Annotated in this window: 54 protein-coding genes and 1 rRNA gene (1 of these 55 only partly in view); 46 read left to right on the top strand and 9 right to left on the bottom strand. The window is 57.4% G+C overall.

Features of this window, described 5'->3' with window-relative positions:
- The 3 genes in view from DCS96_RS14285 to DCS96_RS14275 are tightly spaced (at most 58 nt apart) and all read left to right on the top strand, a layout consistent with a single transcriptional unit that may run on beyond the window.
- Window positions 1-149: the final stretch of an enoyl-CoA hydratase/isomerase family protein gene (locus tag DCS96_RS14285; RefSeq protein ID WP_116475087.1), read on the top strand. The gene continues 952 nt to the left of window position 1, outside the view; the window shows 149 of its 1,101 coding nt (coding positions 953-1,101); its start codon lies beyond the left edge, outside the window; its stop codon occupies window positions 147-149.
- Between the two features lie 58 nt (window positions 150-207).
- On the top strand, window positions 208-1,101 hold the full coding sequence (gene mmsB / locus DCS96_RS14280; protein ID WP_116475086.1) for a 3-hydroxyisobutyrate dehydrogenase: 894 nt from the start codon (window positions 208-210) through the stop codon (window positions 1,099-1,101).
- A gap of 3 nt (window positions 1,102-1,104) precedes the next feature.
- Complete coding sequence (locus DCS96_RS14275; protein WP_116475085.1) at window positions 1,105-1,866, top strand: SDR family NAD(P)-dependent oxidoreductase; 762 nt, start codon at window positions 1,105-1,107, stop codon at window positions 1,864-1,866.
- A 343-nt stretch (window positions 1,867-2,209) separates the two neighbouring features.
- Here the strand turns inward: DCS96_RS14275 and DCS96_RS14270 are convergent, their stop codons facing one another.
- A complete protein-coding gene (locus tag DCS96_RS14270; protein WP_408646012.1) occupies window positions 2,210-3,859 on the bottom strand; it encodes an electron transfer flavoprotein-ubiquinone oxidoreductase in 1,650 nt (549 codons plus the stop codon).
- Window positions 3,860-4,121: 262 nt separating this feature from the next.
- On the opposite strand from DCS96_RS14270, the gene DCS96_RS14265 reads away from it, so the two are divergent.
- The 3 genes from DCS96_RS14265 (at window position 4,122) to nsrR (ending at window position 6,547) form a co-directional block, all read left to right on the top strand.
- Window positions 4,122-4,871 carry an electron transfer flavoprotein subunit beta/FixA family protein gene (locus DCS96_RS14265; protein WP_116475083.1) on the top strand — a complete coding sequence of 250 codons (750 nt, stop codon included), beginning with the start codon at window positions 4,122-4,124 and terminating at the stop codon, window positions 4,869-4,871.
- Entirely contained in the window at window positions 4,871-5,800 is a 930-nt protein-coding gene (locus DCS96_RS14260) for an electron transfer flavoprotein subunit alpha/FixB family protein (RefSeq protein ID WP_116475082.1), read from the top strand. The genes DCS96_RS14265 and DCS96_RS14260 overlap by 1 nt, the downstream gene beginning before the upstream one ends.
- Before the next feature lie 282 nt (window positions 5,801-6,082).
- The gene (gene nsrR, locus DCS96_RS14255) at window positions 6,083-6,547 is read left to right on the top strand and encodes a nitric oxide-sensing transcriptional repressor NsrR (RefSeq protein WP_116475081.1); all 465 of its coding nucleotides are present in this window, start codon (window positions 6,083-6,085) and stop codon (window positions 6,545-6,547) included.
- 28 nt (window positions 6,548-6,575) lie between these two features.
- On the opposite strand, the gene DCS96_RS14250 is transcribed toward nsrR, so the two are convergent.
- On the bottom strand, window positions 6,576-7,847 hold the full coding sequence (locus DCS96_RS14250; RefSeq protein ID WP_116475080.1) for an HlyC/CorC family transporter: 1,272 nt from the start codon (window positions 7,845-7,847) through the stop codon (window positions 6,576-6,578).
- An 81-nt stretch (window positions 7,848-7,928) separates the two neighbouring features.
- The gene (locus DCS96_RS14245) at window positions 7,929-8,717 is read right to left on the bottom strand and encodes a cytochrome C assembly family protein (protein WP_198650090.1); all 789 of its coding nucleotides are present in this window, start codon (window positions 8,715-8,717) and stop codon (window positions 7,929-7,931) included.
- A 143-nt stretch (window positions 8,718-8,860) separates the two neighbouring features.
- Here DCS96_RS14245 and ffh point away from each other — a divergent pair, with 143 nt between their 5' ends.
- The 5 genes from ffh to rplS all read left to right on the top strand — a co-directional run bounded on the left by ffh (window position 8,861) and on the right by rplS (window position 12,375).
- Window positions 8,861-10,231: a signal recognition particle protein gene (ffh, locus tag DCS96_RS14240; RefSeq protein ID WP_116475078.1), complete on the top strand. Its 1,371-nt coding sequence runs from the start codon at window positions 8,861-8,863 to the stop codon at window positions 10,229-10,231.
- A 179-nt stretch (window positions 10,232-10,410) separates the two neighbouring features.
- A complete protein-coding gene (rpsP, locus tag DCS96_RS14235; protein WP_116475077.1) occupies window positions 10,411-10,659 on the top strand; it encodes a 30S ribosomal protein S16 in 249 nt (82 codons plus the stop codon).
- A 23-nt stretch (window positions 10,660-10,682) separates the two neighbouring features.
- A complete protein-coding gene (gene rimM, locus DCS96_RS14230; protein WP_116475076.1) occupies window positions 10,683-11,204 on the top strand; it encodes a ribosome maturation factor RimM in 522 nt (173 codons plus the stop codon).
- Between the two features lie 29 nt (window positions 11,205-11,233).
- Entirely contained in the window at window positions 11,234-11,983 is a 750-nt protein-coding gene (trmD, locus tag DCS96_RS14225) for a tRNA (guanosine(37)-N1)-methyltransferase TrmD (RefSeq protein ID WP_116475075.1), read from the top strand.
- A 32-nt stretch (window positions 11,984-12,015) separates the two neighbouring features.
- Window positions 12,016-12,375 (top strand): 50S ribosomal protein L19, encoded by a 360-nt coding sequence (rplS, locus tag DCS96_RS14220; RefSeq protein ID WP_116475074.1) that lies wholly within the window; start codon window positions 12,016-12,018, stop codon window positions 12,373-12,375.
- Window positions 12,376-12,423: 48 nt separating this feature from the next.
- On the opposite strand, the gene mutH is transcribed toward rplS, so the two are convergent.
- Complete coding sequence (gene mutH, locus DCS96_RS14215) at window positions 12,424-13,101, bottom strand: DNA mismatch repair endonuclease MutH (RefSeq protein ID WP_116475073.1); 678 nt, start codon at window positions 13,099-13,101, stop codon at window positions 12,424-12,426.
- A gap of 676 nt (window positions 13,102-13,777) precedes the next feature.
- Between mutH and rppH the strand changes: the two genes are divergently transcribed.
- From rppH to DCS96_RS14180, 7 genes are all read left to right on the top strand, one after another.
- Complete coding sequence (gene rppH, locus DCS96_RS14210) at window positions 13,778-14,290, top strand: RNA pyrophosphohydrolase (protein WP_116475072.1); 513 nt, start codon at window positions 13,778-13,780, stop codon at window positions 14,288-14,290.
- A 16-nt stretch (window positions 14,291-14,306) separates the two neighbouring features.
- On the top strand, window positions 14,307-16,565 hold the full coding sequence (ptsP, locus tag DCS96_RS14205; RefSeq protein WP_116475071.1) for a phosphoenolpyruvate--protein phosphotransferase: 2,259 nt from the start codon (window positions 14,307-14,309) through the stop codon (window positions 16,563-16,565).
- Window positions 16,566-16,686: 121 nt separating this feature from the next.
- The gene (gene lgt / locus DCS96_RS14200; protein ID WP_116475070.1) at window positions 16,687-17,505 is read left to right on the top strand and encodes a prolipoprotein diacylglyceryl transferase; all 819 of its coding nucleotides are present in this window, start codon (window positions 16,687-16,689) and stop codon (window positions 17,503-17,505) included.
- On the top strand, window positions 17,502-18,296 hold the full coding sequence (thyA, locus tag DCS96_RS14195; protein ID WP_116475069.1) for a thymidylate synthase: 795 nt from the start codon (window positions 17,502-17,504) through the stop codon (window positions 18,294-18,296). Before lgt ends, thyA begins: the two co-directional genes overlap by 4 nt.
- 185 nt (window positions 18,297-18,481) lie before the next feature.
- Window positions 18,482-19,672, top strand: a complete 1,191-nt coding sequence (gene nhaA, locus DCS96_RS14190; RefSeq protein ID WP_116475068.1) for a Na+/H+ antiporter NhaA — start codon at window positions 18,482-18,484, stop codon at window positions 19,670-19,672.
- 108 nt (window positions 19,673-19,780) lie between these two features.
- Entirely contained in the window at window positions 19,781-20,725 is a 945-nt protein-coding gene (gene nhaR, locus DCS96_RS14185) for a transcriptional activator NhaR (protein WP_116475067.1), read from the top strand.
- A gap of 22 nt (window positions 20,726-20,747) precedes the next feature.
- The gene (locus tag DCS96_RS14180) at window positions 20,748-21,050 is read left to right on the top strand and encodes an ArsR/SmtB family transcription factor (protein WP_198650089.1); all 303 of its coding nucleotides are present in this window, start codon (window positions 20,748-20,750) and stop codon (window positions 21,048-21,050) included.
- Window positions 21,051-21,124: 74 nt separating this feature from the next.
- On the opposite strand, the gene rpsT is transcribed toward DCS96_RS14180, so the two are convergent.
- Window positions 21,125-21,385: a 30S ribosomal protein S20 gene (rpsT, locus tag DCS96_RS14175; RefSeq protein WP_116475065.1), complete on the bottom strand. Its 261-nt coding sequence runs from the start codon at window positions 21,383-21,385 to the stop codon at window positions 21,125-21,127.
- 195 nt (window positions 21,386-21,580) lie between these two features.
- On the opposite strand from rpsT, the gene murJ reads away from it, so the two are divergent.
- From murJ to ispH, 6 genes are all read left to right on the top strand, one after another.
- Window positions 21,581-23,137: a murein biosynthesis integral membrane protein MurJ gene (murJ, locus tag DCS96_RS14170; protein ID WP_116475064.1), complete on the top strand. Its 1,557-nt coding sequence runs from the start codon at window positions 21,581-21,583 to the stop codon at window positions 23,135-23,137.
- Between the two features lie 67 nt (window positions 23,138-23,204).
- Entirely contained in the window at window positions 23,205-24,155 is a 951-nt protein-coding gene (gene ribF, locus DCS96_RS14165; RefSeq protein WP_116475063.1) for a bifunctional riboflavin kinase/FAD synthetase, read from the top strand.
- Window positions 24,156-24,160: 5 nt separating this feature from the next.
- Entirely contained in the window at window positions 24,161-26,986 is a 2,826-nt protein-coding gene (gene ileS / locus DCS96_RS14160) for an isoleucine--tRNA ligase (RefSeq protein WP_116475062.1), read from the top strand.
- Window positions 26,986-27,474: a signal peptidase II gene (gene lspA / locus DCS96_RS14155; RefSeq protein WP_116475061.1), complete on the top strand. Its 489-nt coding sequence runs from the start codon at window positions 26,986-26,988 to the stop codon at window positions 27,472-27,474. The genes ileS and lspA overlap by 1 nt, the downstream gene beginning before the upstream one ends.
- Window positions 27,471-27,917 carry an FKBP-type peptidyl-prolyl cis-trans isomerase gene (fkpB, locus tag DCS96_RS14150; protein ID WP_116475060.1) on the top strand — a complete coding sequence of 149 codons (447 nt, stop codon included), beginning with the start codon at window positions 27,471-27,473 and terminating at the stop codon, window positions 27,915-27,917. The genes lspA and fkpB overlap by 4 nt, the downstream gene beginning before the upstream one ends.
- A gap of 1 nt (window position 27,918) precedes the next feature.
- Window positions 27,919-28,863: a 4-hydroxy-3-methylbut-2-enyl diphosphate reductase gene (ispH, locus tag DCS96_RS14145; RefSeq protein ID WP_116475059.1), complete on the top strand. Its 945-nt coding sequence runs from the start codon at window positions 27,919-27,921 to the stop codon at window positions 28,861-28,863.
- Window positions 28,864-29,022: 159 nt separating this feature from the next.
- Here the strand turns inward: ispH and DCS96_RS14140 are convergent, their stop codons facing one another.
- A complete protein-coding gene (locus DCS96_RS14140) occupies window positions 29,023-29,409 on the bottom strand; it encodes a type IV pilin protein (RefSeq protein WP_116475058.1) in 387 nt (128 codons plus the stop codon).
- Between the two features lie 91 nt (window positions 29,410-29,500).
- Here DCS96_RS14140 and DCS96_RS14135 point away from each other — a divergent pair, with 91 nt between their 5' ends.
- The 15 genes from DCS96_RS14135 (at window position 29,501) to DCS96_RS14065 (ending at window position 43,608) form a co-directional block, all read left to right on the top strand.
- Window positions 29,501-29,998: a GspH/FimT family pseudopilin gene (locus DCS96_RS14135; RefSeq protein ID WP_116475057.1), complete on the top strand. Its 498-nt coding sequence runs from the start codon at window positions 29,501-29,503 to the stop codon at window positions 29,996-29,998.
- The gene (locus tag DCS96_RS14130; protein WP_116475056.1) at window positions 29,992-30,654 is read left to right on the top strand and encodes a PilW family protein; all 663 of its coding nucleotides are present in this window, start codon (window positions 29,992-29,994) and stop codon (window positions 30,652-30,654) included. Before DCS96_RS14135 ends, DCS96_RS14130 begins: the two co-directional genes overlap by 7 nt.
- Before the next feature lies 1 nt (window position 30,655).
- Window positions 30,656-31,807, top strand: a complete 1,152-nt coding sequence (locus DCS96_RS14125; RefSeq protein WP_116475055.1) for a pilus assembly PilX N-terminal domain-containing protein — start codon at window positions 30,656-30,658, stop codon at window positions 31,805-31,807.
- Between the two features lie 11 nt (window positions 31,808-31,818).
- The gene (locus DCS96_RS14120; protein ID WP_116475054.1) at window positions 31,819-33,891 is read left to right on the top strand and encodes a prepilin-type N-terminal cleavage/methylation domain-containing protein; all 2,073 of its coding nucleotides are present in this window, start codon (window positions 31,819-31,821) and stop codon (window positions 33,889-33,891) included.
- Window positions 33,892-33,969: 78 nt separating this feature from the next.
- Window positions 33,970-35,595 carry an NAD+ synthase gene (locus tag DCS96_RS14115; RefSeq protein ID WP_116475053.1) on the top strand — a complete coding sequence of 542 codons (1,626 nt, stop codon included), beginning with the start codon at window positions 33,970-33,972 and terminating at the stop codon, window positions 35,593-35,595.
- 9 nt (window positions 35,596-35,604) lie between these two features.
- The gene (glnB, locus tag DCS96_RS14110; protein WP_116475052.1) at window positions 35,605-35,943 is read left to right on the top strand and encodes a nitrogen regulatory protein P-II; all 339 of its coding nucleotides are present in this window, start codon (window positions 35,605-35,607) and stop codon (window positions 35,941-35,943) included.
- Between the two features lie 149 nt (window positions 35,944-36,092).
- Window positions 36,093-36,602, top strand: a complete 510-nt coding sequence (gene luxS / locus DCS96_RS14105) for an S-ribosylhomocysteine lyase (RefSeq protein ID WP_116475051.1) — start codon at window positions 36,093-36,095, stop codon at window positions 36,600-36,602.
- Between the two features lie 131 nt (window positions 36,603-36,733).
- On the top strand, window positions 36,734-39,070 hold the full coding sequence (gene rnr / locus DCS96_RS14100; RefSeq protein WP_116475050.1) for a ribonuclease R: 2,337 nt from the start codon (window positions 36,734-36,736) through the stop codon (window positions 39,068-39,070).
- Between the two features lie 85 nt (window positions 39,071-39,155).
- Window positions 39,156-39,896 carry a 23S rRNA (guanosine(2251)-2'-O)-methyltransferase RlmB gene (rlmB, locus tag DCS96_RS14095; protein ID WP_116475049.1) on the top strand — a complete coding sequence of 247 codons (741 nt, stop codon included), beginning with the start codon at window positions 39,156-39,158 and terminating at the stop codon, window positions 39,894-39,896.
- Window positions 39,897-39,970: 74 nt separating this feature from the next.
- Window positions 39,971-40,429: a GNAT family N-acetyltransferase gene (locus DCS96_RS14090; RefSeq protein WP_116475256.1), complete on the top strand. Its 459-nt coding sequence runs from the start codon at window positions 39,971-39,973 to the stop codon at window positions 40,427-40,429.
- Window positions 40,417-41,280: a DMT family transporter gene (locus DCS96_RS14085; RefSeq protein ID WP_116475048.1), complete on the top strand. Its 864-nt coding sequence runs from the start codon at window positions 40,417-40,419 to the stop codon at window positions 41,278-41,280. Before DCS96_RS14090 ends, DCS96_RS14085 begins: the two co-directional genes overlap by 13 nt.
- A gap of 384 nt (window positions 41,281-41,664) precedes the next feature.
- Window positions 41,665-42,033 (top strand): 30S ribosomal protein S6, encoded by a 369-nt coding sequence (rpsF, locus tag DCS96_RS14080; RefSeq protein WP_116475047.1) that lies wholly within the window; start codon window positions 41,665-41,667, stop codon window positions 42,031-42,033.
- Between the two features lie 26 nt (window positions 42,034-42,059).
- Window positions 42,060-42,287, top strand: coding sequence for a 30S ribosomal protein S18 (rpsR, locus tag DCS96_RS14075; protein ID WP_116475046.1), 228 nt, complete (start codon window positions 42,060-42,062; stop codon window positions 42,285-42,287).
- A gap of 37 nt (window positions 42,288-42,324) precedes the next feature.
- Entirely contained in the window at window positions 42,325-42,774 is a 450-nt protein-coding gene (gene rplI, locus DCS96_RS14070; RefSeq protein WP_116475045.1) for a 50S ribosomal protein L9, read from the top strand.
- A 96-nt stretch (window positions 42,775-42,870) separates the two neighbouring features.
- Complete coding sequence (locus DCS96_RS14065; protein WP_116475044.1) at window positions 42,871-43,608, top strand: ferredoxin--NADP reductase; 738 nt, start codon at window positions 42,871-42,873, stop codon at window positions 43,606-43,608.
- 58 nt (window positions 43,609-43,666) lie between these two features.
- Here DCS96_RS14065 and DCS96_RS18630 read toward each other — a convergent pair whose 3' ends face one another.
- Entirely contained in the window at window positions 43,667-43,834 is a 168-nt protein-coding gene (locus DCS96_RS18630) for a hypothetical protein (RefSeq protein WP_157953640.1), read from the bottom strand.
- 237 nt (window positions 43,835-44,071) lie between these two features.
- Between DCS96_RS18630 and DCS96_RS14060 the strand changes: the two genes are divergently transcribed.
- From DCS96_RS14060 to gshA, 3 genes are all read left to right on the top strand, one after another.
- Complete coding sequence (locus tag DCS96_RS14060) at window positions 44,072-45,004, top strand: NADP-dependent oxidoreductase (RefSeq protein ID WP_116475043.1); 933 nt, start codon at window positions 44,072-44,074, stop codon at window positions 45,002-45,004.
- A 74-nt stretch (window positions 45,005-45,078) separates the two neighbouring features.
- The gene (locus DCS96_RS14055) at window positions 45,079-47,937 is read left to right on the top strand and encodes a M16 family metallopeptidase (RefSeq protein ID WP_116475042.1); all 2,859 of its coding nucleotides are present in this window, start codon (window positions 45,079-45,081) and stop codon (window positions 47,935-47,937) included.
- Window positions 47,934-49,526, top strand: coding sequence for a glutamate--cysteine ligase (gene gshA / locus DCS96_RS14050; RefSeq protein WP_116475041.1), 1,593 nt, complete (start codon window positions 47,934-47,936; stop codon window positions 49,524-49,526). The genes DCS96_RS14055 and gshA overlap by 4 nt, the downstream gene beginning before the upstream one ends.
- Window positions 49,527-49,607: 81 nt before the next feature.
- Here the strand turns inward: gshA and DCS96_RS14045 are convergent, their stop codons facing one another.
- The gene (locus DCS96_RS14045; RefSeq protein WP_116475040.1) at window positions 49,608-50,354 is read right to left on the bottom strand and encodes an outer membrane protein assembly factor BamD; all 747 of its coding nucleotides are present in this window, start codon (window positions 50,352-50,354) and stop codon (window positions 49,608-49,610) included.
- A gap of 114 nt (window positions 50,355-50,468) precedes the next feature.
- On the opposite strand from DCS96_RS14045, the gene rluD reads away from it, so the two are divergent.
- The 3 genes from rluD (at window position 50,469) to clpB (ending at window position 54,850) form a co-directional block, all read left to right on the top strand.
- Window positions 50,469-51,449: a 23S rRNA pseudouridine(1911/1915/1917) synthase RluD gene (gene rluD, locus DCS96_RS14040; RefSeq protein ID WP_116475039.1), complete on the top strand. Its 981-nt coding sequence runs from the start codon at window positions 50,469-50,471 to the stop codon at window positions 51,447-51,449.
- Entirely contained in the window at window positions 51,440-52,165 is a 726-nt protein-coding gene (pgeF, locus tag DCS96_RS14035; protein WP_116475038.1) for a peptidoglycan editing factor PgeF, read from the top strand. Before rluD ends, pgeF begins: the two co-directional genes overlap by 10 nt.
- Before the next feature lie 105 nt (window positions 52,166-52,270).
- A complete protein-coding gene (clpB, locus tag DCS96_RS14030) occupies window positions 52,271-54,850 on the top strand; it encodes an ATP-dependent chaperone ClpB (protein WP_116475037.1) in 2,580 nt (859 codons plus the stop codon).
- 271 nt (window positions 54,851-55,121) lie between these two features.
- Here clpB and DCS96_RS14025 read toward each other — a convergent pair whose 3' ends face one another.
- Window positions 55,122-56,321 carry an NnrS family protein gene (locus DCS96_RS14025; protein WP_116475036.1) on the bottom strand — a complete coding sequence of 400 codons (1,200 nt, stop codon included), beginning with the start codon at window positions 56,319-56,321 and terminating at the stop codon, window positions 55,122-55,124.
- 460 nt (window positions 56,322-56,781) lie between these two features.
- Between DCS96_RS14025 and DCS96_RS14020 the strand changes: the two genes are divergently transcribed.
- Window positions 56,782-56,847, top strand: a 16S ribosomal RNA gene (locus DCS96_RS14020); the annotation flags it as partial.

The following is a 56,847-nucleotide window of genomic DNA, read 5'->3' as shown; positions in this document are numbered from 1 at the left end:
GAGAGTTTCCCGAAGGGATCCGGGCCCGGTTGATCGACAAGGACAACAGGCCCGTGTGGATGTTCGGCTCCCTGGCCGAGGTCGACCCGGAGCTGCTGGCTTCGTTGTTTGAATCCCCCTGGGGCGAGCATCCGTTAAGGGCGTTGTGAGCCTTCTCCAAGCATCGCCAACCAGTTGCTCAAGACGGATTTAAAGGTGGGTAGCATTATGTCAACAATCGCATTTATCGGTTTAGGAAACATGGGCGGTCCCATGGCGGCCAATCTGGTTAAGGCGGGGCACAGGGTGCAGGCGTTTGACCTGTCCGAGGCGGCGCTGAATCATGCACTCGAGGCCGGTTGTCAGCGGGCCGCCAGCGCCGTCGAGGCAGTACAGGGGGCGGAAGTGGTGATTTCCATGCTGCAGACCGGACGCCAGGTCGACAGCCTCTATGTCAGTGGCGATGCGCCTTTGTTCGAGCATATCGACGGCTCGGCGCTGGTGATTGACTGTTCCACCATAGATGCAGCCACGGCGCGCAGTACCGCTGCGGTCGCCGCCCGCTCGGGGCTGGACTTTATCGATGCCCCCGTCTCCGGCGGGGTAGCCGGGGCCCAGGCCGCCACCCTGACGTTTATCGTGGGCGGCGCCGATGAACAATTTGCCCGGGCCGAGCCCGTCCTCAAGTTGATGGGCAAAAACATTCTTCATGCGGGTGACCATGGCGCCGGCCAGATAGCCAAGGCGTGCAATAACATGCTGCTGGCGGTGCTGATGGCCGGTACCTGCGAGGCGCTCAACATGGGTATCAACAGCGGCCTGGATGCCAAGGTATTGTCGGATATCATCAAGCAGAGTTCCGGCAATAATTGGGCCTTGCAGCTCTATAATCCTGTGCCCGGGGTCATGGAGGGGGTGCCTGCCTCGCGCAACTATCAGGGCGGCTTTCAGGTGAACCTGATGTGCAAGGATCTTGGGCTGGCGATGGAAGTCAGTCAGCAAAGCGGCTCACCCGTGCCCATGGGCTCGGCCGCCAAGGCGCTGTTCAACCTACATCAGGTGGCGGGCAACGGCAGCCTGGATTTCTCCAGCGTGCTGAGGCTGTTCAAGGAAGCGGAGTAAACCATGCAGATTAAAGACAGGGTATTTGTGATAACCGGCGGGGGGCGTGGCCTGGGGTTGGGAATGGCCTTGCACCTGGCCCGGCAGGGGGGCAGGCTGGCCTTGATCGACAATAACGAAAAGGTGTTGGCCGAAGCCGGTGAAAAGGTGGCGGCCACCGGAGCCCGGGTGGGGGTCTATGCCTGTGATATCAGCCTGGAAGATCAGGTCACGGACGCCTTTACCCATATCCGCGCCGGGCTGGGGGGGGTGCATTGCCTGGTGAACAATGCCGGCCTGATGCGTGATGCCTTGTTGATCAAGCTGCAGGACGGCAGGGTCAGCCAGAAAATGAGCGTGCAGCAATGGCAGTCGGTGGTGGATGTCAACCTGACCGGAAGCTTCCTGTGTGGCCGCGAGGCGGCGGCGGTGATGGCCGAGCAGGGTGAGGGAGGGCTTATCGTGAACATATCTTCGGTATCCCGGGCCGGTAACCGGGGCCAGACCAATTATTCGGCGACCAAGGCCGGAGTGGCGGCCATGGTGGTGAGTTGGGCCGGTGAGCTGAGCCGCTATGGTATCCGGGTGGCGGGTATTGCCCCGGGGGTGGTGGCCACCGATATGACGGCGCAAATGAAGCCGGAGGCCATCGAACGGCTGATTGCCGCCGTGCCCATGGGCCGCCTGGGAGAAATAGGCGAAATAGCCCACAGTCTGCAATATATTATTGAAAATGATTACTTTAATGGCCGAATTATAGAAATAGATGGTGGTTTGCGGGTTTGATATCTGCTGTGTTCAGCTCAGGTTAAAGGGCCTTAAACTAAAGTCTATATTGTCATTTGTTGGTGAAATGGCGATTATTAATAATGAATACGGTCTTTGAAATTAAACTGTATCAATGACGTTTTCTCAGATACGGATTGTTTTAATTTCCGCCGTGCTTTCAGAGCTAGCAATACAATTATAAAAGCAGTTGTTCCCGGATAACCTGTCGAACTCCCATAAGATCGATAGGTTATCTTTTTTGAGAAAAACCCTGTTGCTTGCGTGCCGCCGGATCAAGTTAATGCCCTTTCCCGCTTAATTGAACAGCATCTGAGCGAGCGGTCTTGCATGGCCTGGCCGGCTACATATTGGGGTAGTTTGGCCCGCCACCTCCTTCCGGTACCACCCAGGTGATATTCTGGGCCGGATCCTTGATATCGCAGGTTTTACAGTGCACACAGTTGGCGGCGTTGATCTGGAAACGCGGGCCGGTCGCCTCCTCCACAACTTCATAGACACCTGCCGGACAATAACGTTGGGCCGGTTCTGCATAGCGGGGCAGGTTCTTGCTGATGGGGATGCCTGGGTCGGCCAGTTGCAGGTGGCAGGGTTGATCTTCCTCGTGAATAGTATTCGATAAAAAAACCGAAGACAGCTTGTCGAAAGACAGTGTACCGTCCGGCTTGGGGTAATGGATGGGGGCGCACTCATCGGCCGGCTTCAGGCACAGGTGATCCTGGTGGCTATCATGCAATGTGAACGGCAGCCTGCCGCTTAGCCAGTTCTGCTCAAGATAGTTAAAGGCACCGCCCAGCCAGGGGCCAAACTTGTGCAGGGCCGGTCCGAAGTTGCGGCTGCGGTACAGTTCGTCATACAGCCAGGAATCCTTAAAGGCCTGGCTGAATCCGGCCAGCTCCAGGCCGCCCCTATCCCCTCGGGACAGGGCCTGGACCAGGGTATCGGCCGCCAGCATGCCGGATTTCATGGCGGTGTGGGTGCCCTTGATCTTGGCAAAGTTCAGGGTGCCGGCATCGCAGCCAAGCAACAGGGCGCCGGGCATGGTCATCTTTGGCAGGGCATTGAATCCCCCCTTGGTAATGGCCCTGGCACCATAAGACACCCGTTTTCCTCCTCGCAGATAGCGGGCCAGCACCGGGTGGTGCTTGATACGCTGAAATTCGTCGAAGGGGCTCAGATACGGGTTACGGTAGTTGAGATCGACGATAAGCCCCACCACGGCCTGGTTGTGCTCGTCATGGTAGAGGAAAAAGCCGCCGCTGCTGCCGTTGCCCAGGGGCCAGCCGGTACCATGGACCACCAGCCCGGGTTCATGCCTGCTCGGCTCTATATCCCATAGCTCCTTGATCCCGAGTCCGTAATGCTGAGGTTCACTGTCTTTGTCGAGCCGATAGCGGGCGATCAGCTGCTTGCCCAGATGACCGCGGCTGCCTTCGGTAAACAGGGTGTATTTGGCGTGTAGCTCTACCCCCTGGGTGTAGCTGTCCTTGTGGCTGCCATCGGCCGCTATGCCCATGTCGCCGGTGGCTATGCCCCTGACGCTGCCGTCCGGGTGATAGAGGACCTCGGCGGCGGCAAATCCCGGAAAGATTTCCACTCCCAGTTGCTCGGCCTGCCCGGCCAGCCAGCGGCAGAGATTGCCCAGGCTGGCGATATAGTTACCCTGGTTATGCATGGAGCCGGGAGCGATGGCGTTGGGGAGCTGAACCGCTCCCTGCTCGCTGGTCAGCATATAGATCTTGTCTTCCCCGACCCGGGTATGCAGGGGGGCCCCCCGTTCGTGCCAGTCCGGAAACAGCTCGTCCAGGGCACGGGGTTCGATCACGGCCCCCGAGAGGATATGCGCGCCTACCTCCGCGCCTTTTTCAACCAGGCACACGCTGAGCTCCAGGTTGTTTGCCTGGGCCTGTTGCATCAGCCGACAGGCGGCCGACAGGCCGGCGGGGCCGGCGCCGACGATAACGACATCAAATTCCATTGACTCACGACTCACATTCCTGCTCCTTTCTCGAAAGTACCGGATATTGTTAAGTTGTCGCCATGGTATTCATGAGCGGATTAATTGATATTAAGTTATTCCTTTAGCCGTACAAGCTGCCCGGTCACACTTTCCGCAGTAAAAGTCGGCTGGAATAACTGATGTCGGTAAATAATTTTTTGACGCCAGTCATATTGAGAAACCTCGATAGTGACTATGCTGAATGGGTATGCTTTTTGATATCTCTATCTACAGATAGCAATACAAGGAATAATCCATGAAGGTGCTGGTAACGGTCAAGCGTGTGATTGATTACAACGTCAAGGTCAGGGTGCTTCCGGATTACACGGATGTGGATTTAAAGAATGTCAAAATGGGGGTCAATCCTTTCTGTGAGATTGCGGTAGAAGAAGCGGTGCGCTTGAAGGAAGCGGGAGTCGCCAGCGAGATCATTGCCGTTGCCATGGGGCCGGCGAGTGCCCAGGAGCAGCTGCGTACCGCTCTGGCGATAGGCGCGGATCGGGCGATTCTGGTACAGGCGGAAGAACGCCTGGAGCCGCTGACGGTGGCCAAGCTGCTGGCCAGGATCGTTGAGCAGGAGCAGCCTGGCCTGGTATTGATGGGCAAGCAGTCCATCGATACCGACAACAATCAGGCCGGCCAGATGTTGTCGGCACTGAGCGGCATGTCCCAGGCGACTTTTGCCTCCAGGATCGAGCAAAACGGTGATGAGCTCCATGTCACCCGGGAGGTTGACGGCGGCCTGCAAACCCTGGCGCTCAAGCTGCCTGCGGTGGTGACGGTCGACCTGCGGCTGAATGAACCCCGCTATGCCTCCCTGCCTAATATTATGAAAGCCAAGAAAAAGCCGCTGGATATCAAAACACCGGAGGATTATGGGGTCGAACTCAGGGCCCACAGCAAGCTGCTGAAGGTAGAGCCGCCGCCGGTCCGTCAGGCTGGAGTCAAGGTGGCAGACGTCGCCGAGCTAGTCGATAAACTCAAAAATGAAGCTAAGGTGATCTGATGGTTAATCTGGTAATCGCGGAACATGATAATCAGGTCCTGAAGCCGGCTACCCTCTGTGCCGTTTCCGCCGCGCAGCAAATCGGGGGGGAGCTGGATCTGCTGGTGATGGGGCAGGACTGCAGGACGGTTGCCGAGTCGGCTGCCAGGGTGTCCGGTGTACGTAAGGTGCTGTTGGCCGACCACCCGGCCTATGGACATCAACTGGCGGAAAACGGCTCGGGGCTGGTGGCCGAGTTGGCGGTGGATTACAGCCACCTGCTGATGGCTTCGACCAGCAACGGCAAGAACCTGATGCCGAGGGTGGCGGCCCTGCTCGATGTGGGGCAGATTTCCGACATTATCCGGGTTGACTCCGCCGATACCTTCGCTCGCCCCATCTATGCGGGCAATGCCATCGCCACGGTGCAAGCCCTGGACGCCATCAAGGTCATTACCGTCCGTACCACCGGTTTTGATGCCGCCCCCGCGGAAGGTGGCAATGCGGTGGTCGAGTCCATAGATAAGGTGTTTGAGGCGGGGGTTTCCCGCTTTGTATCCGAACAACTGGCGGTGTCCGAGCGGCCCGAGCTGACCTCGGCCCGGGTGGTGATCTCCGGCGGACGCGGGCTGGGCTCGCAGCAGAATTTTCAGATGCTCGAGCGACTGGCCGACAAGCTGGGCGCAGCGATCGGTGCCAGCCGGGCAGCAGTGGATGCGGGCTATGCCGCGAATGATATGCAGGTGGGCCAGACTGGCAAGATAGTCGCGCCCGAGCTGTATATAGCGGTAGGTTTGTCAGGCGCCATCCAGCACCTGGCGGGGATGAAAGATGCCAAGGTGATCGTCGCCATCAACAAGGATGAAGAGGCGCCCATCTTCCAGGTGGCGGACTATGGCCTGGTGGCCGATCTGTTCGAGGTGCTGCCTGAACTGGAAAAGGCCCTTTAATCGCCACAGCCGGGTCGGTAGGCATCAAGTGTCTGTCCTGACATCGCCTGTCCGCCAACTCTTTGGACGATAATTCATGGCGCCACCCTATGGGTGGCGTTGCCATTCGGGGGCGCGGCCCGAGCCTGGTTTTCGGTTTATCGGCGCGGGCCGAAAGGAAGAGCACGCCGGCCTGGCTCAATGCTTGCCTTGCCCCAGGGTCCAGATAGAATTCATACCACTTTGGCTATAAATGTGTATCATGTATGTATATTAATTGCCCTATATCCTGGATTTAGCTAGATGAAACTGACCACATATACTGACTTTGGACTGAGAGCCATGATGTATCTGGCAACCCTGCCGGCGGCAGAGTTAACCAGCGTGGCCCATGTTTCCACCCTCTATGGCGTGTCTCGCAATCATATGGTGAAGGTGGTGAACCAGCTGGCCCGACAGGGCTATATCCATGCGGTGCGTGGTAAAAACGGTGGTATTCGTTTGGCCAAGCCGGCGGAGCAGATCAATGTTGGACAGGTTATCCGTTCCCTGGAGCATAATCTCAACGGCATCGACTGCGGCAGCCCAGCCTGCCATCTGGTGAGGGTCTGCCGGTTAAAGGATGCACTTAAGCTGGCGATGGATGCCTTCCTGAGGGTGATGGACAGCTACACGCTGGCCGATCTGGTGGAGAACAGGGAAGAACTGATGGTGATCTTCGAACAGCTGGAGCCCACCCGGCAGCAGGTCGTCAGTCATAAGCACTAAGCAAAGAAGGGAGCTGACTGCTGTTTGTTTAACCTGCCTTGTAAAAGTGCGGTAACACCCTGATCTGTTTGACCATGTTGTTTTCTACTTCGAGTATTTCCATCGGGTAACCCGCCAGCCGCAGGCAGATATTGGCCTGGGGAATTTCCTCCAGATATTCCAATATCAGGCCATTGAGTGAGCGGGGGCCGTCGGTTGGCAATTGCCATCCCAGCTCCTTGTTGATGTCCCGGATACTGGATGAACCTTCGATCAGATAGCTGCCATCGTCCTGGGGTTTGATCTCATCGCTCAGGGTCGGGGTGATGGTGGTGGTAAAGTCTCCCACTATCTCTTCGAGGATATCATCCAGGGTCACCAGGCCCTGGATATCACCGTATTCATCGACGATCAGGCCGATGCGCTCCTTGTTGCGCTGGAACTTGAGCAGCTGCACGTTCAGCGGGGTGGCCTCGGGAATATAGTACAGTTCCCGTACCGCCCGCATCAGGCTGGATTTGCTGAATTCATCCTTGGCCAGCAATCGAAGGGCATCCCGGGCATGAATAAAGCCCAGGGCATCGTCGATGCTGTCGCGATACAGCAGTACCTTGGTATGGGGACTTTGCAACAGGCGCCGGTTGATGGTTTTCCAGTCCTGGGTGACATCGATACCGTAAATTTCATTACGCGGCACCATGATGTCATCCACCGTGACCTTTTCCAGATCCAGGATGGATAGCAGCATATCCTGGTGGCGGCGAGGGATCAGGGTGCCGGCTTCGTTGACGATGGTTCTCAGCTCATCCGAGCTGATAGCCGTGTCTTCACGGCTCTTGGTGTTGATGCGCAGCATGGCCAGCAAGCCATTGGAAATGGCGTTGATCATCCACACAAAAGGATAGAGCACGACCATCAACGGCTTGAGGATAAAGGACGCAGGAAAGGCAACCCGCTCGGGGTAAAGGGCTGCCAGCGTCTTGGGAGTGACCTCGGCAAAGATCAGTACCACCAGGGTCAGCCCCATGGTGGCGATGGCCACGCCGTAATCACCGAACAGGCGAATGGCAATCAGGGTAGCGATGGCCGACGCCATGATATTGACCAGGTTGTTGCCGATCAGGATAAGACCGATCAGACGGTCGGGACGGGCCAGCAGCTTTTCTACCCGAGTGGCCCCTTTGTGGCGATTCTGCGCCAGGTGACGTAACCGGTAACGGTTCAGCGACATCATGCCGGTTTCAGAGCTGGAGAAAAAGGCAGAAACAAAGAGTAAAGCTATCAGGATACCGGTTAAGGTACCCGTGGATATGTCGTCCAAGTAGACCGTCCTGTGTGTAAAGGCTGATTCAATTTCTAAGGCTTTAAGAGATGAGTGTCAAGTTACGACATGGACTCGGGTTCAACGCAACAGAATTTCGCTGACAAAACGGCTGCCGAAGTAGGCCAGGGTAAGCAGCACGCTGCCGGTCAGCGTGGCCCAGATCACCTTGCGGCCGCGCCAGCCCAGGCGATGATGCCCCCACAGAAGGGTAACATACAGGCACCAGGCAATGATGCTGAGCACGGCCTTGTGGGCCTTACCCGGGCTGAACATCTCCTGCAGGAAAAACAGGCCACTGGAAATGGACAGGGTCAACAGCACCACGCCGGCAAAAATCAACCGGAACAGGTAGCGCTCAATGGTCATCAGCGGCGGCATGGTGGGCAGGTTGGTCAACTTGTGCTTTTTCAGCCGGTGATCGAGAAAGCCCAGCAATACGGCCAACAGGCAGGCAATGGTCAGCAGAGAATAGGATACAAGCGCAAGTCCGATATGCAGCAATATCGCCGGCCTGGTTTCCAGGTGCATGCTGTAACTGCCGGGCAACAGGAAGTCGGTCACCAGTAACAAACCGGCGAAGCCGTAGACGACCGGCATCAGCAACCAGACATTGAAACGGCTGACCAGTAGCGTCATCAGCAGGCAGATGATCAGGCTGACCAGTGAGGCGACGTTGAGCATACTCAGGTTCTGGCCGGGTACCAGGATCACCGCGTCAAACAGCCATAGGCTGTGGAGGAGGAGGGCGCAAAGGGCGGCCGCTAAGCCGTATTGGCGCCCTTTGTGATGGGGGTGAAGCAAGTTATGTACACAGGCGATGGCCGCCAACAGATAAAATGCCATCGCCAGAACAGCAAGCAATTCCATAAAGAATGTCAGCCATTAACCGAGAATCGAGTAAGAATGGCCAGTATACCCTCAAGCTCACGGATCTCGCCAGCGAAGGTGTCTTAAGTTCGGGACGCGACTTGGGTATACTGGTCGCAATTTTCGCCAATTGCGGACCTGTTATGTTTGAGAACCTCACAGAAAGATTGTCCAAGACCCTGAAAAATGTCAGTGGTCGTGGTCGTCTGACCGAAGACAATATCAAGGAAACACTGCGCGAAGTGCGTATGGCCCTGCTTGAGGCGGATGTCGCCCTGCCGGTAGTGCGCGACTTCGTCGGCCGGGTCAAGGAACGGGCGGTCGGCCAGGAAGTAGCCAAGTCCCTGAGTCCGGGTCAGGCCTTTATCAAGATCGTTAACGCCGAGCTGGTGTCGGTGATGGGGGAGGCCAACGAGGAGCTGGATTTGGCGGCGCAGCCCCCGGCGGTGATCCTGATGGCGGGCCTGCAGGGGGCGGGTAAAACCACCTCGGTGGGCAAACTGGCCAAGTTTCTGAAAGAGCGCCATAAAAAGAAGGTGTTGGTGGTCAGTGCCGACGTCTATCGACCGGCGGCAATCAAGCAGCTGGAGACCCTGGCGGCGGACCTGGAAGTCGAGTGTTTCCCCAGTAATGTCCAGCAAAAGCCGGTGGATATTGCCACCAATGCGGTGGCCCATGCCCGCAAGCAATTCTTCGACGTGGTACTGGTCGATACCGCCGGTCGATTGCATATCGATGCCGATATGATGGGCGAAATTCAGCAGTTGCATGGCGCCCTCAATCCCGTCGAGACCCTGTTTGTGGTTGATGCCATGACCGGTCAGGACGCAGCCAATACCGCCAAGGCCTTTAACGAGGCCCTGCCGCTGACCGGGGTGATCCTGACCAAGGCGGACGGTGATGCCCGAGGCGGGGCTGCACTGTCGGTACGCCAGCTCACCGGCAAGCCGATCAAGTTTATCGGCGTCGGTGAGAAAACCGATGCCCTGGAGCCCTTCCATCCGGATCGGGTTGCCTCCCGTATCCTGGGGATGGGCGATATGCTGTCGCTGATAGACCAGATGGAGCGCTCGGTCGACAAAGGCAAGGCTGCGGAAATGGCCCAGAAGCTCAAGAAGGGCAAGGGCTTCGATCTGGAGGATTTCCGCGATCAGCTGGCTCAGATGCGCAATATGGGCGGTATGATGAGCCTGATGGACAAGATGCCGGGCATGTCTCAGCTGCCGGAAAATGTCAAAGATCAGGTGAATGACAAGCTGACGGTGCGCATGGAGGCTATCATCAACTCCATGACCCCCAAGGAACGCCAGCATCCGGATCTGATCAAGGGCTCTCGTAAGCGTCGTATTGCCCTGGGCGCGGGTACCGAGGTACAGGAAGTGAACAAGCTGCTCAAGCAGTTCACCCAGATGCAGAAGATGATGAAAAAAATGTCCGGCAAGGGGGGCATGCGCAAGATGATGAGCCAGATGAAGGGTATGATGGGCCCCGGTGGACGGCGGGGACCCTTCTGATAGAGGAGGACGGGAACAGAAACCATTCCCGGTGGTAGTTCACCGGCTCCTGTGGGGCCGTGCAAAAAGTCAGCTTTGGTTGCATTAAATACGGATCAGAGTACAATTGCGCGGCTTATTTTAAGCCAGGGTTCGCATTGTCTGCGGACCTTGTTTGTTTCAAGTATATAGAGGACGGTATGGTAACCATTCGTTTACAACGTGGTGGCGCTAAAAAGCGTCCGTTCTACCAGGTAGTAGTTGCTGACAGCCGCTATGCTCGCGATGGTCGTTTCATCGAGAAAGTAGGCTTCTTCAACCCGATCGCTGCAGGCCAGGCAGAAAAACTGCGTCTGGATCTGGAGCGCATCAACCACTGGGTAGGCCAGGGTGCAAGCGTTTCCGAGCGCGTAGCCAAGCTTATCAAAGACGCGGCCAAAGCGGCCTAAGTCTTGAAAGGTAGGGAGTTAAGGTGAGCGACCCTGTAGTAGTAGGCCAACTGGGTGCCGTTTACGGTATCAAGGGTTGGTTGAAGGTCAACTCCTTTACCGACCAGCCAGAAGGCATTTTCGATTATCAACCCTGGTTGATAAAAGACGGCAAAGGCTGGCGTGAAGTCCAGGTGACTGGATGGAAACGTCACAGCAACGGCCTTATCTGCAAGCTGGCCGATATCGACCAGCGGGAAGAGGCCCAGGCACTGACCGGTACCGATATTGCGGTAGGGGCGGAGGTATTTCCTGCGCTGCCGGAAGACCAGTTTTACTGGCGCGATCTGATCGGTTGTCAGGTGAAGAACACCAGGGGATACCACCTGGGTGAAGTCACTCAGCTGATGGAAACCGGCTCAAATGACGTGCTGGTGGTCAAAGCCAATGCCAATGATGCGTTTGGTCAAAGAGAGCGGTTGATTCCGTTTTTAGAAGAACAGGTGATCAAGTCTGTGAATGTACAAGGCAAGATCATCGAAGTTGATTGGGATCCGGATTTTTAATTCCAGTCGTGCCGTGCACGGAGAAAATCATGTGGATAGGGGTGGTTAGCCTCTTCCCGGAGATGTTCCGGGCTGTAAGCGACTATGGAGTGACCGGTCGGGCCGTAACAGATGGCCTGCTCCAGCTGGAAAGCTGGAATCCGCGAGACTTCACCCGGGACCGGCATCGCACCGTCGATGACAGACCCTACGGGGGCGGGCCGGGTATGCTGATGATGGTACAGCCATTGCGTGATGCCATAGCGGCAGCACGGGCAGCAGCGGGCGAAGGGGCACGGGTTATCTACCTGTCTCCCCAGGGCCGCAAGCTGGATCAGCAAGGCGTAGCTGAACTGGCCAAACAGGATAAGCTTATCCTGGTTGCCGGGCGCTACGAGGGTGTAGATGAGCGAGTCATTCAGGCCGATGTCGACGAAGAGTGGTCGGTCGGAGACTATGTGCTCAGTGGTGGCGAATTGCCCGCCATGGTGCTGATCGATGCGGTGGCCCGTCTGGTGCCTGGCGTCCTCGGTGACATGGCCAGTGCCGAGCAGGACTCCTTTACCGAAGGCCTGCTGGATCATCCTCACTACACACGTCCAGAAGACTTGTCGGGCATGACCGTACCCAAGGTGCTGCTGAGCGGTAACCATGGTGAGGTAGCTCGCTGGCGGTTGAAGCAGTCATTGGGCCGGACCTGGTTAAGAAGGCCGGAACTCTTGAACAACCTAGCTCTGACTGACGAGCAAGAGCAGCTTCTTGCCGAGTTTGTTCGCGAATATCGCGACCCAAAGCAGTAGAGTTTTCAGTTTACCCTAGGTAAGGAAATATCATGAGCAATATCATTAAGCAGCTTGAAGACGAACAATTGCGTACCGATATCCCGGAATTTGGTCCCGGTGATACCGTGCGTGTGATGGTACGCGTTGCCGAAGGTGGCAAAGAGCGTCTGCAGGCCTACGAAGGCGTTGTTATCGCCAAGCGTAACCGCGGTCTGCACTCTGCTTTCACCGTACGCAAAATCTCCAACGGTGAAGGTGTAGAGCGTTCCTTCCAGACTCACAGCCCGCTGATCGGCAGCGTGGAAGTGAAGCGTCGTGGTGCCGTACGTCGTGCCAAGCTTTACTATCTGCGTGACCGTGCCGGTAAGTCTGCTCGTATCAAAGAGCGTCTTACTCCTCGCACCAAGTAAGCCGATCCGGCTGTAATAAAGGCCCGCATTTGCGGGCCTTTTTGTTGCTTACAACATAAAGTGGCGGGCCAGCAGGGCTGCGGTGAAACCGATTTTCAGGTAGAAGCCCCGGGGCAAGGTCTGGATAGGCTCGCCATCCTTACCGATGGCGGCGGTCAGCACCCGGCTATTGGCAGCCTTGGGTCTCAGTTGTAGTACCTGACCATGGCGGGCACTGATCTCCTGCACCTGGCCCAGGCTGATCAACTCCATCAGCTCCTCCCAGTCCTGACGCAACAGCTGTTCTTCCTCTGCCGTGGGTACCCATAACAACGGCTGACCAATACGTCGCTCGCCCGGGGGAATGTTCCGCTCCCCCAGCACCGGGATCCAGAGAACCCGGGATAATTTGTTACGCACACTCGAATCTTCCCAACGAATACCGGCGGTATCGGTAAGCGGAGCCACGCATACAAAGGTGGTTTCCAACGGCCGACCATGTCTGTCCACCGGTATGGTTTTCAGCTCCACCCCCAGCTCGGGAAAGTCCTGTTCGGGTTTGGAGCCGGCACTGGCACCGAGGGCCAGCTCCAGCAACTGGCCGACCCAACCCTTGTCCCGGCGCAGATCCCGGGGCACGGCCAGCCCATGCTGTTGTGCCAGCTCGGCCAGCGACCAACCGGCCAGCTGCTCGGCCTGGGATAGTAACATGGTGACAGAATGAGGCCGGTAGTCCGATTTGTTCATTTATTAATCACTCGTGTCGATTGGCACAGCATGATATACTGAACCCAATAATAAATATAACTATATGATTTTTAAAGACTTAAATGCTTTGTAGCTGATTGTTTTCTGATGAAAAGATGATATACCGGTTTTCCCCGAGTATAAACATGCCATTACACAGCCTTATCCACAGAAATATGGGATAAGTCATCATGCGGTCATAAAGGATGCGGACAACAGTGCTTGAAGATGAAAAAACGTAATTTTCTAGCTGGGTGAGAGCCGGTTGCCACGGGCGATTTGTGGATAAGTTGTTAGTGGTGGATCTTTGTGCTGCCGGACTTATTAACATTTTACTGGCTGTCTGAGGTACTGGTAAAAGATCCAGTCAGGAGAATGATTTTGAATTTATATTATTGATATAATTGTGATTTTGTTTTTGTTTTGGGTTTGTTAATAAAGTGATCTTCGTACATCTGCCAATAGATCAAATGATCTATACCGGTTTTATCACAAAATTATCCACACATTTTGGGGGAAAAGGATCGGCGATAGATCCTTTTTCTGTTTATAACTATTGACAGGAAGGTAAGTTATTCAGTTCGGGCCGCTAGACATGGGTTAACAGCATGATTTGCCGGGAATAGGGGAATGTGGAACAATCATGGCAATGTTAGCTTTTTAGTCTGGTGATTGCGTGATAGATGGTGACGGTTTTCGTCCCAATGTAGGCATAGTGATCTGCAATCGCAACGGTCAGGTGTTATGGGCCAGGCGCTATGGACAACACTCCTGGCAGTTTCCCCAGGGCGGAGTGGATGACGGTGAAACGCCGGAGCAGTCCATGTATCGGGAATTGTATGAGGAAATAGGCCTTAAGCCGGAAGATGTTACCCTGCTGGCAGTGACCCGTCACTGGCTTAAATACAAGTTACCCAAGCGTTTGGTTCGGTGGGAGAGTAACCCAGTATGCATCGGCCAAAAGCAGAAATGGTTTCTGCTGCGATTGGACTCGGATCATGAGTCGAACATTCAGTTTGGCTGTCATGGCCATCCCGAGTTTGATGACTGGCGCTGGGTCAGTTATTGGTACCCGGTGCGGCAGGTGGTGTCTTTTAAACGGGAAGTTTATCGGCGGGTGCTGAGGGAGTTTGCTCCCATAGTGATGGCGGAGCAAAATCGCAAAGACGGACGTAAACGATATAGATAACTAAGGAGAGCGCGGCGTGTTAAAGGAATTACGAGAGATAGTCGAGCGGGTTACTGCCTCTTCCGATTTGAACGAGGCCATGTCCGAGCTGGTCAGACAGACCCGCGATGCCATGCAGGTCGACTGTTGCTCTATTTATCTGCGCCGTGATCTTGACCAGGCCTATCTGCTGGCGGCCACCGACGGTTTGGCCCCGGAGGCGGTGGGCCATGCCCAGATACCCTTCGGTGAAGGGATTGTCGGGTTGATCGGTGAAAAGGAAGAGCTGATCAACCTGGCGGATGCCCAGCACCACCCTAGTTTCAAATACCTGCCCGAAGCTCAGGAGGATGCCTTCAAATCCTTCCTGGGTTCGCCGATCATTCATCAGCGCAAGACCCTGGGGGTGCTGGTTGTCCAGCAAAAACAGGTGCGTCTGTTTGAAGAGAAAGAAGAGTCTTTCCTGGTCACTCTGGCGTCCCAGCTGGCGACCGTGATTGCCCATGCCGAGGCCAAAGGCAACCTTAAATCTCCCAATTGGCACGGGGTATTGCGTGGCCTGGCCGGCTCACCGGGTGTTGCCATCGGCAAGGCCTGGGTTTGGCAACCCAGGGTCGAGCTGGGTCAGGTCAAACCACGTAAGGCGGATGATCCTCAGCAGCAGCAGGCCCGGCTCGACAAGGCCCTGCGACAGGTCGACGAAGAGCTGGACAGCATGGCGTTGCGCTTCAAGGAGTCCGCTGCCGGGGAGTCGGTGGCCATTTTCGAGGTTTACCAGTATATCCTTAAAGATCCCGTTTTTATGGGCTTGATCCGAGAAGACATAGAACGGGGCTGGACAGCCGGAAGTGCAATCAAACGGGTCTGCGAGAAACAAATTGCCCAGTTTACCGCCATGTCAGATCCCTATCTGCGGGAGCGGGCCGCCGATGTGCGGGATCTGGGGCAGCGATTGCTGACTCGCCTGATCCATGAAGATGACGGTCCCTTGGCGCTCAGTGAGCCGGTGATCCTGGTGGCCGACGAGATCAGCGCCCCCCTGATTGCCGAAATCCCCAGGGACAAGCTGAAGGCCCTGGTAGCGGCCAAGGGCTCCATCAACTCCCATGCGACCATACTGGCGCGGGCCATGGGCATACCGGCGGTGATCGGTATCGATCATTCCTTCGAATTGCTGGAAGACAAGACGCTTATCGTCGACGGCTACAGCGGTGAATTGCTGGTGGAGCCGATCACATCGGTGTTGCGGGAATACAAACGCCTGGTCGCCGAAGAAGAGCAGATGAGCGAGTTGTTCGCGACCGTGCGCCAGGAGCGTTCAGAAACCCAGGACGGCGTTAAAATTTCCCTGTTGTTGAATGCCGGCCTCAGCGCCGATACCGAAATCGCCATGAACGACGCCGCCGACGGGGTGGGGCTGTTCCGCACCGAGATCCCCTTTATGATGCGCGATCGGTTTCCATCCGAGCTGGAGCAGGCCGCCAATTACCGCCGGATACTGACCAGCTATACAGGCAAACCCGTGTGCATGCGTACCCTGGATGTGGGCGGAGACAAACAGCTTCCCTACTTTCCCATTGTGGAAGAAAACCCCTTCCTGGGCTGGCGGGGCATTCGGCTGACCCTGGATCATCCAGAGATCTTCCTGGTACAGCTAAAGGCCATGTTGCGGGCCAGTGAAGGTATCGACAACCTGTCTGTCATGCTGCCGATGGTGGGCAACCTGGATGAGGTCAGGGCTGCACGCCGCCTGCTGGACAGGGCCTGGCGCGAGGTGTCGGCAGAGCCGGGCATTGCCCCCGATGGCATCCGTTATCCCAGCCTGGGGGTGATGATAGAAGTGCCTTCATTGCTTTATCAACTGCCCGAATTGGCCCCCCTGGTGGACTTCTGGTCCGTGGGGACCAACGACCTGACCCAGTACCTGCTGGCGGTGGATCGCAACAACGGTCGGGTGGCCGATATCTATGATGCCCTGCATCCCGCCGTGCTGCGGGCCCTGCAGCAGATAATCGATCATTCCCGGCTTTATGCCAAGCCGGTCTCCATCTGCGGCGAGCTGGCCGGGGAGCCCATAGGCGTGCTGGTATTACTGGCCATGGGCTATCGGCGTTTCAGCATGAACAACAGCAATATCATGCGTATCAAATATATCGTGCGCCAGTCCCGTATCGATGAATTGCAGAAGGTGCTGCAGGAAGCGTTGAGCCATAAGCATACCGGCGCCTTCAAGGGGGTGTTTGGTCGTTACCTGGAAGAGCGTGGGCTGGGCGGGCTGTTGAGGGCGGGCAATTGAGCCTGTTGGCTAGGGTTGCACATTCCTTGTCTGGAAGTCGCCCGGCGAGATAGGCGCACTTATATTTTCATTTTCCGCGCCGGCGTAGCACAATACCCTTTTTGTCCAATCGGGTATGTGCATGTCTACGAGCCATTGGGTATTTCCCCAATTTGATCCCATCGCCCTGCAGATCGGCCCCCTGGCCATCCACTGGTATGGCCTGATGTATTTGCTTGGCTTTCTCTTTGCCTGGTGGCTGGGTAACCGGCGGGCGAGCCAGCCTGGCTCCGCATGGACCAGGGAGCAGGTATCCGATCTGCTGTTTTACGGTTTCTTGGGGGTGATCCTCGGCGGCCGCTTCGGCTATGTACTTTTCTATCAGCTCGATACCTTCCTCGCCGACCCCCTGTACCTGTTCAAGATCTGGACCGGGGGCATGTCCTTCCATGGTGGCCTGCTCGGAGTGATCACCGCCATGTTGCTGTTTGGCCGCAAGATCCGCAAGCCATTCTTCGCCGTGGCAGACTTTATTGCTCCGCTGATCCCCTTCGGACTGGGTGCCGGTAGGCTGGGCAATTTTATCAACGGTGAGCTCTGGGGGCGGGTGACGGATGTGCCCTGGGCGATTATTTTTCCGGCGGCGGGCGCCTTGCCCCGACATCCTTCCCAGTTGTACCAGTTTGCCCTGGAAGGGGTATTGCTGCTGCTCATATTGAACCTGGCCTGGCGGGTCCGTCCTCCCAGGGGCACCATTTCCGGCCTGTTCCTGCTCTGTTATGGCCTGTTCCGTTTCCTTGTGGAGTTTGTGCGCGAGCCCGACGCCCAGCTGGGGCTTTACCTGAATATGTTCAGCATGGGGCAGTTGTTATCCATGCCCATGATGCTGGCCGGTTTCATCATGATATGGGGGGCCTACCACAAGCCCCGTTGGTTTGGTAATGGAGAGAAAACGGCATGAAGTCTTATTTGGCACTGATGCAGCATATTTTGGACAAGGGCGAGCAGAAGGAAGATCGCACCGGTACAGGAACGCTGTCGGTGTTTGGCCACCAGATGCGCTTCGATTTGAGCCAGGGCTTCCCGCTGGTCACCACCAAGAAATGTCACCTCAAATCGATTATCCACGAGCTGTTATGGTTTCTGAATGGTGATACCAATATCGCCTACCTCAAGCAGCACGGGGTCAGCATCTGGGACGAGTGGGCCGATGAAAACGGCGATCTGGGACCGGTTTACGGCCATCAATGGCGCAGCTGGCAGGGGGCCGATGGCCAGGTTGTCGATCAGATTAGCCAGGCTCTGGAGACCATCAAGACCAACCCAGACTCCCGCCGCATCATCGTCTCTGCCTGGAATGTGGGTGAGTTGGACAAGATGGCGCTGGCCCCCTGTCATGCCCTGTTTCAGTTCTATGTCGCCAACGGCAAGCTTTCCTGTCAACTGTATCAGCGCAGTTGTGATGTGTTCCTGGGGCTGCCCTTCAATATCGCCAGCTATGCCTTGTTGACCCATATGATGGCTCAGCAGGCCGGGCTGGAGGTCGGGGACTTTGTCTGGACCGGCGGCGATGTGCACCTGTACCGTAATCACCTGGAGCAGGCCCGTCTGCAACTGGGGCGTGAACCCAGAGCATTACCCCGTTTACGGCTGGCCAGGCAACCGGAGTCGCTGTTTGAGTATAACTTTGAGGATTTTGTGCTGGAAGACTACCATCCGCACCCACATATCAAGGCACCGGTAGCGATTTAGCCTATTTTCATATGTTAACTATGCTGATAGGCAGGATAACATTTTAATATCATCGACTATTCCAATGTTGAGCCGTTAATATATTCGCTTTTTCCGAGTAATTAATCAGAAACAACCGATTACTCGCGGAATCATGAGCTGATTACACTCGAACGAATGGATTCAAGTGTTATGGAGACTCATTGATGTCTGACGTGATGAAGAAATTTCTGGCCATGGAATCGGCCAGCGGCATTCTGCTTATTCTGGCTGCAACGGCAGCCATCCTGATCGCCAACAGTGGCTTCGGCGATCTCTATACTGCCTTCTTGAATACCGAGGTTCAGATCCGCGTCAACAGCTTGAACCTCGACAAGTCTCTGCTGCTGTGGGTCAACGATGGTCTGATGGCGGTGTTCTTCCTGCTGATCGGCCTTGAAGTCAAACGAGAACTGATCGAAGGGGCCCTGTCCCGCCGTGAGCACGCCATTTTTCCAGCCATGGCTGCCCTGGGGGGCATGGTCTTTCCGGCCCTGTGGTTCCTGGCATTCAATGCCCTCGATCCCGAGGCTCGCGCTGGCTGGGCCATTCCTGCTGCTACCGATATCGCCTTTGCCCTGGGGGTCATGGCCCTGTTGGGTAAGCGGGTACCGATCAGCCTGAAGGTGTTTCTGCTGGCACTGGCCATCATCGATGACCTGGGGGCCATCCTGATCATCGCCCTGTTCTATAACCATGGGCTGTCGCTGCCCCCCCTGGGAATTGCCCTGCTGGCGATCATCGGCCTGCTGCTGCTCAACCGTTTTCGGGTCGGCAGCCTGCAGCCTTACCTGCTGTTGGGGCTGATCATGTGGGTGGCGATCCTGAAATCCGGCGTGCATGCAACCCTGGCCGGGGTGATGCTGGGCTTCCTGATCCCCCTCTATAACGACAAGAGCTCCCCCCTGAAGAAACTGGAGCATGCGCTGCATCCCGCCTGTGGTTTCATCATATTGCCGTTGTTCGCCTTTGTGAATGCGGGGGTTTCTCTGGAGGGGCTGTCGCTGAGTGATGTAACCTCAACTGTGCCGCTGGGGATCATGCTGGGGCTGTTGCTCGGCAAGCCGATGGGTATCTTCCTGGCCAGCTGGCTGTCGGTCAAATACCGGATTGCCCAGTTGCCGACCGGTGTGACCATGCCACAGATCTTTGCGGTGTCTGTGCTGTGCGGTATCGGTTTTACCATGTCGATCTTTATTGCCTCGCTGGCCTTCGGTAACAATCCGGAGCTGGCCAACCTGTCACGGCTGGGGATATTGATTGGCTCTACCTCGGCGGCGCTGATAGGTTACGGCATACTGTACCTGGTTTTGCCCGGGGCCAAGAAACGCAAGCTGCAGATGCAGGCCGTTTACTGATTGTTCAGGGCGTCAACCTGGCGCCCCTTCTATTGTCATACCAAGCCGGGTATTCAAACCCGGCTTGTTTCATTAAGATGGTGCTATCGCGGATTGGGAGAAGGTCTCTTGTCACACCTGAATTACAACCATCTCTATTATTTTTGGATGACCCAGAAGAAAGGCTCGGTCACCAAGGCCGCCGAAGCCCTGTTTCTTACGCCGCAAACGGTAACCGGTCAGATCCGCCAGCTGGAAGAGCGATTGGGCGGCAAGCTGTTCAATCGCAAGGGGCGGCAGCTGGAGGCCAGCGAACTGGGTCAGTTGGTATACCGCTATGCGGATCGCATGTTCAGCCTGTCCTACGAGATGCTGGATATCGTCAATTATCGTAAAGAAGATCATCTGTTGTTCGAAGTCGGTATTGCCGATGCCCTGTCCAAACGGCTGGCCAGCCGGGTGCTGTTGTCGGTGATCCCCAACGACGGCTCTATCCACCTGCGCTGTTATGAATCCACCCATGAAATGTTGTTGGAGCAACTGAGTCAGCACAAGCTGGATATGATTTTGTCCGACTGCCCAGTGGATTCGGCCCAGCATGCGGGCTTGCTGTCAAAGAAACTGGGTGAGTGTGAAATCGGCTTTTATTGTCGAGAACCTTTACCAACCAAGCCTTTTCCCGCCTGCCTGGAAGAGCGCCGGCTGTTGATCCCGGGGCGACGGACGGCCATGGGACGCCAACTACACCATTGGCTGGAGGTGCAGGGGCTTAAACCCCAGATCCTGGGGGAATTTGACGATGCAGCGCTGATGAAGGCGTTCGGTTTTTTCAACCAGGGGATTTTTGTGGCACCGGCCATCTATCGGGATGCGATACTGCAGTATCAGCCGGTGGTGGAGATAGGACGAGCCGAGGAGCTGAAGGAAGAGTATTATGTGATTTTTGCCGAGCGTATGATCCAGCACCCGGCGGTCAAGAGGCTCTGTGAAAGTGACTTTTCCAACCTGTTCTCGGGCCTGGATGACTTTTCGACGGTTACGGTGCCGCCCACCTTCGATAGTGAGTGGAGCTGACGGTAGTACTATGGATAGGGTAATGGCGGTTGATATCGAGAAAATGGAAGCCAATGCAGCCGATGCGGTCCGGCTGTTGAAGGCACTGGCCAACGAGCGACGGCTGTTTATCCTGTGCCATCTGCTTGATAAGGAGCTGTCGGTCGGCGAAATGAACCTGCATCTGGGACTGAGCCAGTCGGCCTTGTCACAGCACCTGGCCATCTTGCGCAACGATCGGCTGGTACGTACCCGTAAGGAGGCGCAGACAGTCTATTATTCGCTGCAAAGCGATGAGGTGCGGGAGCTGATTGCCCTACTGCACAGGCTGTACTGCAAGCCGTAGCGGCTAGCGGCGAATGGTAGACAATAAAAAACCGGCCTGAGCCGGTTTTTTCGTTCGCAGCCGATCAAGCGCTGTTACAGGGCTTTGATCTGTGCGTTCAGACGGCTCTTGTGACGAGCAGCTTTGTTCTTGTGGATCAGGCCTTTGGTAGCCATGCGATCCAGCAGAGGCTGAGCTGCATCGAAAGCTTTTTGAGCGTTTGCTTTGTCACCGCTGGCGATGGCAGCTACGACTTTCTTGACGTAGGTACGCACCATAGAGCGGCGGCTGGCGTTGTGCTTACGACGTTTCTCTGCTTGAAGCGCGCGTTTCTTAGCAGATTTAATGTTAGCCAAGGTAAAACTCCTAAAACTGTCTTAGCGAGTGTTCTTAAAAGGCCGAGGAATATGCCTTTTTCACCGCTGATTGTCAATTGATTTGTGCAAATAAACACCGCCCTGTGACAAGGCACGGGGAGGGGGTTAAACTGTCGGCCGATTCTAGCAGCATTCGCCTGCTTTCAGCAATTTTCTTGCCACGAGGTTTTCATTTTGAGTAAGGCGCTTTTGCGATCCGGACTGATAGTGTCCGCTATGACGCTGGTTTCCCGGGTGTTGGGACTGGTGCGTGATGTGGTGATTGCCAACTTGATGGGGGCGGGGGCGGCGGCGGATGTCTTCTTCTTTGCCAACCGTATTCCCAACTTCCTGCGCCGCTTGTTTGCCGAAGGGGCCTTCAACCAGGCCTTCGTGCCGGTGATGACCGAATACAAGCAGACCGGCTCTATTAAAGACACCCAGGACCTGCTGGCCGTGGTGTCCGGTACCCTGGGGTTGATCGTGACCCTGGTGACCCTGGTGGGGGTTCTGGGCTCTTCCGTGTTGACCATGCTGTTCGGGGCTGGCTGGTTTATGGAATGGCTGAGTGACGGACCGGAGGCGCACAAGTTTGAGCTGGCTTCCCTGTTGCTGAAAATCACCTTCCCCTATCTGTGGTTTATCACCTTTACCGCCATGGCCGGCGCCGTACTGAATACCTATGGCAAGTTCGCCGCTTCCTCCTTTACGCCGGTGTTTCTCAATGTTGCCCTGATCGCAGCGGCACTTTGGCTGTCGCCGAACATGGCGCAGCCAGAGCTGGGCCTGGCCATCGGCGTCTTTGTCGGCGGTGCGATCCAGTTCCTGTTCCAGTTTCCGTTTCTTGCCCGGCTCAAGCTGGTAGTGCGGCCGCGCTGGGCCTGGCACCACCCCGGCGTGGTGAAAATCCGGACCCTGATGATTCCGGCCCTGTTCGGGGTTTCGGTCAGCCAGGTCAACCTGCTGTTCGATACCATGCTGGCCTCCTTCCTGGCCACCGGCGCCATCAGTTACCTGTATTATTCCGATCGGCTGCTGGAGTTCCCCCTGGGGCTGTTCGGCATCGCCATCGCCACCGTGATCCTGCCGGCACTGTCGAAACGTCACGTCGATGAGTCCCATGACGGCTTCGCCAGCACCATGGACTGGGGGGTACGTATGGTGCTGCTGATGGGGTTTCCCGCCATGCTGGGGCTGCTGGTATTGAGTGAGCCCATGTTGCGGGTATTGTTTATGCGCGGGGAGTTTGGTATTACCGAGGTTGCGGCGGCGGGGCGCAGCCTGCTGGCCTATGGCCTGGGATTGCAGGCCTTTATGCTGATCAAGGTGCTGGCGCCGGGGTATTACGCCCGTCAGGACACCCGTACCCCGGTCCGGTTTGGTATTATCGCCATGGTGGCCAATATGGTATTCAACGCCATCCTGATCTTTCCCCTGGGCTACGTTGGCCTGGCCCTGGCGACCGCGCTGTCGGGGATACTCAATGCCGGCCTGCTGGCCTATGGTCTGCATCGACGCAAGATATACAGCCCCAGCCGGCAAACCGGCCTGTTTACCCTGAAGGTGGTGCTGGCGGGGCTGGCCATGGCGGGACTGCTGGCCTGGCTGTCACCGGCACTGACCCAGTGGGCCCAGTGGAGCCTGCTGACAAGCAGCCTGCATCTGCTGGGTTATATTCTGGCCGGTGCGGTTTGCTATGGTATCGTGTTGCTGTTGGTCGGGGTGCGGGCCAGGGATTTTAAAACCTTGTAGCAAAGGCTGATCCTGTGGACCTGCTGATGTATAATCCGCCGATTTGCAGGGGCCTTGAGCGAGATTTATGGAGCTTATTCGCGGCATACATAATGTAAAGCCCTGGCACAGTGGCTGTGTGCTTACCATCGGTAACTTTGATGGGGTACACCTGGGCCATCAGGCTGTGCTGGGTCGGCTGACCGAACAGGCCAGGCGCCTGGGGGTGCCTGCCTGTGTTATGGTGTTTGAACCCCAGCCCCAGGAAGTGTTTTCAGGTAAGGCATCACCGTCCCGGCTGACCCGGCTGCGGGAAAAATACCTGCAACTGGCCAGGCTGGGTATCGATCGCCTGTTGTGTGTGCGTTTCAATGCCGCCTTTGCCGCCCAATCGCCCGATGAATTTATTCGTGGTCTGCTGGTCGACAAGTTGGGGGTGCGTTTCCTGGTGGTGGGCGATGACTTTCGTTTCGGCAGGGACAGGGGCGGCGATTTTGAACTGCTGACCCGCGCGGGGCGCGCCTTTGACTTCGAGGTGGTCAGTACCCAGAGCTGGTGCCTGAACAGTCAGCGGGTGAGCAGTACCCTGATCCGCGAAGCCCTGGCACGGGATCAGTTGAAAGAGGCCGAACGCATGCTGGGGCGGCCCTTCAGCCTGTACGGCCGGGTCGCCCACGGCAACAAGCTGGGGCGAACCATTGGTTTCCCCACCGCCAATGTGGCGCTCAAGCGCCAGGTGGTACCGGTGTCCGGCGTCTATGCGGTGGAGATGAAGGTAGCGGGGGGGCGCTGTTATCCCGGTGTGGCCAATGTGGGCCACAGGCCGACCATCAGCGGCACACATCCCCAGCTGGAAGTCCACCTGTTTGATTTTACAGGCGATCTGTATGGCCAACAGGTGGAAGTAGAACTCCGCCATAAATTGCGGAATGAGCAAAAATTCGCTTCCTTTGCGTTGTTAAAGGAGCAGATTCAACGTGATGCGATTGCCGCCCGACGACTATTCGGGCTGACCGTGTCAGAACAGGACGGAATGTAGGATCCATGAGCGACTATAAAAATACCCTGAATTTGCCCGAAACGCAGTTTCCCATGCGCGGCAACCTGGCTCAGCGCGAGCCGGAGATGCTCAAGCGCTGGTATGAGCAGGACCTGTACGGCGCGGTACGCAGTGCCAAGGCCGGCAAAAAGCCGTTTATCCTGCACGATGGCCCTCCCTACGCCAACGGCAATATTCACATCGGTCACTCGGTCAACAAGATCCTCAAAGATATCATCGTTAAATCCAAGGGCCTGGCCGGCTACGACTCCCCCTATATTCCGGGCTGGGACTGCCATGGCCTGCCCATTGAGCTGAAGGTCGAAGGCAAGGTCGGCAAGCCGGGCGTGAAGGTGTCGGCCGCCGAGTTCCGCGAGGCCTGCCGCGCCTACGCCAAGGAGCAGATAGCAGCCCAGAAGGCCGATTTTATCCGCCTGGGCGTACTGGGTGACTGGGACAACCCCTACCTCACCATGAACTTCGATACCGAGGCCAACATCATCCGCTCGCTGGCCAAAATCATCGATAATGGTCATCTGCACAAGGGCTCCAAGCCGGTGCACTGGTGTACCGACTGTGGCTCGGCCCTGGCCGAAGCGGAAGTGGAATATGAGGACAAGCGATCGCCCGCCATCGATGTGCGTTTCCAGGCGGTGGACGAAGCCGCCGTGGTTGCCAGCTTCGACTGTGCCGAACAACATACGGGCCATGGCCCCGTGTCTGCGGTGATCTGGACCACTACCCCCTGGACCCTGCCCGCCAACCGGGCGGTGGCACTGCATGCGGAGCTCAATTATGCTTTGGTGCAGGTGGAAGGCGAACACCCCGAGCGTCTTATCCTGGCCGCCGATTTGGTCAAGGACGTGATGGACCGCGCCGGTATCAGCCATTATCACAACCTGGGTTACTGCCAGGGGGCTCGTCTGGAGCTGAAGCGTTTTCAGCATCCTTTCTACGAGTTTGATGTGCCGGCCATCCTGGGCGAGCATGTCACCACCGACTCGGGCACCGGCGCCGTGCATACCGCCCCCGGTCATGGTCAGGAAGACTTCGTGGTCGGTCAGCAATACGGTCTGGAAGTGGCCAACCCGGTCGGCGGCAACGGCGTTTATCTGTCCGATACTCCCTTGTTTGCCGGCCAGCATGTGTTCAAGGCCAACAATGCGGTGGTCGAGGTACTCAAGGAGCGTGGCGCCTTACTGCACCACGAGGCCTATACCCATTCCTACCCCCATTGCTGGCGTCACAAGACACCAATCATTTTCCGTGCCACACCCCAGTGGTTTATCAGCATGGAGCAGGCCGGTCTGCGCGGTCAGGCGCTGGACGAAATACGCAAGGTGCAGTGGGTACCCGAATGGGGCCAGAATCGCATCGAGGCCATGGTGGAAAACCGCCCGGACTGGTGTATTTCCCGTCAGCGTACCTGGGGTGTGCCCATCGCCCTGTTCGTGCACAAGGAAACCCAGGCCCTGCATCCCCGTGCCACCGAGCTGATGGAAGCCGTCGCCCAACGGGTGGAGCAGGCCGGTATCCAGGCCTGGTGGGACCTGGACCCCGCCGAGCTGCTGGGGGCCGAGGCCGACCAGTACGAAAAGGTGCTCGACACCCTGGATGTGTGGTTCGACTCGGGCTCGACCCATTCCTCGGTGGTCGATGCGCGGCCCGAGTTTCAGGACCATCCGGCGGACATGTATCTGGAAGGCTCGGATCAGCACAGGGGCTGGTTCATGTCCTCGCTGATGATCTCTACCGCCATGAAGGGCCATGCGCCCTACCGTCAGGTGCTGACTCATGGTTTTACCGTCGATGGTCAGGGCCGCAAGATGTCCAAGTCGGTCGGTAACGTGGTCAGCCCCCAGGAAGTGATGAACAAGCTGGGAGCCGACATCCTGCGCCTATGGGTGGCGAGTACCGACTATTCCGGCGAGATGACGGTGTCCGACGAGATCCTCAAGCGCTCCGCCGATGCCTATCGGCGGATCCGCAACACCGCCCGTTTCCTGCTGGCCAACCTGAACGGCTTCAACCCGGCCACCGATATGGTGGCACCCGCCGATATGGTGGTTATCGACCGTTGGGCTGTGGGCCGGGCCAGAGCCATTCAGCAGGACATAACCAAGGCCTATGACGAGTACAATTTCCATCAGGTGACCCAGAAGCTGATGCAGTTTTGCTCGGTGGAGATGGGCTCCTTCTATCTGGATGTGATCAAGGACCGCCAGTATACCGCCAAGGCCGATGGCCTGGCCCGCCGTTCCTGCCAGACCGCGCTCTACCATATTGCCGAAGCCCTGGTGCGCTGGATGGCGCCGATTATGAGCTTTACCGCCGACGAGATCTGGGCGCAGCTGCCCGGAGAACGGGACACCTTTGTGTTTACCCAGGAATGGTACCAGGGTCTGTTCGGCCTGGCCGAAGGCGAAGCCCTCAATGATGGCTGTTGGGCCGAGCTGCTCAAGGTGCGTCAGGCGGTCAACAAGGCGCTGGAGAGTGCCCGTAACGACAAGGTGATCGGCGCCGCGCTGGAAGCCGATGTCACCCTGTTTGCCGATGAAGCGTTGAGCTCGGCACTGGCCAGGCTGGGTGACGAACTGCGTTTTGTGATCCTCACCTCCAGGGCGGCGGTACGTCCGTTGGCCGAGGCCGAGGGTGCCGCCGATACCGAACTGGCCGGCCTCAAGCTACGGGTAGCCAAGAGCGAAGCGGCCAAGTGCGGTCGTTGCTGGCATCATGTGGATGATGTGGGCAGCCATGCGGATCATGACGGCATCTGCGGCCGTTGCGTCTCCAATGTGGCCGGAGACGGCGAAGTTCGCCGTTTTGCCTGATGAAAGCCGTGTTTAACAGCGGCCTGCGCTGGTGGTGGCTGGCCCTGGTGGCTATCCTGCTCGATCAGCTGAGCAAATGGTTGACGGTCAATTACCTGGACTATGGTTATCCGGGGGTGCAACTCGCCCCCTTCTTCAACCTGGTGCACGTCTATAACCCCGGTGCGGCGTTCAGCTTCCTGGCCGATCAGGACGGCTGGCAGCGCTGGTTTTTTGCCGGTCTGGCGGGTGCCGTGACCATTATGCTCAGTATCTGGATGTATAAAGCGCCCAAGTCAGCCCGCTGGCTGCCGGCAGCCTATGCGCTGATCATCGGCGGTGCCCTCGGCAATGTGATCGACCGATTGGCACTGGGTCACGTGGTTGATTTTCTGGATTTCTATGTGGGCAACTGGCACTGGCCCGCCTTTAATCTGGCCGACAGCTTTATCTTTGTGGGCGCGGCCATGATTATTATCGACAGTTTCAAGAAGGATACCCCCCAATGAGCAAGCAAATTGCCGCGGACAGCCGGGTGCTGTTTCATTTCACCATCAAGCTGGAAGACGGCTCGGTGGCCGACAGCACCCAGCTGCACGGCAAGCCGGCCAGGCTGCAGATGGGGGATGGCAGCCTGACCCCCAGCTTCGAGGCCTGCCTGTTGGGACTGGAAGAAGGGACCAAGACCAGTTTCGAGCTGGGCCCGGATGATGCCTTCGGCCCGGTCAATCCCAACAATATCCACCATATGGAACGCAGCCGTTTTGCCGCCGATCTGGAACTGGAAGAAGGGGCCATTCTGTCCTTTACCCAGCCCAACGGTGCCGAAATGCCGGGGATCATTCGGGCTGTGGCCGGCGATTCGGTCACCGTCGATTTTAACCACCCGCTGGCCGGCCATAATGTGACCTTTGAAGTTGAGATCCTTGCCGTTGAGCAAGACGGAGCCTGACATGAATATCTTACTCGCCAACCCCAGAGGCTTTTGTGCCGGCGTCGATCGGGCCATCAGCATCGTTGAAAGCGCCCTGGAGAAGTTCGGTGCCCCCATCTATGTGCGCCATGAAGTGGTGCACAACCGCTATGTGGTGAATAAGCTGAAGGATGCGGGTGCGGTGTTTGTGGACGAACTGGAGCAGGTGCCGGACGGTAATATCGTGATCTTCTCCGCCCATGGGGTTTCCAAAGCGGTGCGTGAAGAGGCCAAGCGGCGCGAGCTGAAGGTGTTTGACGCCACCTGCCCGCTGGTGACCAAGGTGCATATGGAAGTGCACAGGGCCAGCAAGAAAGGCATAGAAACCATACTGATCGGCCATGCGGGTCACCCGGAGGTAGAAGGTACCATGGGCCAGTATGAAAGCGCCGAGGGCGGCATGTATCTGGTCGAAAACCCGGACGATGTGGCCAAGTTGCGGGTGAAAAATACCGAGAACCTGACTTTCGTGACCCAGACCACCCTGAGCGTGGACGAAACCTCCGAGGTGATCGACGCGCTGCGGGCACGTTTCCCCACGATCGAAGGGCCGCGCAAGGATGATATCTGCTACGCCACCCAGAACCGTCAGGACGCGGTACGTGAGCTGGCCGCCAAGGTGGATCTGCTGCTGGTGGTTGGCTCCAAGAATTCCTCGAATTCCAACCGGCTGCGCGAGCTGGCCGAGAAGATAGGCACCCGTGCCTACCTAATCGACTGTGTGGAGATGATCGATCCGAACTGGCTGGCCGATGCCGGCCAGGTGGGGGTCACCGCCGGCGCCTCGGCCCCTGAGGTGCTGGTGCAGGAAGTGATCGCCCATCTGCAGTGCCTGGGTGGCAAGACGGTCAGCGAGCATCCGGGACGGGAAGAGAATATTGTCTTTGAGGTGCCGGCCGAGCTGAAGGTCAAACAGGTTTCCTGAGCCAAGGGTGTAGTGACCGAAGACAAGGCCTCCGATATCGGGGGCCTTCTTGTATCCCGGGCGTGATGGTTGGTTGCCATAGTAATCCCTTTGCCCTGCCTTTGCAGAGCAACCAAATAGATCAGTTATGTAATCTGTGTGCTGTTACCTGGATGGGGATTACTGCCAGCAGGCCGCCGGCGCCTTGCTGTTGCTCCGGGTCAGAGTCAGGGGGCTGCAGCTGGTGGCGCCTTCCTTGTCATTCAGCTGGCTGCCCTTGGCGGTGGCGGTCACCGTATAGCTGCTGCCGGAGACAGTGGCGCTGTAGGTGTAATCGGCCGTGCTGGTCGGGTTGATCAGGTTGGAGGCGGCGCTGGTGTAGCTGGGGTTCGAGATGCGCCATTCCTCCTGTTTCAGTTGCATGCTATAGAGGGCCTGTATCGCCTCCACCCGCTTGCTTTTCAGCAGGTAGCTGGAAAAGGACGGATAGGCCACGGAGGCCAGAATGGCCATGATGGCGACCACTATCATCAGCTCTATCAGGGTAAAACCGGTACTCTTTTGCATCTGACATTCCTTGTCTAAAGCCCCGATATGAACCAAGCTTAGTATCGATTGAGTATCGTCGCCGGACAATTTGGGGACAGGGAGGGAGCCGATGAAAAAGAGTCAATCGGGATTGACTCTGATCGAGCTGCTGGTCGGCATGCTGGTGCTGGCCGTGCTGCTGTCGATCGCCGTGCCCAGCTTTCAGACCCTGCGTCAGCAATACACGGTGCGCAGCGCCGGCATGGCCATCTATGCGGATCTGCAGCTGGCGCGCAGCGAGGCTGTGCAGCGTAACAAGGATATTACCGTGTGCTTCAGTGGCTCGGGCACGGCCAACTGGAGCTACCAGATTAATGATTTGGTGGATTCAAGCGACTGTTCAGGCGGTATCAACGAAATCATTGAATCAACGAACAGCCAGCATTATCCGGTGGTAACCCTGACCTCCTCTTATGGTCACCTGACCTTCAAGCCACGCAGGAATACCCTGACGTCGGGCAATGTCACCCTCTCCAACGGCAGCCAGAGCATGCTGGTGAAAACCTGGAACAACAGCATTATCAGAACCTGCTCAGATAGTGACTTGCTGGGAGTGCCCGCATGCTGAGTCGCAATAAAGGTGCCGGCTTTTCGGTGGTGGAGATGCTGGTGTCGCTGGTAGCTGGCCTGGTGGTGTTGGCCGGGGGAATTTCCCTGTTCACCACTGTGGTGGTCTCGGGCAATACCACCCTGATGCTGTCGCGGCTGAATCAGGATATGCAGGCGGTGGGCGATATCATCAGCCGTGATCTCCAGCGGGCGGGCTACCATCCCAGTGCGGCGGAAGATATGGCGCAGGGCACGCCTCCTTCTTCGGCCAAGTCGACCAAATATGTCTTTTCGGTTGCGGATGATCTCTATGTCGCATCGGGCGCCAGCGCCGCGCATTGTATCCGTATCAAGTATTGGGAAAGCGAAACTTCTCCCGCCACACCAGTGGTGCGAGTCTACGGCTATGATGCGGCCAATAAGGTGCTGAAGGTAACAACAAACTATAACGAACCGACCAGCGCGGCCCTGAGCAGCGGCGACTGCAGTAGCGGCAGCAAGCTGGTGTCGGACGATGAGGTGCTGATCGACGGCTTGAGTTTTGAGCTGGTGTCCGGCAGCAGTGCGACCGGCATGCGAGCCATCGAGGTTGATATTACCGCCTCCCATGCCAGGAAGCCGGCGTTGTCCATGAGCCTGCAACGTCAGGTAAAACTACGTAACGACGGGTATTAATATGCGCAAGGTAAATGGATTTACCACCCTGACCGTCAGCCTGTTGCTGGTGTCCATTCTGGTCGCCGTGTCCGCCTTTATCGGCAAGGTGCTGGTGTCGGACAAGCGCATCGCGCTCAACGAAATCGAATACCGGGTGGCCTTTGCCGCCGCCGAGAAGGGCATTGCCGAGGCTATCGCCGAGCTGAAGGTCGATTCGGCTGCCACGGCCGTTTCCGGCAGTGTGGCAAGCTCCTCGGCCCAGGCTACCTATAACGTGACCATGGCGGCCAACGGCGCTACCCCGGGGGTGACGGACATCGTCTCCACCGCCACCATGGACAATGGCGCCCAAACCCGTATCAGCGTGCAGGTAGCCGAGAGCAGTGTGCTCAACCCAAACAACTCCGGACCGGCAGCTCCTCTGATTATTAGCGGCACGACGCCCTTGAACGGTAATATAACCATAGTGGCCAACCCCAATGGCAGTGGCAAGGGCGTGCCGGTTTCAGTGTGGAGTAAAAACGCAGTGAATATCAGCGGTAGCGCTTTAACCTGCGGCCTGGACGAATATACCAATGGCGGCTGCACTACCAATAATGCCTACAGTTATAAGCAAGGAGCCAGTACGGTTATAAACTCCGATATTGTCGCCAATGATCCTGGTTTTCCCAGCGATATGTTCGACTATGTATTCGGTGAGCCGGATTCTGCCGGTGCCTGGAAGAATATTAATGCCAAGGCTACCGCAATTATCAGCAGTTGCACGGATCCGCAACTGACCGGTGGCGCCGGATTCTTTATTATCGAAGGTGCAGCGAGCTGTGCTTTTGATTCGATAGGCTCCGCCAGCGCACCCGTCATCCTTCTAGTCAAGGACAGCAGCGTAGTGATGAATGCGAACAGCAAGTTTTACGGACTGCTTTTCTCTTATGACTCAAACCCCAGTGATGCCAGCAGTTACAATATCAAGGTTAACGGCGGTGCCGAGTTTTACGGCAGCCTGCTAGCAAATCACGATAGTGTTACTCTGGCCAATGGTAATTTCGGCTTCATCTACAGTGAAGACATTATTTGTGATTTCAGCGGTTGCGACAGCAGCAGCCTGGGAAGCGGCAGCAGTAATCCTTTTATATCACTTGGGGTGATTCCCGGCAGCTGGAAAGACTGGTAGCAGGAGGCAGGATGAAAAGGCAAGCAGGGTTCGGGCTGGTCGAGGTGGTGATTGCCTTTATCGTGGTGGCGGTGACGGCGGGTTCGTTGCTGCAGCTGAACAAGGTCTATTTGGAATACAGCCGGGACGGTCGCAGCCGGGAGGTAGCCCTGCGCTTGGCCGAATCCAAGTTGGACGAGCTCAGGCACTTTAATGACAAACTGGGCTACCAAAATATCTCCGGTGGATCACAAACGACAGTATCAAATGGAGTGACTTACAATCTTGGCTGGACCGTGACCGACTATGGCTGGGATACAATCAATACCAAGTGGACCACGCCGTTACCCTCCGGGACGACCTCGGGCAAGAAAGAAGTCGCGGTGACTGTTGACTGGAGTGATAACGGTGAGCCCCAAAGCTTTACTTTGTCCTCGGTGGTCTCACCTCAGCAGCTGTACAGTGGCCTTTCTGGGGGCGGCGGTGGTGGCGCGCTCAACTTTGGGCTGGGTCTCGGCGGGCCAAAAGTAGCCCACTCACCGGGCACGATACCCAATGTTATTCCCATTAGCCTGGGCGATGGCCTGACCCAGGAAACCAGCCGCCCCTTGCCCAAACTTGCCCAACAAGGAGGCTCAGACAGTCTCAGGGTGGCCTTCAAAACCAATGCCTATGACAACGGCAGCAAGACATCCCAGGTACAGGACATTACAACGGTTTCCTGTAACTGCAAGTTAGACGATGCGACCAGCGCCAGCTTGCCATCACAAAGAATAGCCCTGGGGGGGCTGTCCTACTGGACTCTTGGCGGAACCGCTGTCAAGTCGACTGGCAAACCGAAGAGCAGTCAGGATCCGCTGTGCGTTCGTTGTTGTAAGAATCATTTTGATGGCGATCTCAATGAGTTCGGTCATTGGTATGATGTAATTAAGCGAAGCAATACTCCCCCCCATGGTCACTATAAAGATGGAGTTTCTCTAGCGACACTGAAAAATACTGAGTATCTGGAAGCCTGCCGGATGGTACGTATTAATGGTTTCTATGAAATGGCCAATGACTGGAATCTGGTGGCGTTTAATATTTTTGATGCCAGCATCTTTGCCGATAGCGCAGTATTGTCGGCCTATCAAAGTTATGTCAAGGAAGTTGTCACGGATTATATTCGTGGTCAGGTTAAAGCCGGGAGCAACTACACTAATCAGACCTATTCTACCCCTGTCTCTTTTTCAACTTACCTTACATCTAAGGGCATAGCGCCCCTGTCTACCGATATGTTGTTGGTTGCGCCAGGTCCGGATCAGCTGATAGCCAGGGGAATCTATGTGGATATTGTATCACCGGAATATCGCCAGTATCTGAAGGATGAAGTCATGGGGGGGAACCCTGACGCCACGCCCGAAAATCTACTGAAATTTGTCCCTTTTTATGATGTTAACCTGACCCTGTTGGCGAATTGGACTAGTAATGACAGCAGTAATACCAGTGTGACCAACGAGCCAGTGCAGACCATAGTGGACAGTAGCCAGCAATACTATGGTACCTATAGTCGAGGGTTGATTAATGCCCTCAAGGAAGGGTCTTTGGCTACCATTACCGCCACCATCCGGCGCAGTAACAGCGGGATCACCTCTTTCAAGCCCTTGTCTACCGATGAAATAACAGACGTCAAAAGTTCTTCACTGAATGTCTCAGTACAAGTTCTTACAGGAAAGGTCAGTATAACCGGGCAGATAAAGTGCATCACCTATGAGACAGTTGGTACTATAGTGACTGAACAGGCATGCGACGATACTCAGTTAAGCCTGGTACAGGTAAGCTTTACCCAGGCAGGTATTTCTTCCATCAGTTGTTCATCTACCCAGGTGACCGGGCAGGGAGCCAATAAAGGCAATCTGTCGGTTTCCTATAACTGTTACGCGAACAATGGACCTACAGCCACGCTGACGGCTACTGCTCCTGCCGGTTATGAGCTGATCCTTCCAGGCACGCCTTGGTCCGTGTCGACCAACATCAGCCAAGGGAAGAAAGCCATTGAGGGTGGCTGTCTGCTGGCTGTGATCAACAGAGCAGGAACAGGCAAGAGTCTGCCGGGCTCTTGTAACTGATTCAAATGCACAGGGGCCTGACAAGGCCCCTGTCTTTCTTTACTATGCAACTATTATCATCTTGCAACGAATCTACCCATGTCTGAACACCTGACCTTGACCCTGGCGCTGGCCCAGTTAAATCTGACCGTCGGCGCCATCGAAGCCAATACCCAGGCGATGCTTGCCGCCGCCCGTGACGCCGAACAGCAGGGCGCCGAACTGGTGCTGTTTCCCGAGCTGGCGGTGACCGGCTACCCGCCGGAAGATCTGCTGTTTCGCAACGATCTGCACCTACGGGTCGAGGCCGCGCTTGCGCAACTGGCCGCGGCCAGCACAACAACCGCCCTGGTGGTCGGCCACCCCTGGCGCCAGGACGGCAGACTCTATAATGCCGCTTCCTTCTTCTATCAGGGCAAGCTGGCCGGTCGCTACTTCAAGCAGTTGCTGCCCAACTACGGGGTATTCGACGAGAAACGCTATTTCAGCGCCGGAACCGAATCATGTGTGATTGATTTTAAAGGACACAAGCTGGGCCTGCTGATCTGCGAAGATGTGTGGGAGGCCGGTCCGGCCGCCGCCGCCAAGGCGGCCGGGGCCGAGCTGTTGCTCAGCCTCAATGCCTCGCCTTATCACAGGGGCAAGGCCTGGATCCGCGAAAGCCTGCTGGCACAACGCAGCCGCGACAATGCCCTGCCGCTGGTGTACCTCAATCAGGTGGGGGGCCAGGATGAGCTGGTGTTCGACGGTCGCTCCAAGGTCTTCAATGCCGAAGGAGAGCTGACCCAGAACCTGACGGCCTTCGCCCCCGAGCTGGCGCTGGTGCGCGTCAAGCACAAGGCGCCGGTCGAGGCCGGGATCAATGACAGCCTCGAGCCGCTGGCGGAGATCTACCAGGCACTGGTGCTGGCCACCCGTGACTATGTCAACAAGAATGGTTTCAATGGTGCCGTGCTGGGTCTGTCCGGGGGGATCGACTCGGCCCTGACCCTGGCCATCGCCGTCGATGCTCTGGGGGCCGATAAGGTGCAAGCGGTGATGATGCCGTTCCGCTATACCGCCTCCATCAGCGTGGAAGACGCAGAAGAAGAGGCGAAGCACCTGGGGGTGGAGTTCGACATCGTCTCCATCGAGCCCATGTTCGACGCCTTTATGAGCCAGTTGGACCCCCTGTTTGCCGGCACCGAAAAAGACACCACCGAAGAAAACCTGCAGGCCCGGGCCCGCGGCGTGCTCTTGATGGCCATCTCTAACAAGCGTCGCCGGTTGGTGTTGACCACCGGCAACAAGAGCGAAGTGGCGGTCGGCTATTGCACCCTTTACGGAGACATGGTGGGCGGCTTCGCACCCATCAAGGATGTGCCCAAGACGCTGGTGTTTGCCTTGTCGGAATACCGCAATACTTTGGGTTATGTGATCCCCCAGCGGGTGATCGACAGGCCGCCCTCAGCCGAGCTGGCCCCGGATCAGCTCGACCAGGACAGCCTGCCCCCGTATGATGTGCTGGACGCCATCCTCGAAGGCTATGTGGAGCAGGACAAATCCCTGGCCGAGCTGCTCGCCGAGGGGTTTGACGAAGCCGACGTACGCCGGGTGATCAAGCTGGTAGATATCAATGAATACAAACGCCGCCAGGGGGCGGTCGGGCCGCGTATCACGCCGCGTAACTTCGGCAAGGACAGACGCTATCCCATCACCTCGGGCTTTGGCAAAGTGAACTGGTAAGGAGAAACCATGAAAAAGATCGAAGCCATTATCAAGCCCTTCAAGCTGGACGACGTGCGTGAAGCCCTGGCCGAGCGCGGCATCACCGGCATGACGGTGTCCGAAGTCAAGGGGTTTGGCCGCCAGAAAGGCCATACCGAACTCTATCGCGGCGCCGAGTACATGGTCGACTTCCTGCCCAAGGTCAAACTGGAACTGGTGGTACAGGACGACCTGGTCGAAGCCTGTATCGAAGCCATCGAAACCACGGCCCGCACCGGCAAGATAGGTGACGGAAAAATCTTTGTATTTGATGTAGGCCAGGTGATCCGCATTCGCACCGGCGAGCAAAACGAAGAAGCCGTTTAAGAGCAGGGATAAGTGATCGGGGATTGGGGGCTGGCCAGTCCCCAATCCCTGTTTTCCATATTCCCCCGGCATTATATTCCCTGATTTACCTTGGCCCTTGGGGTTTTCTTTGTCACAATCTCTGTGAAATATTAATAGAGGAATAAGTTATGCCACTGCTGGACAGTTTTACCGTCGACCATACTCGTATGGAGGCCCCGGCGGTGCGGGTGGCCAAAACCATGGCGACCCCCCATCAAGACACCATTACCGTGTTTGATCTGCGCTTTTGCCTGCCCAATAAGGAAATCCTGTCGGAAAAGGGTATCCATACCCTGGAGCACCTGTTCGCCGGCTTCATGCGCAATCACCTCAATGGCAATGGGGTGGAGATCATCGATATTTCGCCCATGGGATGCCGGACCGGTTTTTACATGAGCCTGGTGGGCGCGCCCGACGAACAGCGGGTCGCGGATGCCTGGCTGGCGGCGATGGAGGATGTGCTGAAGGTGGAAAATCAGTCACAGATCCCCGAGCTGAACGAATACCAGTGCGGGACCCATGTGATGCATTCCCTGGATGAGGCCAAGGCCATAGCCCGCAACATCATAGAGCGGGGCGTGGGTATCAACAGCAACGAGGCACTGCAACTGCCGGAAGAGATGCTCAAGTCTCTGTAATCTCCCGGCCTCCCCGAGGCCTGGATGCCTGCCTGGACGAGCACTGGTTCAGGCAGGCGAGGGGTCACTATGTGCTCTTTTCTCTACCTAATATACTTCCCTTATCACAGTGCTCAAATGGACCACTTTCTATGTCAGAAAACCAAGACCCCTTCCTCCAGCGCGAGGCCGATAAATACGAAAACCCCATCCCCAGCCGGGAGTTCATTCTGGAGCATCTCAAGGGCCGCAATTCCCCGGCCAACCGGGATGAGCTGTTTGCCGAGCTGGAGCTGGACGGCGAAGAGCAGGCCGAAGCCCTGCGCCGCCGGCTGCGCGCCATGGAGCGTGACGGCCAGCTGGTGTTCACCCGCAACAAATGCTACGCCCTGCCCGACAAGCTGAACCTGATCAAGGGCTATGTCATCGGTCATCGGGAAGGATTCGGCTTCCTGCGCCAGGAAGACGGCGGTGACGACCTGTTTCTGGCCCAGCGGGAAATGGATGCTTTGATGCACGGTGACTATGTATTGGTTCAGCCGCTGCGTTTCGACAGCCGAGGCCGGCAGGAAGCCCGAGTGGTGCGCATCCTCAAGTCGCGGGACCTGGATGTGGTTGGCCGCTATTTCGTGGAAAACGGGGTCAGCTATGTGGTGCCCGACGACAGCCGCATTCCCCAGGATATTCTAATTCCCCAGGGAGAAACCATGGGCGCGCGCATGGGCCAGGTGGTGGTGATCACCATAACCCAGCGACCCACCAAGCGCATGACAGGGATCGGCAAGGTTATCGAGGTGCTGGGCGAGACCATGGATCCGGGCATGGAGATCGAAATTGCCCTGCGTACCCACGGCATTCCCCATGTGTGGCCGGAAGAGGTCAAGCAGGAAGTGGCCAAGCTCAGCGAAGAGGTGCCGGAAGAAGCCAAAAAGGGCCGCAAGGATCTGCGCAAATTGCCGTTGGTGACCATAGACGGCGAAGACGCCCGCGACTTTGACGATGCGGTTTACTGCCAGGCCAAGCGCTCCGGCGGCTGGCGACTGTGGGTGGCCATCGCCGACGTGTCTTCATATGTGCGGCCGGGCACGGCGCTGGATGGCGAAGCCCATCAGCGTGGCAACTCGGTGTATTTCCCCGAGCAGGTCATTCCCATGCTGCCCGAGGTGCTGTCCAACGGCCTCTGCTCGCTCAACCCCCAGGTAGACCGGCTATGCATGGTGGCGGAGATGACCATCTCCGCCAGCGGCAAGCTGTCCGGGTTCAGCTTCTACGAAGCGGTGATGAACTCCCATGCCCGCCTGACCTATAACAAGGTGGCGGCGATCCTGGAAGGGGATGAAACCCTGCGTGAACGCTACCAGCCGCTGGTACCGCACCTGGAAGAGCTGAACAAGATGTATCAGGCGCTCAAGAGTGCCCGTCATCAGCGCGGTGCGGTGGAATTCGAAAGCGAGGAAACCCGCTTTGTATTCAATCCTCAGCGCAAGATCGAGCGGATAGTGCCGCTGGTGCGTAACGATGCCCACAAGATCATCGAGGAGTGCATGATCCTGGCCAACGTCGCTGCGGCCCGTTTTATCGAGAAGCAGGATGCCCATGCCTTGTTCCGGGTGCACGACAAGCCGAGTGAAGAAAAGCTGGTGGGCTTCCGCAGCTTCCTGGGCGAGCTGGGCCTGGAGCTGAAGGGCGGCCTGGAGCCGGCCCCGGCGGATTATGCGCTGTTGGCCGAGCAGATTAAGGACAGGCCCGATGCCGAGCTGATCCAGACCATGTTGCTGCGCTCCATGAAGCAGGCGGTCTATCAGGCCGACAACATGGGGCATTTCGGCCTGGCGCTGAAATCCTACGCCCACTTTACCTCGCCGATCCGTCGTTATCCGGATCTGGTGTTGCATCGGGCCATCAAGTATCAGCTGGCCAGGGAATACGGCCAGCCGGGACAGAAATGGACCGCCACCGGTGGCTTTAACTATCAGTATGACGAGGTGGCGCCCCTGGGTGAACACTGCTCCATGACCGAACGCCGTGCCGATGACGCTACCCGTGATGTGGCCGACTGGCTGAAGTGCGAGTATATGCTCGATCATGTGGGCAGCGAGTTCGGTGGCACCATCGCCAACGTCACCGGCTTCGGCTTCTTTGTGCGGCTGGACGACATCCATATCGACGGCCTGGTGCATATCTCCAGCCTGCAGAACGACTATTACCAGTTTGATCCGGCCCGCCAGCTGCTGATCGGCGAAAACTTCCGCCGCCGTTACCGCCTGGGCGACAAGGTGCGGGTCAAGGTGATGGCGGTCAACCTGGATGATCGCAAGATCGACTTCGAGATGGTGGAAGCGCCGCTGCCGGCAAGTGCCAAGACCGGCAAGGGAGCGAAAAACCTCAAGTCCCGGCAGCGAGCCAAGCCCACAAGCGGCGACAAGCCCGCGGCAAAAGCGGACAAGGGGGAAAAACCCAAGTCCCGTGGCGGCAGAAAGCGCCGCTGATCAAGTCAGGGATTGGAGACTTGGCATTGGGGATTAGCCCCGGCCCGGTCCCCAGTCCCGTTTCCCTAATCCCCGAGACAATGCAATGAGTACTGAACTGATTTTCGGCATCCATGCCCTGGATGCCCTGCTGGAAACCCACCCGGAGCAGGTGCTGGAGGTGTGGATCCTCAAGGGGCGCGAAGACGAGCGCCTCAACAAGCTGCAGGCGCGTCTGCTGACGGTCGGCGTCAAGGCCCAGCCATCGAGCCGTCAGGCGTTGGATGCCAAGGCCAGTGGCGGCCAGCACCAGGGAGTGGTGGCCAGGGTCAAGGCACAGCCTGTCCTGAACGAGGCGGATTTGGATGCCCTGCTCACCGACCAGGCCAGCCCGCTGCTGCTGGTACTGGATGGCGTGACCGATCCCCATAACCTGGGCGCCTGCCTGCGTACCGCCGATGCCGCCGGGGTACAGGGGGTGATAGTGCCGAAGGACAAGTCCGCCGGGCTGGGGCCTGTGGTGCGCAAGGTGGCCTGCGGCGCCGCCGAAAGCGTGCCCCTGTTTCAGGTCACCAACCTGGCCCGTACCCTGCGCGCCCTGCAGGACAAGGGCATCTGGGTGCTGGGCACTGCAGGAGAGGCGGATCAGCACCTGTATCAAGCCAAATTGGAAGGCCCCCTGGCGCTGGTGATGGGCGCGGAAGGCAAGGGCATGCGCCGCCTGACCCGGGAGCATTGCGACCAGCTGGTCAGTATTCCCATGGCGGGCTCAGTGTCCAGCCTGAATGTGTCGGTCGCCACCGGGGTCTGCCTGTTTGAGATCGTCCGCCAGCGGTTGCGGGGGTAGTACCCGGACCTGCGGTGTGGTGAAACGGACACCTTGTATGTATGTGCGTCAATCCCATAGATGAGTGCTATTTCATGAACTGGCAAATTTGTCCTTTTGAACAGTTAACCTGCGAACAGCTGTACCGGCTGCTGGCCCTGCGCTGCCAAATTTTCGTGGTGGAGCAGGATTGTGCCTACCAGGATCTTGATGGCCTGGATATGCTGCCTGACGTGCTCCATATCATGGCCTGGGAACAGGGGGCATTGCAGGCCGCGGGGCGTATTCTCGGGCCAGGGATACAGACCGCCGAGCAGGTGTGGATCGGCCGGCTGGTCGTGGTGCCGGAGGCGCGCGGACAGGGCCTGGCCCGGATGTTGATGCAGCAGGCCATCGAGGCCGCGACCACGCACTGGCCGGGCTACCCGCTGCGCCTGAGTGGCCAGGTGTATATTCGCGACTTTTATCGCTCACTCGGGTTTGTGCCGGTTAGTGACGAATACCTGGAAGACGGTATACCCCATCAGGATATGGAGCTGATGTGCAGCGCGTAAGGGCGCGGATGCCCGCCGACGGTCAGTTGCTGGCGATCGTGTTGTTGGTGGTCGGCAATCTGATGATCTCGTTCGGTGATGTGTTGGTCAAGTTACTCGGCCAGGCCCAGTTCAATCCTTATCAGTATGTGGCCCTGCGCTTTATGATTACCAGCGCCCTGCTGTTGCCCTTCTGGCTGGGGCTGCCTGTCGAACGTAAAGGACTCGGACAGTGGAAAGTTCACCTGCTTCGTGGACACTTGCTGCTGATGGGCTCGGTAGGCGTGTTTGTCAGCCTCTATTACCTGCCCCTGGCCACCGCCAATGCGGTATTTTACGCGGCCCCGCTAATGACACTGCCGTTGGCCGCCCTGTGGAGTAAGGAGCAGGTACGGGGCATGGCCTATGCTGTCAGCATACTGGGGTTTATCGGCATCCTGGTGGTATTGAACCCGGCCCAGTGGCACTGGGCCGGTTGGCTTGCGCTGCTGACTGCGTTTTCCATGGCGGCCAGCAATGTACTGGTCCGCCGGTTGCCGAGGGGGCGCTCCGTGCTGGCGACCCTGTTCCTGACGCAGCTGCTGGCGATACCGGTTAGTCTGACACTGGCATTGCCCGACTGGCAGCCGCTCAGTGGTGAGGTCTGGTTGCTGTTGCTGGGGGCCACCCTGATCGGCATCATCTATCAGGGAGTGTGCATACTGGCCTATTCCATGGCCGATGCCAGCAAGATTGCTGCCAGTGAATATTCCGGGCTGATCTTCGTGACCCTGATGGGGATGCTGTTGTTTGCCGAATTCCCGGCGTGGAATGTATACGCCGGGGCCCTGCTGGTGATCGGCGCCATCGCCCTGCAACGCAGGCTGCGTTAACGCAAAGCCAGAGGCTTCAGCTGTAAGCGGTCAGCTAAGCCGTAAGAAAAACACTGTGTCCGGTCGCCGGCGGATCAGGCAACGCGAGACCTTCAAGCCATGTGGAGTACCTGCAGACAAACCTTCGTCTGTCGATTCGCGCCGGCTAAGGCGGCGCCTACAAGAGCCGATTTGCGCCGCATCAACGGGCGACTACAGAACCCGAAAACAATCCTGCAAGCGACTCGGCTGCTTATCGCTGTCAGCTTGCCGCTTAACGCTTTCTTTTGGGGCGGTTATCCCTTACACTACGCGACCTTAAAATCAGTCAAAAAACCAAACGTTCCTTGCCTCCGCTGGTGTGACTGAGCCCGCGCAGAGGCTATAACCCGTAAGGAGCAATCCATGCGTCATTACGAAATCGTATTTATGGTTCACCCTGATCAGAGTGAACAGGTTCCCGGTATGATCGAGCGCTACACCGGCGCCATCACCACTTCCGGTGGTCAGATCCACCGCCTGGAAGACTGGGGCCGCCGTCAGCTGGCTTACCCGATCAACAAACTGCACAAGGCTCACTATGTTCTGATGAACGTAGAAGCCGACCAGGCTGTTATCGATGAGCTGGAAACCAACTTCCGCTTCAACGATGCCGTGCTTCGTAACATGATCATGCGCACCAAGCAGGCTTACACCGAAGCTTCTGAAATGGCCAAGGCCAAGGACGAGCGTCAACCACGGCGTGACGATGCTCGCGCTGAAGCTGCTGAGTAATTCACGAGAAGTTGAGGAGATAGATCATGGCACGTTATTTTCGTCGTCGTAAGTTCTGCCGTTTCACCGCTGACGGTGTAACCGAAATTGATTACAAAGATGTAGCTACCCTGAAGAACTACATCACCGAGTCCGGTAAAATTGTACCGAGCCGCATCACCGGCACCCGCGCTAAATATCAGCGTCAGCTGGCCCGTGCGATCAAACGCGCTCGTTACCTGGCCCTGCTGCCTTACACCGATCTGCACAAGTAAGCAGCGGCCTAACTCGTTCACTTAAAGAGGAAAGGTAATGCAAGTTATTCTGCTTGATAAAATCGCCAAACTGGGTGGCCTGGGCGACCAGGTAACCGTTAAATCCGGTTATGCCCGTAACTTTCTGCTGCCCCAGGGCAAAGCCGTACTGGCCACCAAAGACAACGTAGCGGCTTTCGAAGCCCGCCGCGCTGAACTGGAAGCCAAGCTGGCCGACCAGCTGGCTGCCGCCCAGGCTCGTGCCGACCAACTGTCCGGCCTGGAAAACGTGGTTATCGCTTCCAAGTCTGGCGATGAAGGCAAGTTGTTTGGTTCTATCGGTGCCCGTGACGTGGCTGATGCCATCACCGCTGCCGGTGTTGACGTGACCAAGAGCGAAGTTCGTCTGTATGACGGCGTACTGCGTAACGTAGGCGAGTACGAAGTGGGTGTGCAGCTGCACGCCGACGTTAAAGCGACCGTTAAAATCCAGGTCGTTGCCGCCTAAGTTCGGCTGCTGATTGAAAAAACCCGCGCTTGTCGCGGGTTTTTTATTGCCTGCAATAAGGCTACAGTGGAGTGAAAGACAAGCGGAGAGCGAAGCATGGCAGACTGGATAGCAGGACGGGTCAAGGCGCGCAGGCAATGGTCGGAGAATCTGTTTTCGCTGGTGGTGGATGCCCAGGTAGACAGCTTCCTGGCCGGCCAGTTCACCAAGCTGGCGTTGATCACCGAAGATAAAAAGGTATCCCGTGCCTATTCCTATGTGAATGCTCCGGGCCAGGATTGCGAATTCTATCTGGTCACTATCCCCGAAGGTAAGTTAACGCCTTACCTGGCTCGTTTGCAGGTGGGCGATGAAGTGCTGGTGCAACGTCAGGCCGCCGGTTTCCTGACCCTGGGTGAGGTTCCCCCGGGACGGGATCTGTGGATGATTGCCACCGGTACGGGGATCGGGCCTTTTGTCTCTATGCTCACCGAAGGTAGCTGCTGGCAGCAATTTGAGCGAGTCCTGCTGGTGCATGGGGTTCGCTTTGCCAATGAGCTGTGTTACCGGGAGCAGATCGCGGCCGTGACCCGGGACAGGCCCGGTTTTGACTATCTGCCGTTTGTCACCCGGGAGCAGTTTGAGGGGGCCGGGCAAGGCCGTATTACCCATGCCATCAAGGACGGCAGCCTGGAAGCCAGAGCTGGGGTATCATTTTCGGCCGAGCACAGCAGGGTCATGCTCTGTGGCAACCCGCAGATGGTGCATGACACCATCACCGAACTCAAGGCCAAGGGGTTAACCAAGCATCTGCGCCGCAAGCCGGGGCAGATCCTGATGGAAAATTATTGGTAAGTCAGGGGTTCGGGACTGGGGAATAGGGATGTGAGGGGGTAATCTCCAATCCCGAGGTTTAACGGGTTAACACCATCATCAGGCTTAAAAAGCCCGCCAGGCCCCAGCCCAGGCCGATAATCCAGTAAAACACCCGGGCCCCCTGTTTGATGGGGATCTGGTTATACAGCAGAAACAGGTACCACAGCAGGGCCGGGATCAGGGGGAGTAAAAACAGTCGGGTCATAATGGGTGCCTTGTTAGGATGCGTGTTTCACCGTGCTGTTAACCCTCAGCACTGTATCAATACTGGATAGTCTAGCCAATATTTACTGGGGTCACTCGAAGCCAGTTGTTGGTGGCGATAACGGTTCGGGCTTATGATCGGTATCAGGCGCCGGTCGGCATTGGGCTCGACCGGGCCGGGTGGTATGCTGCCGTGATGGCAGCTGGCAATTAGCCGTCAACAGAACAAGGAGTCAGTATGAAACAGCTGGTTATTCAGGCCTTCGGCGATGCCGACCAATTGGTGCAGGTCGAGTCGGCCTCTGTTCCCCTGCAGCCAGGACAAATTCGGGTCAGGATGCATTATGCCGGGGTTAATCCCATCGACGCCAAGACCCGGGCCGGCCTGGGGTGGGGGGCGCAGGCCATCAAGGATCGACTGCCCTGGTCTCCCGGGTTCGAGCTGATGGGCGTTGTCTGTGAGGTAGGTCCGGAAGTGACCCGGTACCAGCTGGGCGACCGTCTGTTCGGGCTGGTCTCGGGGGGGGGCTACAGCGAAGAAGTTGTGGTGGATGAACATGAGCTGCTGCCGGTACCTTCCTCTGTACTCGATGAGATGGCCGCCGGCCTGTCCCTGGCTGGCCTGACTGCCTGGCAGGGACTAACCGAGCATGGCAAGTTGCAGGCCGGCGAGCGGGTGCTGATCCCAGCCGCCGCCGGCGGTGTGGGCCACCTGGCGGTTCAGATGGCCAAGAACCTGGGAGCGACCGTGGTGGCGCTGGGCTCGATCGGCAATCATGCGTTTCTGAATTCCCTGGGCGCGGATGAAGTCATCGATTATCGGGATGAGGCCCGGATGGCGACGATGGCCCCGGTGGATTTGCTGCTGGATCTGGTCGGGGGCAGCTCCGGTATCTCCCAGCTGTCGCATGTGAAGCCGGGTGGCCGGGTGGTGACGGTGCCGACCATTACCGCCGACGAGGTGATAGCCGCGGCCCAGCAGCAGGGACTGACGGCGACCGGCATGCTCAAGCGCAATGACAATGAACAACTGGCGTTCCTGATGCAGGAACTGGCCGAAGACAAGTTCTGGGTCGAATTCAGCCAGATCTATCCCCTGGCCGAAGGAAACCTTGCCCACCGGCAGATTGAAAGTGGTCATACTCGAGGCAAACTGCTGTTGATGCCCTGAGCAGAGGCCCGGCTTGCGCCGGGCCGGCTCGTCCGGTTACCCTGTTTTTCATTGGTTTTCGTCAAGGATATGCCATGAAGTTCTGGTCCCTGTTATTACTCTTGTTCCCCTTGTGGGTTTCTGCCGCGCCTGTGTTGGTACAGGAGGTTGAGCGGGGCCATGATGAGCTGGTGATCCCTTATCAGATGTATCGCCTCGACAACGGTCTGACCTTGATCCTCAACCGGGACGAGTCGGATCCCCTGGTACATGTGGAAATCACCTATCATGTGGGCTCGGCCCGGGAGGAACCGGGAAAAACCGGCTTTGCCCATTTCTTCGAGCACATGATGTTTCAGGGGTCCAGGCATGTAGCCGATCAGCAACATTTCCGGCTGATTAACGAAGCCGGTGGCTCGATGAACGGTACCACCAACCAGGACAGGACCAATTATTTCCAGACGGTGCCGGCCAATCATCTGGAGAAAGTGCTCTGGTTGGAAGCCGATCGAATGGGTTTTTTGCTGGATGCGGTGAGTCAGAAAAAATTCGAGATCCAGCGAGATACGGTAAAAAACGAGCGTGCCCAGCGGTTGGATAACCAGCCTTATGGTCTGGTCGGTGAACGCATGGGGGAGCTGCTCTATCACCGGGAGCATCCCTATAGCTGGCAGCCGATCGGCTATGTGGAAGATCTCGACCGGGTTGATGTGAATGACCTCAAGGCCTTCTTCCTGCGTTGGTATGGCCCCAACAACGCCACCCTGGTTATCTCGGGCAGTTTTGATCCCGAACAGACGCTGGCCTGGGTCGACAAGTATTTCGGATCCATTCCCGCCGGCCCCGAGGTCATTGATGCCGAACCGGCGCCGGCCAGGCTGGAGTCAAGCCGTTACCAGACCCTGGTCGATTCCCGCATCCGCCTGCCCCTGGTTTATATGTCCTATCCGACTGTCTATCTGGGGCATCAGGATGAAGCCGCCCTGGATGTGCTGGCCAATGTATTGGGGGGCGGCAAAGGCTCGTTGTTGCACCAGCAATTGGTCGAAACCGGCAAGGCCGTCAGCACCGGAGCCAGCCACTATTGCTCCGAGCTGGCCTGTACCTTCACCCTCTGGGCCTATAGCAACCCCTCCAGAGAGGGTGACCTGGCGCCTTTGGTAGCGGAAATGGATGCGATTATCGAAGGGATCGCCGAACGGGGCATAGCGGTTGATGACGTCAATAAAGCGGTGAACGTGCTGAGATCCGAGCTTATCTTCGGCCTGGACAGTGTTGAAGGCAAGGCGCGGCAGTTGTCGCTGGGGCAGGTATTAAAAGACGATCCCCTGTATGTTATCAATGCCTGGCGGGCCACGGCCGAGGTCCATCCCGAACAGGTGATGAACAAATATCGGCAATATCTGCTGAACAAACCCAGGGCTGTGCTCAGCGTGGTTCCCGAGGGCAAGACGGAGTGGGCGGCGGCCACCCCCAATTATCCGATTCCTGACCGGACGTTGCCGGCCATCGCCCATGTCGACAAGCTCCCCCTGCGCGAGGTAAACGATGACTTCGATCGCAGCAAGATGCCACCGATTGGCCCACCGGTGCAGGCTAAGGTGCCGCCCCTGTGGCTGGACAGCCTGGATAACAATATCCAGCTGTTGGGCACCGTAAACAATGAAATCCCGGCGGTCTCCATCATACTGGCCTTCCCCGGGGGACAAAGGGCAGAGCCGGAGGGGGCCTATGGCCTGGCCAACCTGACTGCTGCCATGATGAATCAGGGCACGGAGCGGTTGAGCTCGGGTGAATTCAGTGAAGCCCTGGAGCGACTGGGTTCGAGCATCAGCGTGCGTACCGGTTTTTATACCAACCTGATCGAAGTCAACAGCCTGACCGATACCCTGCCGCAGACGCTGGCCCTGGTGGAGGAGCTGTTGTTTAACCCGGGGTTCAGGGAGCAGGACTTTGAACAGCTCAAGGCCAGGCAGCTTGAAGGCATGGCCCAGAGCCAGCATCAGCCCTCCTGGCTGGCGCGGCATGGCTTCAGGCAGTTGGCCTATGGCGCCGATACCCGTATGGGATTGCCCGACGACGGCCTGATGGAGCAGGTACAGGACCTGACCCTGGCGCAGGTACGTGACTATTATCGGCGCTTCTATAACCCGGCCAACGGTCATGGCATAGTGGTCGGTGCCCTGGAGCAACAGCAAGCGAGACAGGCGCTGCAGTTCCTGACCCGCTGGCAGGGGGAGCCGGCCAGTCTGCCACCGGTCGAGGTGTCTCCGCAGCAGGCCGAGCCGGGGATCTATATCGTGGATGTGCCCGGCGCCGTACAATCAGTGTTGCGGGTGGGACGACGAGCCCTGCCGCTGGATGCGACCGGCCCCTTCTTCCGCGCCAATCTGATGAACTTTAATCTGGGCGGAAATTTCAACAGCCGCATCAATCAGAATCTGCGGGAAGACAAGGGCTTTACCTACGGCGCAAACTCGTTCTTTACCGGCAACCGGGATGCGGGGGTCTTTGTGGTGGCAACCGATGTGCGGGCCGACGCCACCGTTTCGGCGATAGAGAATATTCTGGATGAGTTGTCCCGCTTCAGGGAAGAGGGGCCAACCCCGGAAGAGCTGGCCTACCTGCGCAGCACCTTTTCCCAGCAGGACGCCCTGTCCTATGAAAGCCTGGGCAAGAAAGCCGGTTTTCTGCTGCAGTTGGCCATGCTGGAGCTGGCGCCCGACTACCTGAGCGAGCAACAGAAAATTGTCTCCGAGGTGGATGCGGCGGCCTTGACCCAGTTGGCGCGAGAATGGCTGGACAGTAAAGAATTGGTGATTTTAGTGGTAGGCGACAAGGCGAAGCTTGAAAAATCGCTGGCGAGGCTTCATCTTCCCATACACGATTTAAACATTGAGTTAAGGGGCCCGGTGGGCCCTGGCCTGCAGGCCATACAGAGCGAACGCCCATGACCCAAAAGAAACCATCTCTGGCTGCCCGTGTGCAGGCACTCCAAAGCCCACAGCGGCTGCCCGCCATCAAAGGTATTCGCCGCGGCATAGAGCGGGAATGTTTGCGCATTACCCCCGAGGGCCATTTGGCACAAACCGATCACCCCCGGGTGCTGGGCTCGGCTCTGACCAATGCCAATATCACCACGGATTTTGCCGAACCCCTGATGGAATTTATCACCCCGGTTTCGGACTCGGTCGATATCTTGTTGTCCCAGTTGACCGACATTCACCGCTACGTGATGCAACATCTGGACGGTGAGCAGCTCTGGCCCCTGAGCATGCCCTGTTTCCTCAAGGCCGATGAGCAGATACGCCTGGCCCAATACGGCAGTTCCAATGTCGGTCGGATGAAAACCCTGTATCGTCAGGGGCTTCACCACAGGTACGGTAGCCAGATGCAGGTGATTGCCGGGGTGCACTTTAACTTTTCCATGCCGGACAGCTTCTGGAGCGAGTGGCATGCCCTGGAAGGAAACGGTGGCTGTCTGCAGGATTTTGTGTCCGAGGCTTACTTGGGGCTGATCCGCAACGTTTATCGTTATGGCTGGCTGATCCCCTATCTGTTTGGTGCCTCGCCGGCCCTGTGCGGCTCCTTCCTCGAGGGCAAGCAGCATCACCTGCCTTTCGAGCGGCTGGGTGAAGGGACCCTGTACCTGCCCTATGCCACTTCGCTGCGATTATCGGATCTGGGCTATACCAATAATGCCCAGGCTGATCTGAATATTTCCCTGAATTCCTTGGATGCTTACGTTTCGTCATTACAGCGTGCCATCGGCACCCACGCGCCCGAGTTTGCCAAGATCGGTGTCAAGGTGGACGGAGAATATCGCCAGCTAAACGACAATGTGCTGCAAATCGAGAATGAGCTCTATGCTCCTATCCGCCCCAAACGCACCACGGAAAGCGGTGAAAAGCCCTCCGAGGCCCTGGCTTCCCGGGGCGTGGAATATATCGAAGTGCGCTCCGTCGATGTCAATCCCTTCTCCGCCGTGGGGATCGACAAGTCGCAGATACGTTTCCTCGACAGCTTCCTGCTGTGGTGTCTGTTAACACCGTCGGGCCCCCTGGAGGAAGAGGAAATCGCCCTCAACCGCCGCAACTTCACCAAGGTGGTGCTGGAAGGGCGACGGCCCGGCCTGGAGTTGGAAGTCATGGGCGGCGAGCCACTCACCCTGGCGGCGCTGGGCGAGCGCTATTTTGCCGAACTGGGCGATGTCGCCGGCCTGCTCGATGCCTGCTGTGGCCAGGGTTGCTACGGCGAGGCCCACCGGCAGCAATTGGCGGCCCTGCGCGATCCGTCGAAAACCCTGTCCGCCCGGGTACTGGCCCGCCTGCAGCAAGACAGCCTGGATATTCAGCCCTTCGGCCTGGCCCTGGCCAGGGAGTACCGGGAACAGCTGGAGCAGGCCAAGCCAGGCTATTGGGGAGATGTCTATTTCGATGAGGAGAGCGTTCGCTCCCTGGCGCGGCAGCGCAAGCTGGAAATGTCGGATGCCATTTCCTTCGATGATTACCTGACAGCCTATTTCGGTACTCAGGCGGGCTAACCAGTCCCTTTGGGCAATGTGAAAAAATCCGCCGATTCCGGCGGATTTTTTTATGGAGCGGAGTCGAGGCCTGCTGGCGGCTTAGCTGTTGGGAAAGTTGGCCCTCAGCACGGCCTTGGCGTTATTGGCCATCTCGGTCAGCCCCAGGGTGCTGTAGGCTTCGGCCATGATTTCCAGCGCCGGCTTCATCATCTCGGTATCAGGATAGGTCTGTACCACATATTTGGCTCGGTTGGCGGCGGCCAGCCAGGCCCCCCGCTTGATATAATACTGGGCTACCGTTAGGTCATGCTTGGCCAGACGGTTTTTCAGCCCAATCATACGGGCCTGGGCGTCGGCGGCATAGACACTGTCCGGGTATTGGCGTAGTAACTGGCGGAAATCGGCAAAGGCCTGACGAGCGTAGGCGGGATCCCGATCGGCCCGGTCGATGTTGAACAGGTTCTGGATGAAATTATAGTCGGCGGACATGTTGGTCAGGCCGCGCATATAATAGGCGTAATCCACGCTTGGATGGTTGGGATTAAGGCGGATGAAGCGATCTATGTTGGCCAGGGCCCGGGCGGTGTCGTCCAGTTTATAATAGGCATAGATCAGGTCCAGCTGTACCTGATTGGAGTAGGGGCCGAAGGGATAACGCGAGTCCATGGCTTCCAGCAGCTCGGCGGCCCTGAAAAAGTTGCCTGACTGCAAGCGTTTCTGAGCATCCTGATACAGCACCTCGGGCGGCTCGTCCGGCACCAGGTCCTTCTTGGTGGAGGAACAGCCGGTGACGACCAGGGCGAATGCCAGGGTCAGGGTGAGCATTACGCTTCTTTGTTTAGCCATTGATTGGGTCCATTTTTTGCGAGTTGGAAACGGAGTAAGCGGAAACTGATTAAGCTCAGCGCAAAGAACCGCTAGAATAACCAATTAAACTTCATTTGGTAACCAGTGGTCTCCATGAGCCAGCAAATCACACTGAACGGCGTCGTTGCCGATCATCAATATGGTCAACGTTTGGATCAGGCGTTGGCGGAAATGTTCCCCGATTATTCCCGCACCCGGATAAAAACCTGGATCCAGCAGGATCAGGTCAGCCTGGATGGGCGAATCGCCAACAAGCCCAGGGAAAAGGTAGTGGCAGGACAGCAGGTGCTGGTGCAAACCGAGCTGGAAGACGAGGTGCGCTTCGAGCCGGAGGCCATGGATCTGAATATTGTCTATGAAGACGAGCATATCCTGGTGATCAACAAGCCGGCCGGTCTGGTGGTGCATCCCGGTGCCGGTACCCCGGACGGCACCCTGCTCAACGCCCTGCTGCACCATTGTCCGGATATAGCCGAGGTTCCCCGGGCGGGCATAGTCCACCGTTTGGATAAAGACACCACCGGACTGATGGTGGTTGCCAAGACGGTACCCGCCCAGACCCATCTGGTCAGTGCCCTGCAGGCACGCCATATCACCCGGGAGTACGAGGCCGTGGCCATCGGTCATATGACTGCCGGCGGTACCGTCGATGCCAATATCGGGCGACATCCAACCCAGCGGATCCAGATGGCTGTGGTGGCTGCGGGCAAACCGGCGGTGACCCATTATCGGGTGATGGAAAAATTCCGGGCCCATACCCGGTTGCGGCTGCGCCTGGAAACCGGCCGTACCCACCAGATCCGGGTGCATATGGCACACCTGAAGCACCCGCTGGTAGGGGACCCCGTCTACGGCGGCCGGCTCAAGCCGCCGCGCAGTGCCAGCCCGGAGCTGTTGGAATTTCTGCGTGGTTTCAAACGCCAGGCCCTGCATGCGGTGATGCTGCGCCTGGAGCATCCGATCACCGGCGAGATGATGGAATGGCACGCCCCCGTGCCGGACGACATGATTGAACTGGTCAGGCTGTTAAGGGCCGATACCGCCGCCAATCCGGATGAACTGGTATGGATGTGATTCTCCCTGACTGGCCTGCACCGGCCTCTGTCTGTGCGGTACAAACCAGCCGCACAGGTGGAGTCAGCCAGGCGCCGTTCAACAGCCTGAACCTGGGCATCCATGTGGGCGACAGGCCAGGTGACGTGGCGATTAACCGTGAACGTCTGGGGGCCTATCTGAACTTGCCGGCCGAGCCCGTGTGGCTTAACCAGGTACATGGTACCCGGGTGCTGACCCTGCCTCACAGCGGTGAGCAGGCAACCGCCGATGCGGTCGTCAGTCGGACGCCTGGCCAGGTCGGTGTGGTGATGACCGCCGACTGCCTGCCGGTGTTGTTCTGTGATCAGGCCGGCACCGTGGTCGGCGCGGCGCATGCCGGCTGGCGGGGTCTGGCTGCCGGGGTGCTGGAAGCGACCCTGACGGAAATGAAGGTCGATCCCGAGTCTGTACTGGCTTGGATGGGACCGGCCATCGGCCCCAAGGTATTCGAGGTGGGTAACGAGGTCAGAGAGGCCTTTGTCAGCCATTCACCACTGGCTGTTGATGCCTTTGTTATGCGGGGTGATAAATGGCTGGCGGATATCTACCACCTTGCGCGGTTACGGCTGGCCGCCGCCGGTGTGCATCATATCTATGGTGGTGAATATTGCACCTATACGGATGCAGCACGCTTTTTCTCCTATCGCAGGGACAGGGAAACCGGGCGCATGGCCAGCCTGATCTGGCTAGATTAGAAATATCTTAAGTGGGCTGGTTGAAATCTGCCCACCTAACCCCATCTTTAATATCAGTAATTCATCTTTTCCCGCCCGCCGTGGCGGTTATTGAGGAGCTCACTGATGCGCCCTGATCGTCTTACCAGTAAATTCCAGCTCGCCCTGCAAGATGCCCAGTCGATGGCCCTGGGGCGGGATCATGCCTACATAGAACCGGTTCATCTGCTGCTGGCCATGCTCAATCAGGATGGCGGCACCCTGCGGCCCTTGCTGACCATGGCGGGGATAGACGGCAATGGCCTGCGGGTAGAGTTGAATAAAGCCCTGGAGCGGATGCCCAAGGTCAGTGGCGGTGATGTGGATGTCATGCCATCCCAGAGCCTGGGACGCTTGCTCAATCAATGTGACAAGCTGGCCCAGCAGCGTAAAGACGCCTACATTTCTTCCGAACTGTTCGTGCTGGCCGCCCTGGATGACAAGGGCGAGCTGGGCGATATCCTCAAGCGGGCGGGGGCGACCAAAGAAAGGCTGAGCCAGGCCATCGAGCAGGTGCGTGGTGGCCAGCAGGTGGATGATCCCAATGCCGAAGAGAATCGCCAGGCTCTGGAAAAATACACCATAGATCTGACCGAGCGAGCCGAACAGGGCAAGCTGGATCCGGTGATCGGCCGGGATGATGAAATTCGTCGCACCATCCAGGTATTACAGCGGCGCACCAAGAACAACCCGGTGCTTATTGGTGAACCTGGGGTGGGTAAAACCGCCATTGTCGAGGGGCTGGCCCAGCGTATTATCAATGGCGAGGTACCCGAAGGGCTGAAGAACAAGCGGGTATTGTCGCTGGATATGGGCGCCCTGGTAGCCGGTGCCAAGTACCGGGGGGAGTTTGAGGAGCGGCTCAAGGCACTGCTCAACGAGCTGGCGAAGGAAGAGGGACGGGTCATCCTGTTTGTCGACGAGCTGCATACCATAGTCGGCGCCGGCAAGGCCGATGGAGCCATGGATGCGGGTAACATGTTGAAACCGGCGTTGGCCCGTGGCGAACTTCATTGCGTCGGCGCGACCACCCTCGATGAGTATCGCCAGTATGTGGAAAAAGATGCGGCCCTGGAACGTCGTTTCCAGAAGGTGCTGGTGGACGAGCCCAGTGTGGAGGATACCATCGCCATCCTGCGTGGCTTGAAGGAACGCTACGAGTTGCATCACCATGTGCAGATAACGGATCCGGCCATCGTCGCGGCGGCGACCCTGTCTTATCGTTATATCGCCGATCGCCAGCTGCCCGACAAGGCCATCGATCTGATTGATGAGGCCGCTTCCAGCATCCGCATGCAAATCGACTCCAAGCCCGAGCCCCTGGACAAACTGGAGCGGCGCATTATCCAGTTGAAGCTGGAAGAGCAGGCGCTGCAGAAGGAAAGTGATGAAGGCAGTCGCAAGCGGCTGCAGTTGATCCGCGATGAGCTGGCAGGGAAAGAGAGGGAATACGCCGAGTTGGAGGATGTCTGGAAATCGGAAAAAGCCGCGCTGGCCGGTACCCAGCATATCAAGGCTGAACTGGAGCAGGTGCGCCAGGAGCTGGAAGTGGCCCGTCGGGCCGGTGACCTGGGGCGCATGTCCGAGTTGCAGTACGGGCGCATCCCCGAGCTGGAGAAGCAGCTGGTGCAGGCGTCTGAGGCCGAAACCGAAACCCAGGAGCAGCACCTGCTGAAGAACCGGGTCACCGATGAGGAGATCGCGGACGTGCTGTCGCGCTGGACCGGTATTCCGGTGGCCCGGATGCTGGAGGGGGAAAAAGACAAACTGCTGCGGATGGAAACCTCGCTTCATGAGCAGGTTGTCGGCCAGGACGAGGCGGTGACGGCGGTGGCCAATGCCATTCGTCGCAGCCGGGCCGGCCTCTCTGATCCCAACCGTCCGGTAGGCTCCTTCCTGTTTATGGGGCCGACCGGCGTGGGCAAGACCGAGTTGTGCAAGGCGCTGGCCGATTTCCTGTTCGACAGCCGGGATGCCATGGTGCGTATCGATATGTCCGAGTTTATGGAGAAGCATGCGGTTTCCCGCCTGGTGGGCGCACCTCCCGGCTATGTGGGGTACGAAGAAGGGGGCTATCTGACCGAGGCGGTGCGGCGCAAGCCTTATTCGGTGATCCTGCTCGATGAGGTGGAGAAAGCCCATCCGGATGTGTTCAACATACTGCTGCAGGTCCTGGATGACGGCCGACTCACCGACGGCCAGGGCCGGACCGTGGATTTCCGCAATACGGTGGTGATCATGACCTCCAATATCGGCTCGGATCTTATCCAGGAACATCATGATGAGAAGGGCTATCAGGAAATGAAAACCATGCTGATGGAGGTCTTAAGCCATCAGTTCAGGCCCGAGTTTATCAACCGTATCGACGAGACGGTGGTGTTCCATCCGTTGGAAGCAGCACAGATCAAGTCCATCGCCGGTATCCAGATGAAAGAACTACTGGCCAGGCTGGAGGCCATGGGCTTCGAGGTGACGGTCACCGACTCCCTGCTGGATAAGCTGGCTCATGCCGGATTCGATCCGCTGTTTGGGGCTCGGCCGTTAAAGCGGGCTATCCAGCAGAAGGTGGAAGATCCCCTGGCTCAGGCCATACTGTCCGGTGCTATTGTCCCGGGCAAGGCACTGACCCTGGATGCGGACAGCAATGGTCTGGTGCTCAATCAGTAACAGGGCCAACAAACAAAAAAGGGAGAAGGCTGTGCCTTTTCCCTTTTTTATTTACGGCTCATCGGCTTAGAAGCTGTTTGATATCTGCAGTATTCGGCCGAAACGCACTGCTCCGCCGACACGCCGTAAACCCTATATGGACACCTCCACCGACACGCTTCAAGTACATCCATGTAACGTGGCATGTGACGGTCGGCGGAGGCAATTCCTGTTACCTCTGTCAATATTCGACGTCGCCTGAGGGCAGCCTTGTAAAGATCGTCAACAGGCCCTAACCAGGGCGACCGTCAATTCTCGGGCGAGTCAGGATCGGCCAGTAGCTCAGCACAAACAGGGCAAACGCCAGTACCCAGAACAGGGCGCTGGCATGGTAGGCCAGGGTAGTCATGCCTGGTGCCAGCATAGGTAGCAGGCTGCGCAACAGGGCCGAGAGGATGAGCAGTGCAAAGGCGATGACTATCGGCTTAGCGATTTCCAGGGGGCGTCCGGAGTGGCCGAGGGAGACCCTGGCTATCATACCCAGAATAACGGTGCCCACGGCTCCGGCGCTCAGCCAGTGGCTGGCCAGGGCAATACTGATACCCGGCTTGAACATGGCAGCGGACATGGCCAGTAGCCCCAGGGGAATAAAGCAGTAGCCCAGGTGCAGTACCCACAGCAGCGGAATATTGAAGGTAAGCTTGCTGTTCCAGCGGACCAGCCTTGTCAGCTGGGCAATGGCAGCGATCAACAGCAGGGTGCCCAGCATGCCATTAAAGAAAGGCGTACGGGGTAACGTCAGCCAGAGCAGGACACTGAGCCACAGGCTGCCCAGGCTCAGTTTTTCCAGCCAGGGCAGGGGAACGGGTTTTGATGTGTTGGTAGCATTGGCGGTAAAAAACGGGATGACCCGGCCTCCGAGTACCGCCAGCAAACCGGTCAGGGCAAGCACGGCTGTGATAAATACCCGTTCCGACAACAACCAGTTGTGGCTGACCGCAGCATAATAGCTGAGTGCGTTAAGCAGGGTGAATAGCGTCAATAGCGGCACAAAAAACAGGTTGCGCCATTGCCTGACCTGAATGATGGGCCAGGCCAGTAGCCCGGCCACCATGGGCAGCCACAGCAAATCGAGCACCATGACCAGGGTGTTGGTTTCTCCTTTTAGCGGCATCAACAGCCGTGGCAGCAGCCAGAGTGTCGCAACCAGGGCCAGAGGCCAGCTCCTTACCCCGGGCATCCCGGTCCAGTTCTGGATGGCGGTCAATAAAAAGCCGGCGACAATGGCCAGGGCAAAGCCAAAGATCATTTCATGGGCATGCCACCAGACGGGGTTGGCTATCCCTGGCAGTAGGGGCACTCCCATCAGGGTCAGGCTCCACAGCACCATGGCGAATACCGAGAACATGGCGCCCCCCAGAAAGAAAACCCTGAATCCCAGCCGGAACAGGGGCCATATCTTATTCTCTTTGTCTGCATCAAGGATTTGCATGGTGGTCGTCTTAAATGAATATTTGATATTCACATTATGTGGTGGTGTGACCAGAAAACATGGATCAGGATCAAAATAAATGGATATAAGGCTGCTTTCGAACAAATATGAAACGTATTGTTTGTTTATTGGTCGATTGGTTGCTTGTGGGCTGTTTTTCACAAAAAAGCCCTTGCGCAAAATCCGCCGGTCCCTATAATGCGCATCCACTGACACGGGGCAAGGCGCTCACGGTCACAAGGGTTGAAAACGAACGACATTAAGTTTGATTCAACGCTTGACGAACACCAAGGATTGCGTAGAATACGCAGCCCTGACCAGCGAAAGCGGTCAACGCTCTTTAACAACTTATCAAGCAAACTGTGTGGGCACTCGCAGGGTTGAGAAACAAAAAAATAGTGTTTTTCAATGACTGTCGAAGTGCACAAACACTTCAGCAATTCATTGAGTATCAAATCTTTAATTGAAGAGTTTGATCATGGCTCAGATTGAACGCTGGCGGCAGGCCTAACACATGCAAGTCGAG

Source organism: Zobellella maritima, from assembly GCF_003075035.1.
GTDB lineage: Bacteria > Pseudomonadota > Gammaproteobacteria > Enterobacterales > Aeromonadaceae > Oceanimonas > Oceanimonas maritima.
This window is presented reverse-complemented; position numbering and strand designations above follow the sequence as displayed.

What these genes read in the sequence shown, in the direction of transcription:
- DCS96_RS14275 (WP_116475085.1), top strand. Translation starts at nt 1,105, where the DNA reads ATGCAGATTAAAGACAGGGTATTTGTGATAACCGGCGGGGGGCGTGGC.
- DCS96_RS14265 (WP_116475083.1), top strand. Translation starts at nt 4,122, where the DNA reads ATGAAGGTGCTGGTAACGGTCAAGCGTGTGATTGATTACAACGTCAAG.
- ffh (WP_116475078.1), top strand. Translation starts at nt 8,861, where the DNA reads ATGTTTGAGAACCTCACAGAAAGATTGTCCAAGACCCTGAAAAATGTC.
- luxS (WP_116475051.1), top strand. Translation starts at nt 36,093, where the DNA reads ATGCCACTGCTGGACAGTTTTACCGTCGACCATACTCGTATGGAGGCC.
- ispH (WP_116475059.1), top strand. Translation starts at nt 27,919, where the DNA reads ATGAATATCTTACTCGCCAACCCCAGAGGCTTTTGTGCCGGCGTCGAT.
- rluD (WP_116475039.1), top strand. Translation starts at nt 50,469, where the DNA reads ATGAGCCAGCAAATCACACTGAACGGCGTCGTTGCCGATCATCAATAT.
- DCS96_RS14065 (WP_116475044.1), top strand. Translation starts at nt 42,871, where the DNA reads ATGGCAGACTGGATAGCAGGACGGGTCAAGGCGCGCAGGCAATGGTCG.
- lgt (WP_116475070.1), top strand. Translation starts at nt 16,687, where the DNA reads ATGTCTACGAGCCATTGGGTATTTCCCCAATTTGATCCCATCGCCCTG.
- trmD (WP_116475075.1), top strand. Translation starts at nt 11,234, where the DNA reads ATGTGGATAGGGGTGGTTAGCCTCTTCCCGGAGATGTTCCGGGCTGTA.
- DCS96_RS14135 (WP_116475057.1), top strand. Translation starts at nt 29,501, where the DNA reads ATGAAAAAGAGTCAATCGGGATTGACTCTGATCGAGCTGCTGGTCGGC.
- thyA (WP_116475069.1), top strand. Translation starts at nt 17,502, where the DNA reads ATGAAGTCTTATTTGGCACTGATGCAGCATATTTTGGACAAGGGCGAG.
- DCS96_RS14125 (WP_116475055.1), top strand. Translation starts at nt 30,656, where the DNA reads ATGCGCAAGGTAAATGGATTTACCACCCTGACCGTCAGCCTGTTGCTG.
- rlmB (WP_116475049.1), top strand. Translation starts at nt 39,156, where the DNA reads ATGAGTACTGAACTGATTTTCGGCATCCATGCCCTGGATGCCCTGCTG.
- ileS (WP_116475062.1), top strand. Translation starts at nt 24,161, where the DNA reads ATGAGCGACTATAAAAATACCCTGAATTTGCCCGAAACGCAGTTTCCC.
- rpsP (WP_116475077.1), top strand. Translation starts at nt 10,411, where the DNA reads ATGGTAACCATTCGTTTACAACGTGGTGGCGCTAAAAAGCGTCCGTTC.
- rplI (WP_116475045.1), top strand. Translation starts at nt 42,325, where the DNA reads ATGCAAGTTATTCTGCTTGATAAAATCGCCAAACTGGGTGGCCTGGGC.
- DCS96_RS14180 (WP_198650089.1), top strand. Translation starts at nt 20,748, where the DNA reads ATGGCGGTTGATATCGAGAAAATGGAAGCCAATGCAGCCGATGCGGTC.
- DCS96_RS14120 (WP_116475054.1), top strand. Translation starts at nt 31,819, where the DNA reads ATGAAAAGGCAAGCAGGGTTCGGGCTGGTCGAGGTGGTGATTGCCTTT.
- DCS96_RS14045 (WP_116475040.1), bottom strand. Translation starts at nt 50,354, where the DNA reads ATGGCTAAACAAAGAAGCGTAATGCTCACCCTGACCCTGGCATTCGCC.
- DCS96_RS14140 (WP_116475058.1), bottom strand. Translation starts at nt 29,409, where the DNA reads ATGCAAAAGAGTACCGGTTTTACCCTGATAGAGCTGATGATAGTGGTC.
- gshA (WP_116475041.1), top strand. Translation starts at nt 47,934, where the DNA reads ATGACCCAAAAGAAACCATCTCTGGCTGCCCGTGTGCAGGCACTCCAA.
- rpsF (WP_116475047.1), top strand. Translation starts at nt 41,665, where the DNA reads ATGCGTCATTACGAAATCGTATTTATGGTTCACCCTGATCAGAGTGAA.
- DCS96_RS14090 (WP_116475256.1), top strand. Translation starts at nt 39,971, where the DNA reads ATGAACTGGCAAATTTGTCCTTTTGAACAGTTAACCTGCGAACAGCTG.
- ribF (WP_116475063.1), top strand. Translation starts at nt 23,205, where the DNA reads ATGGAGCTTATTCGCGGCATACATAATGTAAAGCCCTGGCACAGTGGC.
- DCS96_RS14060 (WP_116475043.1), top strand. Translation starts at nt 44,072, where the DNA reads ATGAAACAGCTGGTTATTCAGGCCTTCGGCGATGCCGACCAATTGGTG.
- rnr (WP_116475050.1), top strand. Translation starts at nt 36,734, where the DNA reads ATGTCAGAAAACCAAGACCCCTTCCTCCAGCGCGAGGCCGATAAATAC.
- rpsR (WP_116475046.1), top strand. Translation starts at nt 42,060, where the DNA reads ATGGCACGTTATTTTCGTCGTCGTAAGTTCTGCCGTTTCACCGCTGAC.
- rplS (WP_116475074.1), top strand. Translation starts at nt 12,016, where the DNA reads ATGAGCAATATCATTAAGCAGCTTGAAGACGAACAATTGCGTACCGAT.
- clpB (WP_116475037.1), top strand. Translation starts at nt 52,271, where the DNA reads ATGCGCCCTGATCGTCTTACCAGTAAATTCCAGCTCGCCCTGCAAGAT.
- DCS96_RS14245 (WP_198650090.1), bottom strand. Translation starts at nt 8,717, where the DNA reads ATGGAATTGCTTGCTGTTCTGGCGATGGCATTTTATCTGTTGGCGGCC.
- mmsB (WP_116475086.1), top strand. Translation starts at nt 208, where the DNA reads ATGTCAACAATCGCATTTATCGGTTTAGGAAACATGGGCGGTCCCATG.
- DCS96_RS18630 (WP_157953640.1), bottom strand. Translation starts at nt 43,834, where the DNA reads ATGACCCGACTGTTTTTACTCCCCCTGATCCCGGCCCTGCTGTGGTAC.
- DCS96_RS14130 (WP_116475056.1), top strand. Translation starts at nt 29,992, where the DNA reads ATGCTGAGTCGCAATAAAGGTGCCGGCTTTTCGGTGGTGGAGATGCTG.
- mutH (WP_116475073.1), bottom strand. Translation starts at nt 13,101, where the DNA reads ATGAACAAATCGGACTACCGGCCTCATTCTGTCACCATGTTACTATCC.
- DCS96_RS14025 (WP_116475036.1), bottom strand. Translation starts at nt 56,321, where the DNA reads ATGCAAATCCTTGATGCAGACAAAGAGAATAAGATATGGCCCCTGTTC.
- glnB (WP_116475052.1), top strand. Translation starts at nt 35,605, where the DNA reads ATGAAAAAGATCGAAGCCATTATCAAGCCCTTCAAGCTGGACGACGTG.
- pgeF (WP_116475038.1), top strand. Translation starts at nt 51,440, where the DNA reads ATGGATGTGATTCTCCCTGACTGGCCTGCACCGGCCTCTGTCTGTGCG.
- nsrR (WP_116475081.1), top strand. Translation starts at nt 6,083, where the DNA reads ATGAAACTGACCACATATACTGACTTTGGACTGAGAGCCATGATGTAT.
- fkpB (WP_116475060.1), top strand. Translation starts at nt 27,471, where the DNA reads ATGAGCAAGCAAATTGCCGCGGACAGCCGGGTGCTGTTTCATTTCACC.
- DCS96_RS14055 (WP_116475042.1), top strand. Translation starts at nt 45,079, where the DNA reads ATGAAGTTCTGGTCCCTGTTATTACTCTTGTTCCCCTTGTGGGTTTCT.
- lspA (WP_116475061.1), top strand. Translation starts at nt 26,986, where the DNA reads ATGAAAGCCGTGTTTAACAGCGGCCTGCGCTGGTGGTGGCTGGCCCTG.
- DCS96_RS14115 (WP_116475053.1), top strand. Translation starts at nt 33,970, where the DNA reads ATGTCTGAACACCTGACCTTGACCCTGGCGCTGGCCCAGTTAAATCTG.
- nhaA (WP_116475068.1), top strand. Translation starts at nt 18,482, where the DNA reads ATGTCTGACGTGATGAAGAAATTTCTGGCCATGGAATCGGCCAGCGGC.
- DCS96_RS14260 (WP_116475082.1), top strand. Translation starts at nt 4,871, where the DNA reads ATGGTTAATCTGGTAATCGCGGAACATGATAATCAGGTCCTGAAGCCG.